This is a genomic window from Corynebacterium sp. P3-F1 (assembly GCF_030503635.1).
Taxonomy (GTDB): Bacteria; Actinomycetota; Actinomycetes; order Mycobacteriales; family Mycobacteriaceae; genus Corynebacterium.
The window spans coordinates 2,056,625-2,114,295 of record NZ_CP129965.1 but is presented as its reverse complement, the minus strand read 5'-3'; the positions used below and the strand labels follow the sequence as shown (position 1 = coordinate 2,114,295).

Genomic DNA, 57,671 nt, shown 5'->3' with positions numbered 1-57,671 from the left:
CGCCTTCTGACGATGATGTAGAGGATGGCCAAGTCCAGGATAAAGCCCAATAAATCCAGGGGTTTCATACGCCCGTTGACAAGCTGGAAATCAACCTATTCACCGCCTCGGGGTTGTCCACGTTGGTGTTGTGTGCAGCCTCCGGCACCCACGCCAGCGACAGGCCGTCGGTTTCGGCCCAGCGACGGCTGAAGCGCTTCGCTCCCCTGGTGGTGTCGCACTCGCCGACGATGAGCAGCGTTGGGCTGGTAATTCTGTAGGGCAAGTCGAGGGCGACTGCTTCCAAGATCGCGGCGAAAGTGCGTTTGGCTAGATTGAAGTTCTTATTGCGGGAGTATTCTTGCAACATCTCACGGGTGACTACCTGGCCGTCAGGTGTTTACGAGGTTCCTTCCGGCGCATTCTCGAGGACGCCCTTGATGGAACGCAGGCGTAGGAGCGGACCAGTTCGAGGCAGCTCGAAGAGTGCAACCGCAAGCCAAAAATCCCGTCTGTTTGCCGCCGAGCTATCGTTGAGGAAGCCGCTATTCAACGAAGGGCTCAGCTGCATGAGCCTCTGGTCAACAATGCCGTCGAAGAACTGGCCGATCAGGATTGGCGAATCGACGCTCTCAGCGTCAAGGATCGCGGCGAGTTTCGCAGCGACCCGGAGCACGCTCACTGCCTCTAGTTCGTAGGGGCGCGAGTCGTTGTGCGCAAGAGCATCCCTGGCGATCAAATTGCATAGGCCTGCGAGGTGGTACTCCAGTTGAGTCGTGAAGAGAAAGCAGGCGGCAAATATGGCGTGCAGGAACACCAACCACGGCTTATCCTCGCCTGCCTCGCGGGAAACCCAGTAATGTGCGACCCGTGCAGAGATGTCGATACACGTCGTTCATCCATGCAACTTCAGGCCGTGCGCCCTGCGGGCGGTTGGTCGATTTCACCGACAGGTCACGTCAGCCAGCGACACTCTCCGAAGTCTCACAAAAATCTGAGAATTCAGGAGGAACTCTGTACCCGACCGCCTCTCCGGGACCCCGGTAAACCGCCACTAAGGGGTCGGAGGCAGAGTCCGGAAGAAGCTTCATGTCTACCAGAATATTCTTTACGCTATCGGCAGGCATCCTGAATCGGGTCAGGTAATTCTTAGCGCCATCCTCCCAACCCAGGATGTTCCCAATCTCTTCTCTGGTAATGTAGCCACCACGTTTGGCGGCCTCCATGATTACCTCTTGTTGAACTGTTCTACCCCGTTCTGCAAGAAGGTTAAGAAGACTCGAGTATGCCTCATAGGTCCATTCATCCGATTCGGAAACCGCATCTCGCGCGATTGACGAATACATGTCCGCAGATTCTTGAGGCGCCGCTAACCGCAGAAAATGTTCTAGGTCAATAACGATCATTGGGCCTCCGGTGGTATCAATTGACTCCTTCTGAATTCTGGGATCAATCCGGCGAACGGCCTCGTCATCCTGCTTCTGTTCCCACAAATCTTTCTTCTTTTCCTGCGTTACAAAGAAGAATCCTTTAGAGAATCCATTCTCCACGCAGTGATTGAGCATTTCCTGCCACATGTAATAATCGCCAGCAGACTTTTCTACTGTTGCTTTACCTACATCGGTTAATCCCGGCCCAACAGGCTCATCTTTGTTTATGCGCTGGTCGTATTCCACCGTCCACGCGTCCCTCGTCGACGGTGCCGGCTCCGACATGAAATGATCAGTTTGGAAAGTTTCGCCAAGCTCGTCTAAGAGGTCATGATTTCTCGCGCCTGACCGTATTGCTCCGACGTCTATCGGCGCACCCAGGAGCTGCCGCACTCGGCCGTCGACATCGTTAAACCAATCCAGAAAAGCCCCAAACTTTTCCGCAACCTCATCCAAGATTTGCGCCACGTCCTCTTCACTACCGCCAATTGCACCGGGCAAAGGCCGAATGAACCCGATCTCCTCTTCCAACTTGGACCTCGCCGAGCTGATCAACCCCTCAATCTTGTTCGTACTCGGGCGGGGAATCGCATTCAGCAAACTCGTTCTAAAAGCTTGCGACTTTAGTTCAACCTGTGTCTGAAAAGGTAGGTATACACGTTCACTCAGGTCGCCAATGAGCTCCATTACGCTCTTCCTGGGTGCAGAGTGCAATCTCCACAGGTCGCGAATCACGTTTGTGTCGAAATAGACAGGAAGCCCCTCCTGGAATTTCGATTTCAGCTCTTCGTCCGTGATCACATTGAACTCTGGCCTTATGTCACTGAAAGACACCGCATATCTCCTCACAAATCCCTTCGAACCTCTTTAACGAAGATTTATATTGAGCTTAAGCCATGCATTCATCTCCAGCTACGCTAATACTTGTCCCAGTTGCCGTCCGGCCCCACGGGGTCGTCCCGGCATCTCATCCAATCCTTCCGATCCATCGGCCGGGAAACCCCCTCCCCTTACGAAGCTCCGAACGGCAATCAGTGTCTGAAAATTGCCCGGAGGCCGCACTGGCAGGTTTCCAGCAACATGGGTCCGGCTCAAGGAAGTAGCTCCTGCCAGTAATATTCCAGTGTTCTGGCCGGGGCTAATGAGATTCAATCAAAATGGCCCGGGCAATGTGTTTAGACCTCGTGTTTAGTAACGGTGTGGTGGGTATTGAAGCGTCCTGGGTTCCGTTCCGCTTACTAAACGCCCAGCGACTGAACGTCTGATTGTTGATAGTAGGCGTACTCCATCTCCTGTGGAGTGATATATCCGAGGGATTCGTGGAGCCTCTGGTTGTTCCACCAGTACACCCAACGAAGGGTCGCGATCTCGACCTCCCCAACTGACGTCCACGGCCGGTGGGGATAAATCAACTCCGTTTTGTAGAGGCCGTTGACCGTTTCAGCCAACGCGTTGTCGTAGGAGTCACCGACAGTGCCAACGGACGGATCGATCCCAGCGTGAGCGAGTGCCTCACCGTAGCGGATCGACACATACTGCGAGCCACGATCACTGTGGTGGACAAGCCCTTCTAAACGAAGATCACCAGCGTGATACAACGCGTGCTTAAAGACCTCCAGCGGCAGTTCATCGGTACGCATGCTCGCTCGAGTGGCGACACCGACAATCTTTCGGGAGTACGCATCAGTGATTAACGCGGTGTAAGCAAAACCAGACAGGGTGCGCACATAGGTGATGTCAGCGACCCACAACCGGTTCGGAGCCGAGGCCGTGAAATCACGGTTGACCAGATCAGGACGACAATCCGGCACGTTAGCCCGAAGTGTCGTAATCGGTGTGCGGCCCCGCCTGCGGCCTTGTATGCCGGCTTGTTTCATCAACCGCGCGGTCTGATCACGGCCGATATCCCAGCCAGCGCGCTGCATAGCCTTCCACATCTTGCGTATCCCGTAGACGCTGAAGTTGTCCTCATAGACCCTCACCAATTCAGGAATAAGCAGCGCATCTGACAAACTCCTCGCCGACGGCGCTCGTGTTTTCGCTGCTCGGTAGCCGCGAGAGGTGATGAACCCACATTCTGTCTCTTTCAATGTGCGACAGATAGCCTCGACCCCGAAGCGATCGCGATACGCATCGATGTATTCGATCATCTTCTGGTGGGACGGTCGAGTTCCGCCGCGAAAAAAGCCGACGCGGTTTTCCAGATCTCATTCGCCCTGCGTAGCTCCTTAATCTCTTTCCGCAACCGCTTCAGTTCGTCAGCCGTTGACTCGCCGGCGCCAATCTCAACATCGGACGAGACCATATTCGGCTTCAACCAATCGTTGAGCGTGTGCGCTGGAATGCCGAGCTTTTCACCGATCTCTACGGCTGCACCCCATTTCGAACACCCTTCGAGCTCAACGAGGTCCTCAGCCAAACGCACTGCCTTGGCCTTGAACTCGTCACTGTATTTCCTTGGCATGATTCCAATCCTTCTCTAGAAATGATCGGAACTAAACCCAGGACACTTCAGGTGGGGGGTGTGGTCTTGACGGTTACTAAATTAACATATAGGATGCTAAACATGAATTCAGTTTCTGAGTCTTCCGATCTGACCGGGCGTGCCCGTCTCCGTGATGCGGCGATCGAGTTGTTCGCGGAACGGGGGTTCGACAAGACGAGCGTGAAGGCAATCGCGGAGGCTGCCGGGGTCAGTCCTGGACTGGTGATCCATCACTACGGGTCGAAGGACGAGTTGAAGCGCGTCTGCGATGAGCATGTGATCGCCAAACTGCTCGATGAGCGATTCGCCTCAGCGGAGACTCCCTCCCCGAACCTGGTGCAAGCGCTTCTGGCCGAAGCCTCGAGCGCGGGCCCGATGTTCAACTACCTCGCCCGCCTGCTGATCGAACCGGGTAAGGCCGGTGACGAACTGCTCGCCCGGCTGGTGGCGAGCACCCGGCAGAACTTGGCCGAGGGGCGCGAGTCTGGTTCGATCAGGCCTGCATCTGATCCCGAGGCGACCGCGATGCTGGTCACCGTGTTCGGGGTCGCGCAGTTCTTGGTGCGTGATCGCTTCGCGCAGGTCTTGGGGGCTGACCCGTTCTCGGCTGAGGGGGCGGCACGGCTCACGCTCCCGACTCTCGAAATTTTCACCGAGGGCCTCTATGCCGATACGGGGCTGCTTGAAGCGGCTCGAAGCGCCCTCGCAGGGCAGAGCGACGCCGAGTCGAACGACGGAAGGGATGGCGCATGACCGCCGTCATTGAGACACGCGAGTTGCAGAAGAAGTACGGCAAGCACCTCGCCGTCGATGGGATCGGCCTGCGCGTCGAACGGGGTTCGGTGTTCGGGTTGATCGGTCCGAACGGTGCGGGCAAGACGACGGTGTTGCGGATGCTGGTGGACATCATCCGCCCGACCGCTGGGGAGTTGAGCGTGCTCGGTTCCGTGCCGCGCCGTTCCGGTACGGCGCTGCGTCGTCGTATCGGCTACCTGCCGGGCGAGCTGAAGCTGTCCGAGCGCATCCGTGGCGGCACGCTCTTGCATCACCTGGCTCAGATCAGCGGTCCGGTCGAGCCGGGCACGATCGAGGGCCTGGCAGAGCGTCTGGGTCTTGACCTGAACCGTCCTGTGAGGGCGTTGTCGAAAGGGAACCGGCAGAAGCTGGGCCTGATCCAAGCGTTCATGCATCGGCCGGAGTTGATAATTCTCGATGAGCCGACCAGCGGCCTCGATCCGTTGGTGCAGCGCGAGTTCCTGGCGATGGTGCGCGAGGCACGCGAAGCCGGGCAGTCGGTTCTACTCAGTTCGCACATCCTGACCGAGATACAGCACTCCGCAGATGATGTGGCGGTTCTCGCCGGCGGCAGGATCGTCGCCCAGGGCGACGTGTCCTCGCTGAGACTCTCCCGCGTCGCCCGGCTGAGCGCCGTGCTCGCAGACACCACCGCCGACGCGGCACGGGCGGCGCTCGCCACGTTGCCGATACTGGATGACCTCGACGCGGAAGCGACCGCCTCGGGCGATCTCGTGAGGCTCAAGGCCACCATCCGAGGCGAGGCCGACACGGTCGTGAAAGCCCTCGCGCAGTTCACCGTGCGCGACCTGACCATCGAAGAACCCGACCTCGAAGAGTCGATCCTCGACCTCTACGCGCGAACGAACGGCACCAGATGACCACGGCAGCACTGGCCCCGGTTTCCCGACCCACCGCCCCGATCTTCTCCCGGCACCTGCTCGACGGCTGGCGCGGGCAACTCGGCTGGTCGCTCGGCATCGCGGCCGTGATCGGGATGTACCTGCCGTTGTTCCCCTCGCTGCAATCCCCGGAACTCGCGCAGTTGATCGACAGCCTGCCCGCTGAACTGGTGAGCACGCTCGGGTTCAACCAGATCGCCAGCGGAGCAGGTTACGCGCAAGCGACGTTCTTCGGCCTGCTCGGCTTCGTGCTCGCCGCAATAGCCAGCGTCTCCTGGGGCGCGGCGTTCATCGCAGGCACGGAGGAAACCGGGCGACTCGAACTCACCCTCGCGCACGCGGTCGGACGCGCCCAGTACGCGCTCGAAAGTGCAGCGGCACTCATCGTCAAGATGCTCGCCCTCGGCGCGGTGGCATTCCTGCTGATCCTCGCAATCAACACCCCCGCAGAACTCGACCTCTCCGCCACCAACCTCCTCGCCGTAACGATCGCCTGGACAAGTCTCGGCCTCCTCTCCGGTGTCGCCGCTCTCGCGTTCGGCGCCCTCACCGGGCGGCGATCCTGGGCGATCGGAGCCGGAGCCGGGATCGCCGTCCTCGGCTACGGACTCGATGCCGTCGGAGGCACCAGCGAAGACTTCGCCTGGCTATCGAACCTCTCGCCCTACCACTGGGCATTCGACAACACCCCGCTCGCGGACGGCTTCGACTGGGCCGGGCTTGCGCTCCTCTGGGGTCTCTCCGCAGTCCTCATAGGCATCACCGCCTGGGCGCTGTCGCGCCGCGACATCCTCGGGTAACCCATATCCGTCGCCTGAGCAACTTTCCCCTCGCCCGCCCTGACCCCTAGCAACGTGGTGCATCTGCTGACGGGCGGCGGGTACAGCGGCGTCCTGGCGCGCGTCCTGGCGTGGGTGCTGGTGGCGCACCTCCCTTCTGGGAGGCGTCACCGTGGACGAGCACATCACCCCTGCCAGCGACGATACGGCGGGACCGGCTGGCCCGGCCAGCCACGGATTCGAGAGCCCCGAGGGACTACGTGCCCTGTTGATCCGCTTGCATGAAGCCGGGCCTGGGGCCTGGCGGGGTGATCGTGAGGCGGCGGAACTGATGCGATACACGGCAGTGAGGTATCGGCGGCTGGCTCGCAGATACAGGATGGATGCCTGGGAGGTCGCTTCGATGGCGTTCGAGGTCATGCTCGCCCCCTCGACGCGGAACGCGGGGAATCCGTGGGCTGTTGTCACTCGCGCCGTGCAGATCACGTGTATCGCGGAGGCTCGTGCTTCCTGTGTTTTGTCAAGTTGGTGTAGGCCATTTCAGCGCGGATTTTTGGGCCAGTTCGGCGTGGTTTTGGGCCGTGTGAGCGTTGCTGGGGTTTTGGGTTATTTCATGAGGGCGTTTGCCATGCGGTAGGACTGTCCGGTGAAGGTGATCATGCGGCCGTGGTGGACGATGCGGTCGATTGCGGCGGCTGCCATGTCGTCGTTGCCGAAGACTTGGCCCCATTGGGAAAACGCCAGGTTTGTGGTGATGATGAGGCTGCGTTGTTCGTAGGCGTCGGCGATGGCTTGGAACAACAGTTCTGAATCTCGTATTGCAGCAACTTCTCGGCGTGGACGGCTCGGATCAACCCGGCGACGTCCTGGAAAGGATCGCCCATCTCGGCCGCTGTTCTTTTAGCCTGTGCTCGCAGTTCATCGAGAGGGACGCTTTGGGCTGCGAGCAATTCCAATTCGGTCGGCTCGGATGGGTCGAACATGTGCGTCATTGTAGAGGGGAGAGCTCGTTCCTTCTAAGCTCAAGACATGTCCACTACCCAGGTATGCAGCACTGCGGGCTGCACGAACCCTGCGATGTTCAGAACTAGGACGAAGCCGACGTGGTGTGCGAGGCACGTCGCGGAGTTCTACGAGCAGGCTCATGCCGAGATGCTGGAACCGTTTACGCGCCCAACGGATTACGTACTGACAAGGTGCAAAGATTGCGGGTTCGAGGGCCACAACCGATTTGAGAACGTTCAACACGCTGCGAGGTCGCAGATGCCCTGCTGTCACGCTTGCCTACTGCGCCTGGAGGCTGAGAATAAGCGAAAGTACTACGGGCAGATCGAATGCGACGTTGACAAGGCTCGCACGGTCGCAGAGAACGCGGGGTACGAATACCTCGGGCCTCTAACCAGCCCAAGCCTGTATGGCGACCCCCATGCGGTTAAGTGCGTCCGCTGCGAGAACATCACAGCGCAACAGCTTGACGGCGACAATCAGTGGCTCCCATGCCTGTGCAGGAAGTCTGGAAAAACTGCGACGGTGGGCACGAAGAAGGCAACAGGTGAAAACCTTCTCAAGAAATCTGACCTTGACGTTAAGGATTGGTTCGACCGAGAAAAGAATGGCGAGGAGCTCTGGAACACCGCCAAGAAAGGCTCCCGCAAGGTCGTGTGGTGGGTGTGTCCCGAGGGACACTCATTCGAGGAACGAATTGACCACGTCGTCAAGAACTACTCGCGGTGCCCGCAGTGCTACATTTTCGCCGAACAGGAACGCGCTCGACGCGAAGCGGCGTTCGAGGCGAAGTACAGTTCGTTAACCATCGCTGAGGTCCCGGAGTTGGCCGAAGCGTGGGACGAACCGGAACTCGACCCGTGGACAGTTCCGGTGCTAGGAGACCGAAGGCGTTACCACTTCCGCTGTCCAGAAGGGCACAAACGGCACGACTGGCCAGAGATGTTCCTCAAACGGCAGTGCCCAGCGTGCAGGAGTAACGAGACCCGGAAAAAGAACCTGGCGAAAGCCAAGGCTGACCCGTTCTCAACCCGTTTGAAGCCTGAAATCGCTTCACAGTGGCACCCGACGAAGAACGTTGGTTTGAGCTTGGCGACCATCTCACCGAACTCGAAGCGGGAAGTGTGGTGGCTCGATCCGGTGTGCAAGCACGAGTTCAAAGACATTGTGCGCGACCGCGACAAATACGACCGTTACCGGTGCCCGGAATGCGACACCATTCTCGACTCGCTGGCCTACCACTATCCGGAGATTGCGGAGGAATGGTCGGACAAGAACCGTTTGAGCCCGTGGCAGATACGCCCCACCACCGCGCTTCTACCTGAAACTCCGTGGTGGGAGTGTCCTAACGACCCCGCGCATAGCTGGATGGCAATGCCGTCCTCCCGTGTCAACGGGTCAACGTGCCCGCAATGCCAGACAGTAGGAAAGTCTGCGGTCGAACAACGCTATGCGCAGGCAGCGAAGTCCTTATGGGGTAACGCCGCGTCAGGAACCCGGATTAAGTCCAACGCCTTCGTCCGTCGGGCGTCGTGGAGCGTTGACGTGCTTGTGGACTTACCGGACGGCCGGACACTCGGTATCGAGTACGACGGGTCGTACTGGCACAAGGACAAAACTGAACTGGACACGGTGAAGTCGCACGACTTGTTGCGCCACGGTCTCGTGCTGTGCCGGATTAGGGAGCACCCGCTGCCGAGTCTGGGCATTGATGACCCGAACTACGTTGAGCTCGTGGCGTATGCCGGTTCGAACGACCCTCAAGCGGAGTTGGAGGGCTTGAAGCAGCGGTTGGAGGCCACCTCCTAAGCGAAGTAGCCGACGGTCCCCGAGCCGGGTAGCGATGCGGAACACAATCCGATAAGCGTTTACGCATAACACCCCCGTATTCGGGTAATACCCACCCCCGAATTAGGGTGACCATCTGTGCAATCATGCACACATTTCATTCTTCCGGTCGTCGTCATGGCCACACTCCGCGTCGACGCATCGAATCGGACCGGCTTGCGCTCACCGAGGGGGTCACTTTTTCGACTGTGAAAACGTTCTAGCCATGCAGAACGAACTCGATTTTCCCCAGCTCACCCGCCGGCTCTCACGGGTAGTCGTAGCCGCCCTTGGATTTGAGCCCTCGCCGCGACGGTGCCTTTTGGTACGGCCACATGGGCGCGTGGACAGCAGCTTCGACGGCGGCAATCGTGTCGGCAGACGGCCACACGTCGCCGGTGATCCACCGGGACAAAACCGACGGGTGCAGCCCGCATCTGCGGGCAAAGTCTGTGCGATTTTTCGCCCAGCCATTTTCGACGTACTCCGCGACGGTCTTTTCCAAGTTCTCCCGCAGCGACCAAGCCTTCCGGTAGACCTCCGGGAGCTCGGCCACGTCAACGTCGGGCCACGCCGGGTAGGCGTGTCGAGGCGGGGCGAGGCGAGGCATGACCTTCACGCTACTGGGTGGTTAGTGCTCCCCCAAGGTCCGGCACGCGTCGGGGGTACCGGATCGGTTCCCGCATCGAACACCGCTGCGTCCAGCGCCTCACCGAACGAGGGCGGTGCGCGATGACCCTCACCGACAAACAGCGGGAAGAAACACTGCGCCGGATCAACAACTACGTCCCTCGCGGCACAGACCGCGGAACGTGGAACAACATTTCTGACTTCGTTCGCGCCACGGCCATCGCAGCGACCGTCGATTCGGAGACCGGGTCGGAAGTGTTCGTCTCCAACAACACGTCGAGCCTTGACGTTCGAGGGGTGCTTCGTGTGCTCACGCGAGCTTCTGCTCACGCGTTTTCGTCCGGCCGCGAGCTCACGGTCGGCAAAGTCCTCGGCAGGGAAAACGTCGAGGCCGTGGTGGCGAGCCGACAGGCTGGAAAATCGCGGTATACCGAGGCGTATTTGCTCCGCCTCGTCCGCGAGGCGATAGACGGGCAGGAATTGTCCATCTACCACCGTCGGGACACCGACCAGGTGCCCGATGCGCCCTACGCGCCCCGAGACTGGGAGCACATTCGCCGCTGGGTGATGTCCCAATCCACTCAGCTCCGCTTCGAGCGTGCGGCCGTGATTGTGGGGCTGGGGCTTGGCGCGGGTATTGGTGCAGAGATTGGCCACATTCAGGCGAAAAGCATTCGGAAAGACTCTCACGGCGTGGTGTGGGTTGATGTATCTCATCGAGCTCCCGAAGGTGTCGCGCCAGAGGTTCCTGTCGCTTCCGTATTCGGCGACATCGTGTTCGCTATCTCCCAGCGCCGCGACCCTGACGAGATGCTCCTGGGAGGGGCAGCAACTGATCTGCGCGAGGTTATGAAGCGGCTCAGCATAAGCCAGCCTTTCCGGGTGGAGCTCAACCGTCTGCGAGCAACGTGGGTGCGTGAAGTGGTCCGCCACCTTCCGCGCGAGACCGCGGCCGCCGCTGCCGGGTCCGCTTTTGGCGACATGCGCCGCTACGAGAAGAGGGCTCGGTTGACCCTTTCCCGCCCCGATACCCTTGCCGAGCGGCTTGACGTGCTGGCGAACCCGCTTTCCCGGTGGGCCGGCCTCGACAAGCCGGAGGACTTCGCTGCGGGAGCGTTCGGAGCCACTGCAAGACCGGCGACGCCGGGAACTGCTGCTGATGTGGTCGAGATGCTGCCTCGTGATCGTACTGGTGGACCGGCTGCTGCGGGGTTGGACTCTCGCGAAGAAGCGAGCGATCCGGACGCGGGAACCGCAACGGTGACCCACGTCGACTTCACCGCTCACAGCACGCGGACCCCGAACTGGTCCGACTTGCCTGCCCCCGAACAGGGTCGTCTCTTGGACTTCGTGCGGAACCTCGACAAGGGCAACGAGTGAGGAGGTGAAACAACCTATGAACAGCACATTTAAGCACACTGGCCAGGCACTTTTCGCCCCCATTGTGGCAGTATCTGTGCAATGATGCACAGGGTGGACCTTGACGACCTGTGCAAGTTTGCACACACTGGAGGTATCTCTAACCACCACAGAAACAGCTCATGCCACCACCACCTTGGGCGTGGGCGGAAAAGGACAATTCACCATGTCCACCACACGCAGGCGCGTGACCGCTGACGAGGTCATCGCGTCCTACACACCGACCGTCGTCAGCCCCGACGAGTGGGCGCTTCTCGCCCCCTTCGTCAAAGAGCACGTCGCTGCTGTCGCTGACGAGACCTGGACACCAGACACCACCCGCGGAGCTTTGCGACTCGTGACCCGATTGGCAGCACACGTTGTCAGCCACGGCCGTTCTTTGACTGTGGGGGCAGTCTTCACCGACAGCGCGATCAACTCCTTTTGCCACCACCACTTGAACGCCGGAGCGAACCACGTCCAGGGCTCCTCCCGCGCAACGCTTCGCCGAATCGCCAAGGCCGTGAACCCGAACTTCGACGGGCCGCGTGAGCGCCCTGAGTACGGCAGCGACTCCAAGCACCCTCCGTATACCGAGGAGGACATCACGGGGCTTCGCATCTGGGCAAGCGCCGAGCGCAACGAGTCCCGACGCAAGCAGGCCCACCTTCTTCTCGCTCTGACGCTGGGTGCCGGCTTGCGCTCAAAGGAGATTGCCAACGTGACTGCCGGCGACGTCGAGACCGACCGGATCGGAACGGTCATCTTCCCCTGGGGCTACCGGGGCGCCGAGAAGCGCTTCGTGCCCGTCGAGGAGGAGTGGGCACCGACTCTCCGGGCGGCCGTTGTCGAGGCTGAAAGCGACAACGCCTGGTTATTCCGCCCGCTTCGCTCAACCGCGGATTCCGGAACGGTGGCCACGTTCACAAAGCGGTCTCCGCACAAGGGCACTGTTATCGACGTCAACCGTGCCCGCACGACGTGGATCGTCAACCAGTGCAAGAAGGGCGTGCCGGAGTCCGCGGTGTGCGAGGCCGCGGGGCTGACCGACTTGCAGCACTACCGTCGGTTCCTTCTCGATCCGGAGAACGTTTCGGCGAGGCAGGCTCGCGCGATGCTTGCGGGCGCTCTTAGAGAGAAGCCGGGTGAGCGGAAACTGACCGTCATCAACGGCTCCGGTTAAGCACCGAAGCCTTCACTCAACTCCATAAAAACCCTGTTCACGACACAGGGTGAGTCTTCTATTGCCAAAAACTCCATACGAAACCCACGAAAGGAGGTGTCAACAATGACCACGACCACGGACACACGCAAAGCCGCTAGTAAGAAAATCACGCAGCGCAAGAACGAGCTGATACGCCGGCAGAATCGCAAGGCCGAGAACATTCGTTTGATCGAAGAGGCTCCCGTTGTGTTCTCTCACATGCAGCGGGCACAGCGCATTGTTGATGCCTCCGGCGTGGTTCCTCTCATCGAGCAGTGGCGTATCGACGACGGGCTTCGCGTCGGCCAGGGCGGCCGGCCTGCCGAGGTCTCGACACGTACTGCTTTGACCTTGTGGGTCTACCAAGCGCTCATTCAAGGCCCGTCTCTCAAGTCGCACATGGCTCGCACTGTGGCTTTCCGCATTAACGGCAAGCTCTGGGGTCTCCTCGGACTGAAAGAGGAGCCTTTCGACATCACGAGCGCCGCAGCACACCTCCACGTCTATAAGACCTGGTACAACCGAATCTCCAAGGCAATCGACCGCGCACTCGCGACGTGCGAACCCTTCCCCACGGTACGAAAGAAGAAGCGCTACACCTTCGAGGAGTGGCGAACTATCTCCGCGCTCTTCAACCCTGAGACCGCCAGCAAAGACGTGCTTGAAAAGATCGAGCTCAAGAAGAAGCGCGGCCTAGAGGTGTCTAACCGTCTTATTTGGGCCACCGTCGAGTTGATGGACAAAAAGCACCTCGACCAGTGGCAAGGCGACATTGTTGTTGACGGCACCCCGATCAAAGTAACCAATGAGGGCAACCCTTCTATCAAGGCCATGAAAGACGGCAGCGTGAAGCCGGATAGGAAGATGGCCTCCACTCCCACACTCGGTTGGCACAGTAAAGAGACGCCAGACCACAACGGCGAGGGTAAAAGAGACAGCGTCTGGGGTCTCGAAGCGACCCTCGTTGCGATGGTTGGAGACGGTTTCGCGCAAAAGGGCGGCCACCCGGGGCTCATTCTCGGCATGTCCGCCGGCGTTCCCGGTGTCGACCCGAGTGCTCGCGTGTTCGAGTCGTTGAAAAACCTCACCTACCGCCCGGAGCTCCCGCGTCGCAACTTCATCGCAGACCGTCTGTATTCGCCTGGTCAGAACCCCGAGAAGTTCCAGATTCCGATGCGCAAGCTCGGCTACGGTTTTGTTGCTGACCTCCGCCGTGACACCCGTGGTTTGCAGACCGTGACGGCCTCCGGTGCGCCGATCATCGACGGCAAGGCGTACTGTCCTGCGATCCTGAACATGCACGCCCTTATCGACCCCTACAAGATGTGGGAGGACGGTGACCTCAGCGACCAGGCGTTCATCAACCTGTTGCAGGCTCGCTCGAAGTACCAGCTGTCCGCCTACGGCAAGCCGAATGCCAAGGGTGACATGCGTATGGGCTGTCCTGCTCGCGCCGAGGGTGCCGAGATTACCTGCCCGCTTGTTCCGCGTTCGGAGGAGGGCAAGAAGGCAAAGGGCTTCCAGAAGGAAGCCCTGTCCGAGGACGAGGTTCCAAGCCCCGGTTCCTGCCCGAAGGTCTGCCGCCAGCGAACCGTGACGATCAAGAACTCCGTCGAGGACGGAGCGAAGTTCTTGCAGCACGGGCCTGCGTTCATGTCGGCAGACTGGCGCAAGGAGTACGGCCGCCGCAACACCATCGAGTCCCGTAACTCTCTGCTCAAGAACGGCAACTACCAGGGTGCCGGTGACCCGACAACGCGGCTTATGCGCGGTTGGGCGGCACAAGTCTTTGCCATCGCGATGGCGTGTGTCGGCGTGAACATCAAGATGCTCGACACGTTCTCGTGGCAGAAGGACAAGAAGACGTCGCAGAAGCCGACCCCTCCGCCACCGACGGACAAGCTCACCCACGACGACCTAGAGCAGTGGAGGGTTGACGAGAACGCTCCACCCCAGGCGGCATAGCCCCACAGGCCACCGGCACACGCCGAGTGGCCTGCAAGTCGTGGGGGAGACACGCAAAAAAGCTCCAAAAACCGGCCCGAAGCCTAAATTTCGGGCCGGTTTTTGTGTTCCGAGGCTAGTTTTCTTCGTAATCAGGCCTCGCGGCCGCTAATCTCGACTTTCAACGGAGGTTTTGCGAAATGAATCGCAAGCAAAAGCGAAACTCCCGATGACAAAAGTGTCCCCGACAGGATTCGAACCTGCGACCTTCGGTACCGGAAACCGATGCTCTAATCCACTGAGCTACGGAGACATCGCTGTAACAGCGCCCCTTAATCTAGCACTCGAAAAACCGGAGCCGGTAATTGGCTCGGCAGAGCTGTTGGCCGTCGCCGCTGGCGGGTGGTGGCGAGTTCGCAGAATGCGTCGTAGGGTGGAGCACGACATGTTGTAGACGTGTCACCAACAATCGAAGCGCAACCGTTCATAGCGAAATTAAGGAGAAATACAATGACGTCCACAACGAACTTCAGCGGCATTTACGATCTGGACACCGCCCACTCCTCCGTCGGGTTCACCGTCCGCCACGCGATGGTGACCAAGGTACGCGGAGAGTTCACCGACTTCACCGCCACGCTTACCGCAAATCAGGAGAACCCTGGCGAGAGCAACGTGGAGGCAACGGTGGTGACGGGGTCCGTCGATACGCGTAATGACGACCGTGACGCCCACATCAAGGGCGAGGACTTCTTCGACGTTGAGAAGTACCCGCAGATGACGTTCGCTTCCACGGCTTTCGACGTCGACGCTTCCGGCAACGGGACCGTCACCGGCGACCTGACCATCAAGGGCACAACCAAGCCGGTCACCCTTGACGTGGAGACCTTCGGCGTTGAGGAAGACCCGTTCGGAAACACGCGCCTGGGCTTCGAAGCGAAGACGAGCATCAACCGGAAGGACTTCGGCATCGACTTCGAGGCACCGCTGAACTCCGGCGGCGCACTCGTCGGCGAGCAGATCAACATCGAGATTGAGGGCTCCGCCATCAAGCGCGCTTAACCGCTAGCAGGGTGGCAGACATTTCCGCTGCCCCTCCCCTACAAAAACACGGCCGTGCAGATATCGAACGCTGCGCGGCCGTGTTTATGTTTCTCCTAGTACCGCGGGTCCGGAATGACGATCCAGCAGATGATGTACAGGAGAATGCCGGAGAACCCGAGAAGCGTCAGTGCGACGAAGATGACACGCACCAGAGTCGGGTCAAGGTTGTAAGTCTCGGCGATACCGCCGCAAACACCGCCGATCATGCGATTGCCCGCCGAACGGTGCAGCTTGCGCGACCCAAGAGGAAGCTGGCCCTGCTGGTACGCGCCGGGGTTCATGGCACCTTGGTTCGGCGCATAGTTCATGTCGCCCTGATTCGGTGCGGCGCCATTGCCGTTATTGTTATTCGGGTTAATCGGTGTGGACATACTGAATCCTTTCTCGTCGCCGATGTCGTGGCTTTTGGAGATTCGTTCCTACGGCTCCCATTCAACTCCGATCTCCGATTGGCGACAACGGCCGCCACGGTAAGAAACGGGCGGACGCCCTCACATTGGGCCCGCGCCTAATCGGTGACAGCGGGGCCTGCGACTGCGCCGTCTTCATCGCCAGTCTCAGTGGCCACGACGCCCTCGAGGAAGCGCCGGATGGCAGGAATATCAGCCGGGTCGAGATGGTCGAAAACAAGGTGGCGCACCGTTTCCACATGGTCAGGCACGGCGCGTTCTAGGCGCTCGAACCCAGCGTCGGTGAGGCGGACAATCACACCGCGCCCGTCACCCGGACTCTTCTCCTTGACCACGAGTCCGCGCCGCTCCATACGGGTGATCTGGTGAGAGATGCGGGAGCGGTCCCACCCGAGCTGGGAGCGCAGTTCGCGCAGCCGTATGCAGTAATCATCCGCCTCGGACAACACGACCAACACAGCATATTCAGGACTGGACAACCCGGAGCTGGCGAGCAGTGAATCCTCAACCGTGCGCATGAGCGTCGTGCGCGCGGCGAGGAGAAGCCGCCAGAATGCCTGCTCGTCGTCGCTGAGCCAGCGGGGATCTTCCGTCATGAAGCTGAGGTTACTCAACGCAGGTGGAGCCAGCGAAACAGTCGCCGACAATCATGTGTCGCGCGGGCACGTTCAGCGGCGGGTCTTGAGCTCCTGGATGGACGCGCTCCTCGCGGCGGCGACGCGGTCGAAGCGTTGGGGGAAGCACGTGAGCACGAATACCTGAGAGTTCTCACCCACCTGGGAGAACAGCGCATTCATAAGAGCCAAACGCTGCGGATCGGTGGCCCCGAGAGCATCGTCGACAACGACGGGGACACCAGTATCGGGGGATTGCCCGGACTGTCCGCCGGCGACCATGTCGGCGATGGCGAATCGAGTCAACAGGGCCATCTGCTCTTTGGCGCCGCCCGACAGCTGAGGCAGGTCGACGGTCGTACCGCCGACGGTGCGGGCTTGGACACGCAAAGCATCATCAAGAGTGAACTCGGTCCCCGGCCCGAAGATCTGGCTGGCGTAGCGCTGCAGGGATTGCGCGAACGGAGCGGCGTACTTCGCCCGGGCCGCATCCCGGTGCGCGACGAGCGTCGAGTGAAGCAGCTTCGCAGCATCCGCTTTCCTACGCAGTCTGTCCCGCCCCACGCGGGCCACCTCGAGAGCGGAGCGGGCGGCATCGAGCTTTTCGCCTTCCCCTTCCGCGCTGCGAACGCGGGACTCGAGCTGGAGGCGACGGTCGCGCGCGGTGTTGTAGCGCTTTGCCAGGTTGTCCACTCGGTTTCGTGCACCGTCCCGGAGATTTTCAGCCTGCTTCGGGTCCGCCTGCTCAACCTCCGCAGCGATAGCGGAGGCCTCGGCTGCAGCCCTGTCACTGGCGGCTACGGCAGCATCGCGGGCGGCGGACATTGCGTCGTCGCTGCTCTTCTCGCGGGCGGCGGCGAGGTCGGCGCGGGCACCTTGTGCTGTGGATGTCAGGCCAGCGACACGGGCCTCGAGCGCCACGAGCTTCGCGTGCTCGGGCTTGGTGCGCAGCTGCACCAGCTCAAGGGCCAGGTCGTGGACAGCCTGAGCGGCCTCCTCCGCTTCCGCGCGAGCGGTATTGACGGCAGTCTCGGCGGAGTCGAGGGGCGCTTCGGCGGAGTCGGTGGAATCGGTAGAGCCGGCATGCTGCTCGGCGAGCTCGGCCAGCCGGGCGTGCTCGTGGCGCACCTCGTCGGCATCGCGTCCGCGGAGCACTTCACGGCGCCGGTCGCGGGCGGCAGTCAAGGACGCAGCGACATCACGGTGGGCATCGCGCATTGCGCGGGCATCCGCGACATCGCCGCACCCGATCGACTCGGTCAGGCGGGCAAGCTCTGCTTCGGCCTCACGCACGGCGTCCGAGGCCGTGTCGGTGTCAGCGGCGGCGCGATAGGTCAAGGTGACCTCGCCAATGGTCAGCTCGGTGCCGTGGTGCAGCGCGATGGACTCCCCTTCCTCATCAATCTCGTGGTCGGTACCGTCGACGCCGATGATCGTGCCGTTCGGAGCCGCGGCGTCCACACGCGCGGCGGTGGCATCGCGGAGCCGGCGCTGAAGGGCCACTTCGTTCGCGGCGGACTCCAAGGCCCGGACATCGTCGTCGGTAACGGGGCGCTCCGGGACAGTGTCGCGCAGACGGGCGATGTCGGCGTCGGCCTCGTCGAGGCGTGAAACGGTGTCGGCCAAGTCGTTGAGGCGCAATGCGGCTTGGGCAGCGGCGAGCGTCTTCTCCGCGGCGGCGAGATTCTCGCGGGCGGCGGTCTCCTTGTCGCGGGCCTGCTCGTGGGCCTTCTCCTTCACGGCGAGTGCCTCGGCTTCCACGCGGGTGCGTTCTCTGGCGGGTTCGAGCTCCTCGGCGACGGCGGCGAGTTCGGCGTCGACCTCCTCCACGCGAGCGATCAGGGCAGTGCGGCGTTCCAGGTCCTCAGCGGCACGCTCGACATCGATAGCGGCGCGGGTTGCCCGCTCTTGGGCGGCGGCGAGTTTGCCGGCCAGCTCGGCGGCAGCGGCCACTTCTTCCTCCCGTTCCGCCAACTCCTCCTCGGCGGACGGCAGCTCCGCCTCAATGTCCGTCATCGCGGTTTCACACTGCGCGAATTCATCCACGTCGCGCTCGTAAGACTCGAGGTTCGCCTCCGCCTCGCCCATAGCCTCTTCGGCTACGGACACTGCCTTGTCCGCGTTGGTGAGGATCTGCTTGTCGTTGCCTTTCGCAGTGAAGTACCTGCTGTATTCAGCTTCCACCCGCTGCATCAGGGCGGAGTCCTCGTGCACGCTCTCGGACGAGGTGCTTGCGCCGCTGCTGGCACCTCCGCCCTCACCGGATGCCTCTAGAGCCCGGGTGAACGACGGGATGCCGGCGGCTTCAATGGTCTCGGTGAAGGCACCTTGGCGGAGAAAAAGTGCGTCAAAAAGCTCCTGGTCGACGTGCTCGGCGAGGATCTCATTCAGCCGGTTGTGGGCCTGCTCCCCTGTCAGCGCCTCGCGGCGAGGTGCTGTGATGGACAGTTCAGCTTTGCCTTTCGCGCCTTTGCCGAAGCGCTTGTGCATGGTGAACGTGTAGGGGCCGATGGTGGCGCCGAGCGTGACCTCCGGCTGCTCGTCTCGGCCGATGGGGTACAACGCGCGGATCTTGGCGGCGGAGGAGTCGTGCTTGACGGTCAACACGGCATCGAGTGCGTCGAGGATCGTGGATTTGCCTGCCTCGTTGTCGCCGTGAATGAGGATGACGCCGGTGTCCGGAAGGTCGGTGAGCTCGAGGTGCTCCACCGCGCGGACATTGTCGATGATCAGGGAGTGGATGCGCATTATTTCGGCTCCTTGCTCAGGCGGAACAGCAGGTTGACGGCATCGCGGGCGGTCGCAGCTCCGGATCCGGACCCGGCAGCGGACCCAGCGGACCCGACAGGGGTGGCTGCCATATCCAGCAGAGCCGCCATCGCATCGCGCGCGTAGCCGGTCAGGGGGAGGTTAGCCAGCTCCTCGTCGCTGGGTTCGAGATGGAGGTCCATGAGCCGCTCCCGTTCGTACAAGGCACCAAAAGAGTTCTCCTTCGCCGCGATCCCCTCTTCGAGCGCGCGCGACGCCTCGAGGCCGAGCGTGCCGGAAATGGAGTATTTCACCACGGTGCGGGTCTTTTCCGGGTACGCGTCGAGCTCAGCCAACAGATCCTCCACATCGGCGGCGTCGGCGACCTCGAAGTGCAGGGCATCGAAGGTCCACTCGCCTACGGTGCGCTCATCCACGTCCACATCCGACTCACGGGCAGAGCGCTTATCCACGTTCACGACAAGAGCCTTGCCCGAGTTGACCTCGCCGCCTTCCACGCCCTCGCGCCGGTCGTGGAAGTCGGTGACCTCGGGCGCGCCGGAGAACCACACGCGGCCGGTGGTACCGATCGGTCCCGCGGAGTGGGTGTCACCCATCGCCACGTAGTCGATCACGCCGGCGGCCAGCGCCGTTTCTAGGCCGGACAGGTCGATCACGTCGGGCTTTTCCCCTCCGCTCCGGTCCTCGCACTGGCCGTGAGCGACGAGAATGCGGATCGCATCGGTCGGCTCCAATCCGTCCAGTGCTTTCGCGGCGAGATCCTCGGTGGCGTAGCGGGCCAACAGCGGTGCGCCAACTAACTCCACCCCGGGACGGACCTCGACGGGGGCGAAATCCCCGAGCACCGAGATATTCGAGCGCTGCCCGGCGCGCTCCAGGGCAGCGCCCGGCAACAGCGCATCGTGGTTGCCCGGCAAGAGGTAGACCGGCACCGGCAGAGCGTCCAGGGCATCCAACGCGCGGTCCATGGTCTGGGCCTTCAGGGCATTCGCGTCAAAGACATCGCCGGCGACGACGATGAACTCGGCGCCGGTCTCCTTAGCCACATCGCCGAGACGGGAAATGGCGCGGAGCCGTGAATCGTCGAAACGCGATTGCGCGTCATCGTCCAAGAACCAGCGCGTCATGCCCAGCTGGAAATCGGAGCTGTGGATGAACGTCACGTGGCGCGGATCGGGTTGTCCGGGATGCGGGCTCAAGGTCATGGCTTCAGTAGTACCAGCCAGTGTGAACCACGGCGTTGAGGTGGGGGAACACGGGCAAACGTGTGTTCGCTCACCTGCGGGTCAGCTCGTCGTACAGGTCTTCCAGATCGGAGACGGCACGCAGCTGATCGATGTTGGTGAATGAGATGGTCTGCATCGCCTTGTGCAGCAGGTCCAGGTCGGAGTCCTCGATCATCGGGGCGATCTTCGGCTCCGGCAGGTTCGGGAGTACATGGCCCTCCCAGAAGAACTCGGAGCCTTCCCGGGCCGATTCCTTCGCTCTCTCGCCGGCGGACTCGCGGAGCTGCCTCTCCAGGGTATTCAGGTCGAGGTTGCGGAGGCGGAAAAGGAGGGTCGGGTCGGCGTCGATAAGCTCGGCTGCTTTGATGGCTGCGGCGACACCGTGCTTGCACACACGGGAGTCGTCCGGGCAGTCGCAGCGGAAGCGGATCTTCTCGTCTTCGGCGGCGAAGAGGCAGTCGAGCAGTTCGCGGCTGAAGATACCGTTGCGGACCTCGGCGAGGGCGTTGGCATTGTGCGCCATAATGCCCAGCGCTTCGCGGATGGTCGCGGAGTCCCGATACGGAAGGATGACCAGGGTGGTGAAAGGCTCGTTCTGGGAACCAGCGATCGTCGCGGTGAAGCGGCCGTTCTCGGGGCGCACCTCCAGCACATTGTCTTGGTCGGCGTAATTGCGGCCGCGGGAGAAACGCCCCTGGTCTGTGCCCTGAACCGCCGCACGGTAAATCGTTCGCGCCGCCTCGTTGTAGCGCAGAATCTGCGAGCGGGCGGTCTCGGAGGCGTCGTTCGGCGTCGTTGTCTCCGCGGCACTTCCCACCTTCTGGCGGGCGGCGAAATTGACCCAGGTGACGTTGTCCAGCTTCGGGCGCGGCATGCTCTATCCCTCCCCTACTCGCTTGTCCGGTAGCTCATGAGTGTTGCCAGGTCCTCTGTGTCCAGCTCGGTGATCCAGCCTTCGCCCTCCCCCACGACGGCGCCGGCGAGCTGCAGTTTGCCGTCAAGAATGTCCTGGATGGATTCCTCCATCGTGCCTCGAGTGATCATCTTGTGCACCTGCACGTTCTTGTCCTGGCCGATGCGGAACGCGCGGTCCGTGGCCTGATTCTCTACCGCAGGGTTCCACCAGCGATCCATGTGGATCACCATGGACGCGGCGGTGAGGTTCAGGCCGGTGCCGCCTGCGCGCAGAGAGAGAATCATCGCGCGGGGGCCGTTCGCGTCCTGGAAATCATCCACCATGGCGTCGCGGGCAGTCTTGGACACCCCGCCGTGCAGGAACGGAATAGTCTGGCCCAGCCGGTCGCTCAGGTACGGCTGGAGAATGTCGCCGAAAGCCTTGTACTGGGTGAAGACCAGGACGCGCTGGTCGGTCTCCACGGCTTCGTCGATTAGCTGCACAAGTTTCTCCACCTTGCCCGAGCGGTGCTTTCCTTTGATGGCCACGGGCGAACCGTCGCCGAGGAAGTGCGCGGGGTGGTTGCAGATCTGCTTGATACGCGTGATGGTCGACAGCACGAGACCTTTTCGCGCCATTCCGGTGCGCTGTTCGAGTTCCTTCTGCATCGATTCGACGAGAGCGGTGTAGAGCGCGGCTTGTTCGTCGGTCATGTCGACGGTGACCACTTGTTCGCTCTTCTCCGGCAGGTCGGAGATGATTGCCGGGTCCGTCTTCAGCCTGCGCAGCACGAACGGCGCGGTGAGGCGTTGAAGGTGCTCCTGCATCTCATCGGCAAGCTTTTCGTCCCAGCGCGTCTCAATCACTTTGGCGAAGTGGTTGCGGAAGAAGCTCTGCGAACCCAGCATGCCGGGGTTGACGAAGTCGAGGAGGCTGCGCAATTCTGCCAAGCGGTTTTCCACAGGGGTGCCCGTCAGCGCGATGCGGTGGCGCGCACCGATCGCACGCACGCTTTGCGATGCCCTCGTGGACGCGTTCTTGATCGCCTGCGCCTCATCGAGCACCACGTGGTCCCATTCGACAAGCCCCAATTGCTTGTAGTCGCGGGTGACCACACCGTAGGAGGTGATCAACACATCCAGCTGACCGATCTCCTCGATGAGCGCGTCGCCTTTGAGACGGCCTTGGCCGTGATGCACCCCGACGCGTAAGCCGGGAACGAAGCGCGCTGCCTCGCGGGCCCAGTTACCCACCACCGACGTAGGTGCCACGACGAGAGTGGGTCCAGTCTTCAGCCCTGTCTCCTCCTCGACGGCGAGCAGGGCGAGCAGTTGAAGTGTCTTACCCAGTCCCATATCGTCGGCGAGCACCGCGCCGAGCTGGTTACGGGACATGAAGTACAGCCAGTCCACGCCACGGCGCTGATAATCGCGCAGTTCCGCCGCCACTGTGTCCGGGATGGGCTGGCGCTCCGGCGCAGGACGGTCCGTCCCGCCGATGAGCGCGTCCATCCACGCCGGCGAATCCACGTCGCCGGCGATTTCTAGTGCTCCACCTTCCGATTCCGCAGCCGCCTCAAGCGCCAACTGGCGCAGCTCCTCGGCGGTGATGACGCCTTCGTCCACTTCCTTTTCGGACAGGGACTCAATATATTTGCGGGATTTGGCCAACGAGCGCGCGTCCGCCATCACCCATTGCCCGCGCAGCTGGATCAACCCTGACTTGGAATCGACCAGCTGCCGCATCTCCTCCTGGGTCAACTCGGTGTCGCCGACGGAGATCGACCAGTCGTAGGAGATCAACTGCTCGAACCCGAACCGTCGGCTCGTGGCGCCGTCCGCGCCGTCATCTTGCGAGCCGACGGTGAGCTTGGCCGTGGTCTCCATCCGCTGCCAGGACCGCGGCAGCATGACGGTGATGCCCTTCATCTGCAGCCGAGTGGCATCGCGGGCCACCAGCTGCATCAGCTCGTCTGTGCTCAGATAGGCGTCCCAGTCACCGTCGCGGGTGGTCAGCGGTGTCTGCGGCAGACGTGGGTGGGATTCCGGGTCCACCAAATCGGTCACCTCGACTGCGCGGCGGAGCTGGTCGCGCAGACTGGACAGCGTGGCCACATCGACCTCGTCCAGGTGGATTGGGCGGGGCGCGTCCGTCCCGGCGCGGACCTGGGCGCGCACCGGCCACTGCACCTTCGCGGGGTCCGCGGGCGCGCCGGTGCCGGAACCGGTGGTATCCGCCAGCTCGCTGAGCATGGCCCCGGCCGGATCGGCGTCCTCGGCCATCTGCACCGGGTCCGCCGGCTCTTCCACGATGAAGACCAGCTGCACATTCACCGCCGTAATAGAGCCGTTCCAGTGCGCGATCTGTTTGGACACGCTTGACCCGCCGCGTCGTAACGGCTGCGAATTCAGCAGAGCATCGGCGAAATCGTGCCACGGGTACGCACGTGTCTGGTCCTTCAGGTGCGACAGGTGCGCGCTGGCGATCCAGTGGACGAGCGTGGTGGCCACGTCCTCAGCCACGTTCAGGTTATTCGCGGTGATCACGCCGGGCGCCGCCGCCACCATGGATGCCAACCAGCCGCGCTCTTCCAGACCGGTGCCCAGCTGCCACTCGGGGAACCACATGCCGTCCGCCGGGCGGACCCGGATGCTCACCCGTCCCGCGCGGACGAATCGGGTCAGCCCCGTGTACAAGCGGATAATCCAGTACAGGTCCGGTGCGATCGACTCGCGCTGGGCGGAGGTGGCGGCGGGGGATGCGTCGTCAAGAAGCGCGATATTGCTCAAAAACGCGACCGTCTCCTCGGGTGAGAATGCCGCGGTGGGTGCCCGCAACTGCACCTGCTTTCCCCGCGGGGTCTGCAACGTGATGCTGTCGCGGCGCCGGAACTGAGAGTCCCGCAGCAAATTCTCCACCACCGGCGGGAATGTTCCTGCCGGCACCTGCGACGGCATGAGGATCTTGTGCCCCTCCACACGCTCAACCCACAGGTTGAGCCCCGTGGCGGGAAGCCACAGGCCGTGCACAAGGAATTCAGGCATAACCTCTTTTGTACCACCGGTGGGCTACACCACCACCCAAGCGAAAAGTGCACTTGCGCACCCTGTGCTTTCCGTACGTTATTCTTAACCGTTGCTTCTGACAACCACGAGCCTTCACAGCTACGGGCCGTAAGAACTGCAAAGGAGATGCAATGTCCGAGAGCACCTGGATGATCCTTGCGGTGGTCATCTACTTCGGATTGATGGTTGCCATCGGGTACTACGGATGGCGCAAGACCACCCACTACGGCGACTACGTCATCGGTGGACGCGACTTGCCCCCGTTCGTCGCCGGAATTTCCGCCGGCGCTTCCGACATGTCCGGCTGGCTGCTAATGGGCCTGCCCGGCGCACTGTTCGTCTCGGGAATGAGCGAGATGTGGATCGTCATCGGCCTCTTCCTCGGCGCCTGGGCTAACTGGCAGTGGGTGGCACCGCGCATGCGGGCCTACTCCGAGGTGGCCAATAACTCGATCACGCTGCCGAGCTTCTTCGAGAACCGCACCCACGACCAGACGCGAGCGCTGCGCATCATCGCCGCCGCGATCATCATCTTCTTCTTCACCTTCTACGTTTCCTCCGGCATGGTCGCCGGCGGACGCTACTTCGAGTCGACCTTCCGCGGCGACTACGTGTGGGGCATGCTGATCGTCGGTGTCATTACCGTTTTGTACACCTTCATCGGCGGTTTCTTCGCGGTGTCCTACACCGGCGTCGCGCAGGGCATACTCATGTTCGCGGCTCTGCTCATCGTGCCCGTCATGGCGCTGTTCGCCATCGACAACCCCGGTGACATTTTCGCCTACCCGCTGGATAACCCGTACGGCCCCCACCCGGACGGTAACCCGACTTTCTTCAACTTCTTCGCAGGGGTCTCCGCCGCCACCATCATCGGCAATCTGGCGTGGGGCTTCGGCTACATGGGCCAGCCGCACATTGTCACCCGCTTCATGGCACTGCGCAGCCCCTCCGAGGCACGCTCCGGACGCAACGCGGGCATGATTTGGGTGGGCATCTGCTACATCGGCGCGGTGTTCACCGCGATCATCGGTGCGAGCTTCTTCGGCCAGACCGAGCACTACGTCACCGACCGCGAAGGCTTTGAAACGATCTTCCTGGACATGACCTATGTCCTGTTCCACCCGCTGTTCGCCGGGCTGGTCCTCACCGCTGTGCTGGCAGCCATCATGTCCACGATGTCCTCCCAGCTGTTGGTCACCTCCTCCGCGCTGATCGAGGACCTCTTCCGCGGCCTGACTAAGAAGGAGCTGTCCGGCCGCACGCTGCTCGTGGCATCCCGCGCGATGGTCGTCCTTGTCGCGGTCGTGGCCATCCTGATGGCGCTCAACCCGTCCGACACCATTCTCGGACTGGTGGGCTTCGCTTGGGCAGGCTTCGGTTCTGCCTTCGGCCCGGTCGTCGTCGCCTCCCTGTTCTGGCGCCGTCTCACCGCGCCGGGCGCAATGGCAGGAATGGTCGTCGGTGCGCTCACGGTGCTCATCTGGGGGTACGTCCCCGCAACCTCCGAGCTCATCTACGAGATGGTGCCGGGCGTCATCTTCGCCACGATCGCCATGGTCGCCGTGTCTTTGGCCACCAAGCCGAACCCGAAGTCCGAGGCCGAGTTCGACCGCGCCAACCAGGTCTTCGACTACGCCATGGCCCACCCGCAGGAGAGCTTCGACAACGCGCTGGAAAGCACCGGGCGTTAACATTCTCCCACGCCCAGGGGATGCACGGCTTACACGCCGCTTGCATCCCCTTTTTCTCGCGCCCGAAAAGGAACCTCGGCCCGCCTGGCCCAGTCCAATAAGGCATGACACATTTCCGCGCGTATCTTTGCGCACTCGTTCTCGCCACAATCGCGGTCGTTCCGTTCCCCACGCCGCGATCGCTTATCGACGTCCCCGTCAACCCCCACCCCCGCCGCACCGTCTTGGGCTATGAACGCAGCTTCTTCGGCGACGGATGGGGCACGCAGCGCAGCGGGTGCACGACCCGTGAAGCGGTCATGGCCAGCGCGTGGGAGGTGGAATCCTGCGTCGTGCCGTACCGCCAGTGGGATATGGCCAGCACGGAACCGTTCACCGACCCGTACACGGGCGAGCTGCTCGACCCGGCGGACGTGGAAATCGACCACATCATTCCGCTTCGCGCCGCCTGGGATGCCGGCGCCCATGCGTGGTCGGAGGACAAGCGCCTCGCCTTCGCCAACGACCCGCTCAACCTTGTTGTCACCTCCCGCACGGCGAATCAGGCCAAGTCCGATTCCCTGCCCAGCGAATGGCTCCCACCCGACACGAAAGTGCGGTGCAGCTATTCCCGCCGGATCGCCGCCATCGCAAGGGCGTACGACCTTGCGCTGCCGAAACCCGATGTGCGCACGATGCGCCGCCAGTGCTCCGGTATGCGGGGCTTGATCGGTCCTTTAATTTCAGCTGGGACAATCCCGCTGCATTCCGTAGAGTGAGGTGCCATGACAACATTTATGCTTTTCCTGCACGTTGCCGCCGCTGTTTTGTTGATCGGCCCGGTCACCGTGGCCGTCTCCGCGTTCCCCAAGGCCGCCCAACAAGCGCACTCCGGTTCGGAGGAGGCTGTCGGCCGCGCATCCTTCCTGCACCGCACATCGACCACCTACGGCATGATCTCCCTGCTGGTGCCGCTGCTCGGCGGCGCCCTGCTCGCTTTCGACTGGGAGGCCCACAAATCCAACTACTGGATGCACACCGCGATTGTCCTCAGTGTCCTCGCCTGGGGGTTCCTGTTCGCCATGGTCATCCCGCAGCAGCGCAAGATGATGGGCAGCCTCGGCGCTCTGTCCCCGGCTGAGGCAGACCCGCGCGACGTCGCCACCAGCTTCGATTCCGCACGCGTCAAGGCCGCTGCTGGCGGCGGCATCTTCTCGCTGCTGTGGTTCCTGGTCCTGATCCTCATGTTCCTGCCTACCCCGGCATAGCCCCACAGCACTACAGCCTCACAGGCCACGGCTTAGTCGAATGCCAGCACCTTCTGGCATACATGCGAACAACGAAGCGCCCCTTCTCCCACTATCTACATGGTGCGGGAGAAGGGGCGCTTTATGTATTCGTTTGCGGTGGGGCGAGGCGAAGCTGGGCCTTAGTCGCGCCAGCCGCGGTCACGGCCGCCACGGCCACCGCGGTCATCACGGTCGCGGCCACCACGACCACGTCCGCCGCCGCGGCCGCCGCGGAAGCCGCGGTCGCGGTCGTCGTCACGCCTGCGGTAGCCCCCACGTCCGCCGTTGCCGCCGCGGTCGCGCGGCGGCGCTCCATGGTCGCGCTGAATGTTGATCAGCTGGCCGGAGATGCGGGTGTCGGACAGGCGGTCCAGCACCGACGGGTCGAGGTTCTTCGGCAGCTCCACGAGCGTGAAGTCGCCGCCGATAGTGATGCGTCCGAAGTCGCGGTTGGTCAAGCCGCCCTCGTTGGCCAGCGCACCGACGATGGCGCCCGGCCGGACGTGCTGGCGCTTGCCCACGTCGAGGCGGTAGGTGTCAAAGTTCGGGTCGTCGTTGTGGAAGCGCCCGCGTCCGCCACGGTCATCGCGGTCGCGGCGGTCGCGTCCCCGGCCACCGCGGTCACGGCGGTCATCGCGATCCCACTTCTCGCGGTCGCGGCGGTCGCGCTTGTCCTTCGGCGGCTCCTTCATCAAGAACTCGTCGCCGGAGGTCTGCGCGGCAAGAGCTGCGGCGATGTCCTCCATCGGCACATCGTGGTCGGCGGAGTAGCTGCGCACAAGCCCGCGGAAGAGATCCATCTGGTCATTCTCGAGCGACTCGGTGATGGAGTCAGAGAACTTCTCCATGCGGGAGACATTGACCTCGTCCACGGTGGGCAGGTCCATCTCCTCGATCTTCGCGCCAGTCACCTTCTCGATGGAACGGAGCATGCGGCGCTCGCGCGGGGTGACAAACAGGATCGCCTCACCGGAGCGTCCCGCGCGGCCGGTGCGGCCGATGCGGTGGACGTAGCTTTCCGTGTCATTCGGAATGTCGTAGTTGAGCACGTGGGAGATCCGCTCCACGTCCAGACCGCGTGCGGCGACGTCAGTGGCGACGAGGATGTCCAAGCGGCCGTCGCGAAGCTGGTCGACCGTGCGCTCGCGCTGCTGCTGGGCGATGTCGCCGTTGATCGCGGCGGCGGAAAAGCCGCGCGCGCGGAGTTTCTCGGCGACCTCTTCTGTCTCGTGCTTGGTGCGCACGAAGACGATCATGCCGTCGAACTCGGTGACCTCGAGGATGCGCGTGATCGCGTCGAGCTTGTTGCGGTGCGCGGTGAACAGGTAGCGCTGCGTGATATTCGTGTTGGTGCGCGTTTCCGCCTTGACGGTGACCTCAGCGGGGTCGTTGAGGTACTGCTTGGAAATCCGGCGGATGCCGTTCGGCATCGTCGCAGAGAACAGCGCCACCTGCTTGTCGTCCGGGGTGTCCTCGAGGATGCGCTCGACATCCTCCTGGAAGCCCATGTTGAGCATCTCATCTGCCTCGTCGAGCACGAGGAAACGCAGGTTGGAGATGTCCAGCGAGCCCTTCTCCAGGTGGTCGATGACGCGGCCCGGGGTGCCCACGATGATCTGCGCGCCGCGGCGCAGACCGGACAGCTGGATGCCGTACGCCTGGCCACCGTAGATCGGCAGCACGGAGATGCCACCCAAGTGGTCCGCGAAGGACTGGAAGGAGTCGGAGACCTGCAGCGCCAGCTCACGCGTCGGCGCGAGCACCAGCGCCTGCGGGTGGCGGGCCTTCTTGTCGATGCGCGCGAGGATCGGCAGCGCAAACGCCGCCGTCTTGCCGGTACCCGTCTGCGCGAGACCGACCACGTCGCGGCCTTCCATCAGCAGCGGGATCGTTTGCGCCTGGATCGGCGACGGCTCCTCGAAGCCCACCTTCCGGATCGCGCCCAGTACATCGTCGGGGAGGTTCAGCGCGTCGAAGCCGTTGCTTATCGACGTCGCATCAGCCCCCTCATCGCCCTTTTCCTCAGCAGAATTCTGGTTCAGTTCTTCTTCCGCGGCATCATCCGCGGTCCCATTCTCGTTCATGTGCCCATTCTCTTCTGCAGTGCCTTCAGCCTCTGAAACGTTCTCCGTTTCTTGCTGCTCCTGCGCCTCGGGGCCGGACTGCACCTGATCCGTCACAGAATCGGTCGCGTTTTCCGTCTCAGCCGGGGTGTTCGCCTGCTGCTCTTCAGCGGCGTTCTCATCAATACTCATCACCGCCAAAGCCTACGTCAGAGCGGGCACTATAGCCATTTGCACAACTCGGTGGTGACGGCTCCCACAAGCAGCAATGACCGTGGTGGCGGGTACGGAGTGAGTACGACGCGTCCCCCGCTACCCGCGCTATCCGCGGCGCTGCTTGCCCCTGTGGTTGCCCACCACGGCCATCAGCAGACCGATGATGATCATGAACAGTGCGCCCATGACAGCGAAGACCGACCCCAGGATCCCGCCCACACCGCGGCCCACCGCGTCGGTGGCGGACTTGGTGATGATCATGACATCGTCAGTGCAGTCCACCGCATACCCGCCAGCCTCAATGGCGCTGAAACTGCCGATGGACGTCCACGTCCCGTTCTCCATCTCCAGGTTCAACGTGACGCCCTTGGTCTGCTGCGGAAGAACCTCCCCGCCCGGCGACCTGACCTCGCAGGACATCGTCTCCGGCGTATTCTCCGCTTTGAAGATCCTGTAGTCCGTGTCTTCCTCGAGCTCCACGACACCTTTGCCGCCCTCAATGGTGACCTTCGGCGCCTCAATTGCCGCCTTCAGCCCGGATCCGCCGACCAATCCCAAAATGATCGCCCCGACCAGCGCCACCGCGCCGAGCACAGCGAGGATCACTCCCGCCTTCTTCATCCCGCACCTTCCTCCAGCACGTCCACGCATCTGGCCTTTGCGCCATGCAGTGGACGAGGTGCCCGGCGCAGCTGTTTGGAACAGACTAACCTCATCCTCCGCTGCCAGCAGCGCAAACACCGCTGCGCGCAGACCGCCCTCCCCCACCACACCGACCCCCTAGACTGTGTGTCTATGCGTCTTTCCCGCCCCACCCTCGCCGTCACTGCCCTGGCCACCGCCACCCTCGCACTCACCGGGTGCTCCTCCAACGAGGACGGCGCCAGAGGCCCCGTCCTGTCCACCGTGGAAACATCCTCCGCCGAAACAAGCACGGCAACCACGTCCGCGAAACCAACCACCAGCACAAAGAAGTCGACGGAGAAGACAGAGAAGAAGGAAGACGACGCAGAGGCCACCAAGACCAAGGACGACAAGAAGGAAAACGCCAAGCCGAAAGAAGACCGCACGAACGTCTCCGCCGGCACCGTGTGCGGCCAAGTGACATCCATGGGCGACGGCAAACCACTGTCCGTCGTGGCCATGACCGACGGCATCGACTGCGACGAGGCCATGGAAGTCTTCTTCGACTACATGTCCGATTCCCCGTCCGGCATGCCCCCGCAAGGCTCCGGCGCATTCTGGAACGCCCCCAACGGTTGGCTGTGCGGCGCAAACAACTTCCTCTTCCCCGGGGATGAAGCCCAGAAGTTCAACAAGCACCCCTCCTGCGGCCCCAGCGACAACGATGAAATCGTCGTTGCCGTGGACCCTGAGCGCGTCAGTGAGCTGCCGGTCTAAAGAACAAGCAGGAAGACAACGGCGCGAATCCAGTTTTATCCCGCTAATCTCAATTTCATGACAAAGCTCATCGACGTCACCGGTGCCGTCATGATCCGCGACGGCGCGGTCTTCGCCGCGCAGCGCGGCCCCGGCAAAGCTCTCGCCGGTAAATGGGAGTTCCCCGGCGGCAAGATCGAACCGGGCGAGACACCAGAGCAGTCCCTCGCACGCGAGCTCAAAGAAGAGCTTCTTGTGGACGCCACTGTTGGCGAGCACATCACGACGACCGAGTACGAATACGACTTCGGCACAGTCCGCTTATCGACGTTCCACTGCACCCTCTCCCCCGATGCGCACCCCACTCTCACCGAGCACGCTGATTCCCGCTGGGTGCCTTTGACCGATGTGAAGAACCTCGACTGGGCGCCGGCTGACGTTCCAGCTGTCAACATCATTGCTGAGTAAACGCCATGAGCACATCACATTCACTCAGCAGCCTCCAGGCGGATACGTTTTTCGGATACATCGACCGCGAAACGCTGTCTGAGCGAATCCAAAACCCATCACTCATCGCAAATGCCGATGACAACACGATGATGGCGGCTCTACGTGCTGAGCTTAAGACCGCAGCCTCATTCACCATTTCCGTTGCATTTGTCACCAACAGTGGAATCGGTGCGCTCAAGGAAACTCTCATTGGGTTTAAAGGCCGAGGCATGATCATCACCTCGGATTACCAAGACTTCAATTCCCCGGACGCGCTCCGTGAACTCCTGCAACTCCGTAATGTCGAAATTCGTATCATGAGCGGGCACTCACACCACGCCAAGGGTTACGTTTTCGATCACGACGATCACGTAACGGCGCTCGTCGGTAGCTCAAACCTGACGCGTGATGCCCTGATCGATAATTCAGAGTGGAATTTGAAATTCTCTACTCACCACGATGGCGATATTGCGGACCAGCTGAACACCGCGCTGAAGCGTCACGTCGAGACGTCAGAGCCACTCACTGAAGAATGGATCCAGGCTTACTCGAAGCGTCGCAAGCCTCCAGTTTTTCGGTCGTCCACATCCGCAGCCATACCTGGTGATGCGGCAGCGCACACGAGAATTCTGCCTAACAAGATGCAGACAAAGGCACTCGATCGACTGCGTGCGTTGATTGAGTCCGGTCAGAATCGTGCACTCATCATTTCTGCCACTGGAACGGGCAAAACCATTCTCGCGGCTCTTGCAGCCCGAGAATTTGATCCGGAAAGGGTCCTATTCATCGCGCATACTGCGCAAATCCTCCGCAAAGCTGCATCGGAGTTCCAGAAAGTCTTCCAAACAACTTCTGATGACACCGGCTTCTTCATCGGTCAGCAGCGTGAATTGGACAAACGCTTCACCTTCGCGACAGTCCAATCCCTTTCGCGGATGGACAATCTAGCCGATATATCTCCGAAACAATTCGACTACATCATCATTGACGAGGTCCACCGCTCGGGCGCCGAGTCCTACCGCCGCATCATCGACCACTTCCGGCCTGAGTTCTTGTTAGGACTGACTGCCACCCCAGAACGCACCGATGGATTCAACGTCTATGAGCTGTTCAACCACAACGTTCCATTTGAAATCAGGTTGGGCGATGCTCTGGAATCCCGGATGCTCGTCCCCTTCGACTACTACGGAGTCTCCGACTATGAGTCGATGAGCGGCTACACGATTTCAGATGATTCGACGGTCGACGAGAAAGTGGCCCGCGAACGCGTCGAACATTTGGTGCGCGTCCTCGAAGACTACTGCTTCCCCAGCGGGACCAAAGGGCTCATTTTCTGTAGTTCAAACAAGGAAGCAACGCGGCTCGCTGAGGAGCTGAACCGGTACTCGCTGTACGGTAAGCCGCTTCGCGTCGTCGCTCTCAGTGGCGCGGACAGCATCCAAAGGCGCGAAGAAATCGTCGATAAGCTGCAAGCCGGCGACATCGACTTCATCATCACCGTCGACATCTTCAATGAGGGAATCGACATCCCCGACGTCAACGTGATCATGATGCTTCGCAGCACTCAATCCTCGATCATTTTCACCCAGCAGCTCGGTCGCGGACTACGGAAAGCTAAGACGAAGGAAACCCTGCGGGTCATCGACGTCATCGGTAACTACGCGAACAATTACCTAATCCCTATTGCCTTGACCGGTGACCGTTCAGACGACCCAGACACTGCCCGAGAAACAATACGCCGCTCTCGCACCCACCCTGTTGCAGGTTCATCGACGATCAGTTTCGACGAAGTCACTACCGAGCGAATTCTCGAATCCCTGAAACGGGCAAACCTCATTGACAAGCGCAAATGCAAGGAGGCGATTCTCAACCTCGAATATCGCCTCGGCCAACTCCCTCGGTTGATCGATTTCGAAACCCACGAATCCATCAACCCCTATCTCATGGCCAGTAAGTACAAGAATTACTGGTCGCTTCTTCACTCTCTGAAGTTCGTCGATGCAGCCCCATCAGACAAGGAACGCGGCTTCCTCAACATGCTGTCCGCGATCTTGCTCAGCGGCAAACGCCCGCAAGAGCTTCTACTGCTCAAACAGCTTTGTGAAAAGGGTTCGATCCCGATACACGAATTCGCAGAGTTCCTCGATTCCTGCGGCCTCCAGCACGATGATGCCTGCTTGAACTCCATCGAGCGTGTTCTGAACCTCCAATGGTTCACCGAAGCACAACGACTAGCCTTCGGTGACATCCCGCTCGCCGTACGTGAAGGAAACTTATTCAAGCTGAGCGACGACTTCCGAATGCTCTATGGCTCATACGCAGCCTCTCAGAGTTTCTCTCCCGTGAGTTTCCGCGACCACGTAGATGATGTCATCGAGACCGGTCTGCTGTTGAACCGTAAGAACTTCAATGGCAGCGACCAACTCATCCAGGGCAAGCGATACTCACGGCGCGACGTCTGTCGGCTACTCAATTGGGCCGACAACCGGGAATCTACCGTCTATGGATACAAGACCGATCTTGCGACGATGACGTGCCCAATCTTCGTGACCTATCACAAGGATGCCGATATCGCGGAAAGCATCCGTTACGAGGACACCCTCGTTGATCGCTCCACCCTGCACTGGTTCACGAGAAACAGGCGCACCCTGGAGAGCCCCGAGTTGAAGCCCATCCTCAATGGCAATGCTGATCTCCATCTCTTTGCTAAACGCGAAGACGCTGAGGGAACCGAGTTCTACTACCTCGGCCAAGCAGACTCCACGAACCCGGTGCAAACCACGATGCCGGGAAAGAACAACAAACCAGTCGATGTGGTCACTACAGACCTCAAGCTGAAAGTCCCGCTTCCACCTGAGCTCTTTGAAGCCCTTACTGCGAAGACGACCGTTGCTGCACCGCGCGCTTAGGTGAGTGAGAACCCTTTTCCGTTCTATCTAGGGTCGCTTTCACAACCGACACCATCAGAATTCCCATCCAATTTGCCTCTGCCGGAGGTGTAGCCAGGCTCGCCCGCGTAGATCGGCCGTCCGATACTATTCCAGACGTCCTTACAATTCGCGTAGGAAGTTTGCTGCTGCGGTGCCGGTGCGACGAGCCCCTGCGGTTGAGTATTCGGCTCCGCGGGCGGAACGCCCTCTTGCACTGCACCCGATCGTGCTCGTTCTGCCTCAGCTTGCGCACTCAGACGTTGCTCCTCAGCTCGACGAGCTTCTTCTTCCTGTCGAGCCTTCGCTTCTGCAGAGCGTCGCGCATCCTCGGACCGTTTAGCCTCCTCCGACCTCTTGGCTTCTTCTGACTTTTTCGGATCTTCAGCCACGCTTGTCGTTTGGCTAGGCGTTGTGGCCATTGAAGATGTCGTTTCATGGGACGCAGGCGAGGTAGACGTCTCAGCATTCGATTCGGAGCCCGATTCAGCCGGCGGGGCAAGTATTCCGCCCAGTAGGAAAAGAATGAAGCTTGTCATCCCAACCAGCGGCCATCGACGGTTGATTTTCTTTGGAGGTTCAACTTCGCCCATTCCATCGAGAATGACTTGGTCCTGCGGGCCCAGATATCTAGTCAATTCCTCGTTACGGCGAACACTAGTCTCATACGTATCGCGGCGTTCATGATCCCGTTTCTCGCAAAAGAACCACCATGCAGACGGGATGAGTATTGCTATTGAAGCCAAAGTTCCTGAAAGTCGGTTTTCAGTCTCACCACCAACAACGCTGCCGAGAAGCGCGATCGCACCGAAAACTATCCCCACCCATGCGAGGATTTTCGGCCAGTTTCTGTCTCTTTCCGTTCTGTGTTCAGTAGATTGCGTCGTCGTCATAATGAATGCCTTCCAAACATTGTTTTGTGAAGCAGCTTATTGGGCGACTCCTCTGAAGGTGCGAAATACGTTTCTAAGCCTTAGGTTTATGTCTGAATTTTTGCGAACGTTTTTCGGAGGAACGATGTCGACTATCAAGACACTCAGCTTGTTCAACAACAAAGGCGGTGTCGGTAAAACGACCCTTTCGACGAACGTGGCTTACAACATTGCGATGAAGGGTAAGCGGGTTCTCTACGTCGACTGCGATCCTCAATGCAATGCCACCCAACTCATGCTCACCGAGCAGCAGACCCACGAGATCTACGATGGCAACCCCGACCCGAAAATTGCTCGACGAGAGTCGCTGTTGAAAACCGTCTACGGTGTTTTCATCCCCCTGCGGGAAGGTGAGCCAGAAATTGAAACTGACATTCCAGTTCACCGCTCCGAACGATTCAAGGTCGATGTCATGGCCGGCCACCCGCAGCTCTCACAGATCGAAGACGTAATGTCCGCCGCCTGGCAAACGGCTCTCGGAAAAGAGACGGCAGCCTTCCGCAGGGTTCACTGGGCCGGACAGCTCGTCACCGCAATGGAGGATGAAGACCGGTACGACTACGTCTTCTTCGACGTCGGTCCGAGTCTCGGCCCCTTCAACCGAACCGTGCTTCTCGGGTGCGACGCTTTTGTCACCCCTACTGCCACCGACCTCTTCAGCTACCACGCGTTCGGCAACCTAGCCCGATGGTTCGATGAATGGGTCGCGGAGTACTCAGAGATGTCGGAAGCGAATATCGCTACCTGGAAGTCGTTCTCCGCGAGCTTTGAGAAGAAGTCCCGAAACCTACGGCTCGGCGGCCAGAATGACCACAACCTGAAGTACCTGGGTTACACGACGCTCGAATACGTCAAGAAGAAATCCAACGGTAAAGAGCAGCTTGTCGGAGCTTTCGAACGCTTCCGTGACAAGTTCGCCGACGAAGCCCGACTCATCGGCAGCACACTGGGCCAGAGCGAAAAAGACTACCTACTCGGCCACGTTCCTCACATGCATTCCATGCCGGCGACTGCACAGGACGTTCATGCACCGATCGCTGAGCTTGTCTATGGGGACGGCATCAAAGGTACTCAGGGCAACCAGCGCGACGGATACGCCGAAAAAATCAAACTGATTTCGGACACCGTTTACGACCGACTGAACTCGAACTAGTCCTCCGCACGCAGGTGACGGAGTTTCTCCAGGGCGGCGTCGCCGGAGGCGATGCGGGAGAGGATGTGGCAGGCGTCGTCGAAAAGCTGCCAGGCGTGGGTGATGGTTCCGTCGGGGATGTCGGTGATCACGTGGGCGTTGGGGGTGCGGTCCCAGAAGTGGGAGGCGTCGATAAGCGATGTGCCGCGTGTGAGGTCGCTGTCGGCCTCGATGTCGATGGTGGCGAGCTGCGGCGCGGTGTCGATTGCGCTGGTGGCGGTGAGCACGGTGAATAGGTCGTGGATCTGCGCCTGGTAGCCCTGGCCCATGTCCTCGTGGAACTCGAAGTAGAAACGGGTGATGGGGGCGAGGTGCTCCGCGATGGGGGCGGAGCCGAGGGCGTCTGTGATGCGGTGAAGGCGCTCGGGCGTGAGGAGCATTTTCTCCGTTACGTTGAGGGGGCACACGGTGATCGGCGTGGGCGCGTCGGCTAAGACTTCTTTGGCGGCGTGGGGGTCCACCCAGAAATTCCACTCGGCGGTGGGCGTGGTGTTGCCTGGGTAATGGAACGCGCCGCCCATGACCGTGATGTGGCGCAGCTTCGCGTAATGCTCTGGGTGGAGGCGGCGGAACGCGGCGAGGTTGGTCATGGGGCCGGTGACGATGAGGTGGAGGTCCTCGGTGCCGCGGTCGATCGCGTCGATCCACAGGCGGTCCCAGTCGTGCTCCACGTGGCGCTCCGGGGCGTGCGCGTAGCCCAGGCCGGTGTCACCGTGAGTCTCCGGAGTGGTGGTCAGTTCCCAGCCGAGGGGCTCCGGGATTCCGGCGGCGAGCGGGATGATGGGCAGGCCACACAGCGTGAGAATCCACGCGGCGTTGCGCGCGCACTGGTCCGCCTCGACGTTTCCGCTGGTGGTGGTCACGCATTCCAGCTCGTGCGTGCCGGCGTGCGCGGCGGCCGCGAGGTAGATCAGCGCGTACGTGTCGTCCACGCCCGGGTCGCAGTCGAGGATGATGCGCATTAGTTCTCCTTCGCGGGGTCGGCGGTTCTCGGCGTGTGAGGCTCGCTTGCTGCGGTGTTCGAGGTTGTGGCTCCGGCCGGTTGCGCCGCGCTCTTCGGGTGGGTCTCCTGCCCCATCACCGCCCAGACCGCGAATGCACCTGCAGCAACGGCGCCGCACACCCCGAAAGCGACAGGGAAGCCGTGGGACTGCGCAAGCGCGCCGATGATAATGGGACCGAGCACCTGTCCGGCATCGCCGCACATCTGGAACACGGACAACGTCTTCCCGCCCGAACGGTCGTTGCCGATGATGTCCGCGAGCGTCGCCTGCTGGCTGGGCACGAGCATGCCGCCGCCCACACCCGCGAGCGCGGACAGGGCGATCAGCGGCCAGAAGCTAGTGGCAAACCCCAGCGTCGCTGTCGCCACGACGGTGGTTGCAAGACCCGTCAGAATCATCGGCTTGCGGCCGATCTCATCCGCGAGGCGGCCGGAGAATTGCAGCGTGACTGCGTTGCCCGCCGCGAACGCTGCCAACGCGAAGCCGGACATCGCCGCGCCGTGCGTGAACACCGAGGCCGCGAACAGCGGGAGGATGGCCACGCGCACGCCCATATTCACCCAGCCATTCGCGAACATCGACACGAGCAAACTCCGGTAGCTGGGGTGGCCAAGCGCCTCCCCCAACCGCATTGGCGGGCGCGCGGCACGGTCGACATCGCGGTCCGATTTAGGTAGCTTCGCCCAAACCACGAACGCCGCCAGCCCCACGCCCATGCCGTAAATCACGAACGGCCAGCGCATCCCCAAAAACGACAGTCCCGCGCCGGCAACGGGCCCGATGATGTTGCCCAGCAGGAAAGCTGTGGCGTAGGTCGAGCTCGCCCGCCCGCGGATCTGCGGCGGCGCCACCTTCACAATCAGCGCCTGCGCCGAGATCGTGAACATCGTCGACCCCAGACCCGCGATGAATCGCAGCACCAGCATGTGCCAATACACCTGCGCGAGAGCCACCAAACCAGTGGTCACCGCGACAATCACCAGGCCCGACAAGTAGATCTTCCGCGAGCCGAGCTTATCCACGAGCCACCCCGCACCCGGCGCCCCCACCAACCGTGCCGCCGAGAACACCGACACCACCGCGGCCGCCGCAGCCATCGGCACACCGAAACTGACCGCGAACTGCGGAATGATCGGCGCGATGAGACCGTAACCCAGCGCGATGAGGAATGCCGCCGCGACAAGCACCCAAATTTCCTGCGGGATTGGCGGAACCGGGCCGCGCTCGGCTGCGCGGGAGTGCCTGCGCTCTGCTCGACGGGCAGACCAGCGGCTGGCTCTGGATGAGGTTGTCATAGCGCCCCATACGGTACCCGTTCTCACCGGTATGGCCAGTATCCGTTTCGTTCCCTGCCAAGTATTCGAACGCTTGTGCGATCCAGGCCTGGTGGTGTCACACCCGTTTCGTAGGTTGTGGGCCATGACGAACACACAAGAACTCGCTAACCAGATCCGCGCCAACCACACCGAAGCCCTCGACCGATTCGAGGCTGTGATCCACCACCCGCGTTCACTCGCCCGGCCCACACCCGCCTGGCGCCCACCGACACGCGAACTACCCCGCACCGGCCATGGGCCGCAACTCAAAGCTGCTGTAACCCGCAGGCGCGTCGGTCCGCGCGCGCAGGCCCGCGTCAAAGGCTACGGCGAAAGCCACATCCCCGCCTACCTCATCGAGATCCGCTTCACCGACGTCTCCGGCATGACCGTCGACCGCGACCTCGCCGAAGCCTGGGTGCGCGCTCTCGTCCCCGCATCACTCGCCGGCGCCGTCCACGAGGTCCACTCCCCCACCGGCACGACCTTTGTATGGCTTGTCGACGGCACCTTCACCCCCGTCTACTCGCCCGCCTCGATGTTCGAGGGGCTCGCGGCCGCTTAGAGCGCGTTTTGCCTAGACTTCGTCCTCGAAGTCGACATCTTCAGTGACGGTGTCGTCATCGTCCTCGTCGTCGAGGTCGTCATCGAAGTCTTCGTCTTCTTCGTCTTCCCCATCTGGGTCGTCGTCGAAGTCTTCGTCATCATCTTCGGTGTCGTCGTCCTCATCTGGGTCGTCGGCACCGAAAATGTCGTAGACGTCGGGCTCGTCGAAGTCATCGTCGTCGAACGGAAGAAGCTGGGCCTCCCAGTCCTCGGCGTGGTCGGCTGCGAGCGACAGGACATCGAAGAGCCGGTCGAAGTCGAAGAAAGTGCCCAGGTCGAGGGTCTCCACCTCGTTGATCGCTTCCGCCTGGAGGGTGGCAAAGAGCTTCTCGCGGTCCTCGTCAGTCAGCTCGGCGTCACCGTCGGACTCCCACAGCTCACCGATCGCGTCATCCAGCAGGTCGTCGTAGGACTCCGGCAGAGCGACGAATGTGACAGCGGCGCACGGGGTTCCATCCTTCAGCTCCACCTGAACGTGCAATTCGGCGTTGTCGCCGACCTCGGCGCGCACCAGGTTCGGGTCGACTGGGTCCTGGAAGAAATCGAGGTCCCCGATCCGCTCGTCCGTCCCCTCAAGCAGGTCGCTGAGCACCGTGATCACCTGATCGGTGGCCATGTGCTTGACCGCTGTCTGGACAGCGTCCTCGACGGAGAACACAACGGACACCAGGACGGTCTCAAACTCGTCGTCGTCCTCGTCCACATCTGCCGCGGCGATGTACACGTTGGCTGCTGGCAGGTGCGGGTCGATCTCGACGAAGTGAATCTCCACATCGGACGTGATCGGCACGAACATCGTCTCGTCGTGCACGCGCGACTCGATGCCTTCGCGGTCGAGGCCTGCGGCGATGTCCTCAAAAAAGCTCATGACGGCAGTTCCCTCCTGCTGGATGTTCAGGTCCGTTCGGCCTGGCCGCACCTAGCCTAGCCACGTTCCTGCCCCAACGCACCGGTTCAACCGCTTTTCACACCGGCTTGTGCGCGACAGGCCATTATCGCGCCGTGCAGGGGCAACACCGTGGCAATGATGACCGTGGGCCAAGCCTTTAGGGCTCCTCGTCGGGTTCGAGCCCGAGGAAGTCGGTCACACTCTCCAGTACCTCCGGGCGGCCGGTACCCCAGCTGGTGAACTTGAAGCCTTCCCAGGCACGGCGCTTCTCCACCTTCGGGTCGCGCACCACCTGGGGGTTCGCGCTAATGACGGCGGTTGCGCGGCCCGGCGCGTCCTCGGAGCGGAATCCGTAGACGGGCCACTCGTCGCCGACTCGCCCAGTGTGGAAGAACGCCCCCCAGTTCCTCTGCATGAGATCGCTCACGGTCTGGAATTCCTTCTTGGGCCCGAAACGCTGCAAAATTCCCGCGGGAGTGGAGTACTGCGCTCCGAACACTGCTTCCAGATCCGCAGTGTGGACGGCACCAATGCCGAGCTTTTTCACCGCTGGGGCTGCGTAGTCGAAGTGGTACATCCACACATCGGCGGCGCGGCGGTGCTCGGTGGCGAGACGGACCGACGGCGCCCAAAAAACGGCATCGGCCACCAGCTCCGCGAAATCGGACCGCGTCTGCGCCCCGTTGTAGGCATCGAGGATCGCATCGGCGTGGCCGGGGTCGAACACCTCGAGGATGCGCCGGGCAGCCCGCTCGCGCGAACGGCTGAATACATACATCGCCTTGGTGAAGCTGGCCTCGCCGGAATTGGAGCCGATGATCAGCGGGACCGGCGCTTCCTCATTGTCGGTGAACACGTCGATCGGGTGGCGCGGCATCACCTCACCGTCGACGGTGGGCATGAACGCCAGGTTGAGGTAGGGCAGCTCGCCGCTGCGGATGAGCAATGAATTGCCCACGCGCACGAGCTCTTCGCCCTCCACCTGCCGCAGGTCGTCGAGGGTGGAGAGTCGGGAGAGGCCCATGCCGTCGAGAAGCTTGCGCACCCACATTGCCGCCTGAATGCGGGAGTGGACTGCGGCGGCGGGGGTGGATTGGGCGACGGCGCCGTGGAAGAGACCGCGGGCAGCCGGCGAGCACATCAGGGTCGTCACCGCGGCGGCCCCGGCGGACTCGCCCATGATGGTCACGCGATCCGGGTCGCCACCGAAAGCGGAAATGTTGTCGCGCACCCACTCAAGCGCGAGGATCTGGTCCAATGTGCCCGGGTTTGCCTCACAATCCGGGCCGAGCGAACGCAAGTCCAAATACCCGAGCACCCCGAGCCGGAAATTCAGCGACACGTAGACAATGTCTGTGGCGCGTGCGAACCGGTGCCCCTGCAACACCTTCTCGTGCGAGGAGCCCGTCAGAAACGTCCCGCCGTGCATGTACACCACCACCGGCAGCTCCTCGTCGGTGTCTGGCCGCACGATGTCGAGCGTCAGGCAATCCTCGGTGCCTTTGACTTTGTCATTCCAGCCGTACGTGCCCTGCATGGCCGGCTCAGCGAAATGGGTCGCGTCGAATTCGCCGGTCCACGGCTCCCGCGGGCGCGGTGCGCGGAAACGGTGCCGGCCACCTGTCGGCGCACCGTACGGGATCCCCCGCCACGTGCGCATGCCAGTGGTGGGGTCCACGACACCGCGGACTTGGCCAGCGCTGGTCTGTACGACGGGTTCATCCGACATGCCTCGCCACTCTAGACACCCGTCCGTAAAAGCAGCTGTGACGTGGTGTCGAACCGGGAGCTGTCCGGTGGCAGTAGTTGATAAGTGGCTAACTGCGGGTTTCTTGGCTTCTTTGGACGGACGGTGACCGGGTGTGGGCCAATGCGGCCGGTCCGGCTACGACGGCCCATCTACTCCTCCGATAGATTGGTGTGCATTGGCTCTTTCACGGCCGACGATGCTTCACCGCATCCCGCACCAACCTCACACCGCGCAGTCGCTGCACCGCACCACCGCACCGGGGCGGAACAGCGATGCGCCCACAAGGAGAATCCGCACGATGGCCCTCTTCCGTAAACGCAAGGACCGCAACAACAAGGCCGCCGCAGCGACCGGCCAGATGGACGCCGCGACGGTCGAGAAGAACGCGAACCTCATGGGCCGGTCCTTCATCCGGGGGCTCGATCGGGCTGTGCGCCTGCAGTCCGGCGTGATCCGCGCGTACGTCGACCACCTGCGCCGCTCCAACCCGGACGCGTCACCCGCGGAGATCCAGGCGATCATGGACAAGCACTTCCTCTACGCCGCCTCCGGCACCGGTGCCGGCGCAGGTGGCGCCGCCGCTGTTCCGGGCATCGGTTTCTTCACCGGTGCCGCCGCGATCGCCGGTGAGTCGCTCGTGTTCGTGGACCTCGCAGCCATCTACACCGTCGGTTCCGCTTACCTGCGCGGGGTGGACATTTCCGACCCGGAGCGCCGCCGCGCCATCGTCCTCATGGTCCTGTCCGGCTCCCAGGGCGCCGCAATCGTGGACACCCTCGTCGGTCCCGATGCCCAGAAGGTCCCGTCCGCCGCGATGCTGTCCAAGTTCTCCGGCCCCACCTTGAACCAGGCCAATAGCTTGCTCACCCGGCAGCTGGTGAAGTCCATGAAGCGCCGGCTGCGCCGCATGTGGATCGGCAAACTGATGCCGCTGGGCATCGGCGCCGTGGCCGGCACCATGGCCAACCGGGCGCTGGCCAAGAAGGTCATCGAGGGTGTCGGGCCCAACTTAGGCCAGCCGCCGGCAAGCTTCCAGAACGAGCTGCCCGCCAAGTCAGAGGTGGAGGACGAATTCGACGAGGCGGAGAAGGCCACCAAGACACGCGTCAAGGCCATCCTGGACATCTTCGGCCGCAACCGCGACGGCGAGGACGACGCCGAGGACGACACCGAAGACGCACACAGCACGCCCGAAGGCGATGACGCACGCGCGTCGAAGGAGTAGCGGATCAACACATTTGCACGTGCCGCCGACCTGGTGCGCGGCCACCTGATCACCCGGTCGCTTAAGGCCAACCCGGGGTTCGCGGCGCTAACGCTTATCACCGCGGTGATCGCGGCGGTGCTGCAGACATCCCTGCCGGGGTTGACGGGCGCGGCCATCGACGTGGCCACCGGCGCCCGCGAGGGATCTGTCGCCCGGATTGCGTGGGCGATGGCTGGCATCGCCGTCGCTCAATTCGCGTTCCAGGTGCTGCGGCGCTGGGCCGCGGGCAACATGGCCACACGCTCCCAGCATTATGTGCGCGTGGAGCTGCTTGAAACGCTCCACCGCCTCGACGGCCCGGGGCAGGACGACATTGTCACCGGGCAAATCGTTTCCCGGTCCATCACCGACCTCGGCCAGTTGTTCTCCGTCTTGGCGATGAGCCCCATGGCACTGTCCCGCCTCGTCCAGCTGGTGCTTACCGTCGGAGTCATGGCGTGGGTGGACCTGCCGCTGACGGTGATGGCGCTGGCCTTCCTGCCGGTGATCGTGTGGGTGGCTAACCGCTCACGCACGTCGCTCTACGCCGCGACGTGGGCGAACCAGCAGTCCGCGGCGGACCTGACCAGCCACGTCGAGCAGACAGTCTCCGGAGTGCGCGTGGTCAAAGCTTTCGGCCGCGAGGAGCACGAGGTCGACGTCCTCGACGGCCTGGCGCGGCATCTGTACGCCGTGAAGATGCGCGCCGCCAAGCTCACCGCGCACTTCCAGCCGGCACTGAGCCAACTCCCCAACTTGGCGCTCGTGGTCACCATCGTCGCGGGCGGCCTCATCGCCCTGGGCGGTGGGATGACGGTCGGCGGCTTCGTCGCATTCACCGCGTACCTGAGCTCGCTGACGTCGCTGATGTCCATGCTTGCCAACACGTACGTCACCCTCCAGATGGGAATGAGCGGCGTGGACCGGCTCGACGATGTCCTCCAGCTCGCGCCCGAGCGCCCAGACCCGGCCGATCCCCGCGACGTACCAGAGGGCCCGATCGGGATCGCGTTCAACGACGTCACGTTCATCACCGGTGGCCGCACGGTTCTGGACCACGTCGACTTCACGGTGGCGCCCGGCGAGCAAGTCGCCGTCGTCGGACCCGCAGGCAGCGGAAAGTCCATGGCCGTGCAGCTCGCCGGGGCGTTCTACACCCCTGACAGCGGGCACGTCGCTCTGGTCGCGCCCGACGGGGAGCTCCCGTACAACGAACTCACCCACGACAGCATCCGCAGCAAAGTCACGTGCGTTTTCGATGAGGCCTTCCTTTTCTCGCTGTCCATCCGCGACAACATCGCCATGGGCACCGAGGCCACCGACGCCGAGATCGAGCACGCCGCGCGCATGGCGTGCGCCCACGACTTCATCGCCGCGCTTCCCGAGGGCTACAGCACCGTTGTCGGCGAGCGCGGTCTCACGCTGTCCGGCGGCCAGCGCCAACGCATCGCGCTCGCACGCGCCCTCCTCTCGCGCCCCCGCGTGCTCATTCTCGACGACGCAACGTCCGCCATCGACGCCGCCACCGAAGCCGACATTCTGGCCAACCTGCGCGACAACCTCCCGGGCGTGACCATCATCGCTGTCGCCCACCGCCAGTCCACGGTCGAGCACACGCAGCGCGTAATCTTCATGGACACCGGCACCTTGCTTATCGACGCCCCCTTGGCCCCCGCCCTCTCCCACCCCTCCTACATTGCTCTCATGGCACCCGCCGACGAGTCGATCGCGGGCGCTTCTGCCGTCCCAGCCGGCACCGGTGCCCCAGCTCCCCCGGGTGCTCGCGAGCCCTCCCACGACGAACTGTGGCCGGACCTCGGTGACAATGCACCCCGCGAGCACGTGCTCGCGCCCTCCGCCAGCAGCGGTCTCGGGGGTGGTGTCGGCGGAGGACCCCGCGGCGGCGGGGGCGGCGGAGGCGGCGCACGTGTAGTCACCGCGACTCCCGAGCTGATGGAGCGCCTCGAGCACCTCCCTCCCGCCGATGAGGAGCCGAAGGGGACAATCCCGGCGAGTCTGCGCGAGATGTTCGCGTCGGTGAAGTGGCTCGTCGCCGCGGTCACGGGCCTGCTGGTGGTGGGTGTGCTCGCGGACCTGAGCTTCCCCACGCTGGTGCGCGCGGCCGTCGATAAGGGCATTCAAGCTGGCAGTCCCCACACGTTGTGGGTGGTTGCCGCGGCTGCGCTCGTTGTTGTGCTCGTCGCGTGGGGTGCCAATGCCGCGATGACCGTTCTCTCCGCCCGCTCCGGTGAGCGCCTCCTCTACGGCCTGCGCGTGCGCAGCTACGCCCACCTGCAGAGCCTGGGCATGAGCTACTTCGAATCCCACCTGTCAGGCCGGATCATGACCCGAATGACCACGGACATCGACACCCTGTCCAGCTTCCTGCAAACGGGCCTCGCCCAAGCCATCGTCTCCGTGGGCACCCTCATCGGGGTCGCCGCGATGCTCGTGGCCACCGACGGCTCGCTCGCCCTCATCGCGCTCTACGCCGTGCCCGTCATCGCAGTGATCACCGTGGTGTTCCGCCACTATTCCAAGCGCTTCCACGCCGCCGCCCGCGCGCAGATCTCCGCCGTCAACGGAGAATTCGCAGAACTCATCGGCGGCATCCGGATCAGCCAAATGCACCGCATGGAGCCGTCCGCCGAGGCCCACTTCGCATCCGAGAGCGAGGCTTATCGACGCCTCCGCATGCGCTCCCAGCTCCTCGTCGCCACCTACTTCAACGGCATGCAGCTGATCTCCCAACTCATGACGGCCATCATCGTGGGCATCGGCGCGGGACGCATCGCCGACGGCACCCTATCCGTCGGTGTTCTCGTGGCCTTCACCATGTACTTGAGCCAGCTCTACGGCCCCATCCAACAGCTCGGCCAAATCTTCGACTCCTGGCAGCAGGCCACCGTCAGCTTCGACCGCATCCGGGAGCTCATGGACGAGCGCACCACCGTGCCCGACACCGGCACCTCCCCGGGCGCGGCCGACGCCGCCCGCGGCGCACTCGCCCTCAACGACGTCACCTTCTCTTACGGCGCCCGCCCCGACGCCGCAACCGACGCTTCCACTGCCGCTGAACCGGACACCACCACGAGCGCCGATGTAACCGATTCCACCGATGAAGCCGAACCGCCCAGCGCGGACAGCCCGAGCAACTCTTCGCCCGTCGCGCTATCGGGTGTCACCGCCTCCTTCCAGCCCGGCGAAACCGTCGCGCTGGTGGGGGCGACGGGGGCGGGCAAGTCGACCGTCATCAAGCTGCTCGCCCGTTTCTACGATCCTGTGGCGGGCGCTGTGACCGCGAGCGGCACGAACATCCGCGACTTCCCCCTCGCCGACTGGCGGCGCGCGCTCGCACAGGTACCTCAAGAGTCCTATCTATTCCCCGGCACCGTCGCGCAGAACATCGCCTACGGCGCACCCGACGCGACGGAACGTGAGATCGAGGACGCCGTGCGGCGGATCGGTGCGCTCGACATCATCGCCGCCATCCCCGGCGGCTTCAACCACCGCGTCGGCGAACGCGGCCGCGGCCTAAGCTCCGGTCAACGCCAAATCATCGCGCTCGCCCGCGCCGAAATGCTCCAGCCCGATGTCGTGCTTCTCGACGAAGCCACCGCCACCCTCGACCCCGCCACCGAACGCGCCGTCCTCGACGCCTCCGCCCACACCACCTCCGGACGCACCTCCATCATCGTCGCCCACCGGCTCGCCACCGCCGCGCAGGCCGACCGAATACTCGTGATTGACCAAGGACGTATCATTGAGAACGGTCCCCACGCCGACCTGCTCCAGCAGGGCGGAAAATATACAGTATTGTGGGCTGTTAGCCATTGATGAAAATCAAGCAAAAACACACGTAGAACTTAGGAAATGAGGCGAGTACCTGCCGTGAGCAGCGAGAGCACATTCGGCCAAAACGACTGGCTGGTTGATGAGATGTTCCAGCAGTACAAGAACGATCCGGACTCCGTCGGCGACGAGTGGCGCGAGTTGTTCGACAAAAAGGGCGACGCCGGCGCTACCCAGGCCACCCCGCTCGTCTCCCCCGCCGCCAAGAAGGCAGCGGTCCAGGACTCCCAGCCGCACAAGGCACGGACCGAAACCAAGGTCGCCGAGACTACCGGTGCCCCGAGCCAGGACGGCCGCGAAACCCGCGTCGACACCGCAGTCAACGAGGTGCCCAAACCGTCCCAGAAGCCGGCCAACAAGAAGAAGACCAAGCACTCCCCGATGGACCGCCTGAAGCCGCTCCCGGAAGCTGGCGAGACTCAGCTCAAGGGCACCTTCAAGGCCATCGCGAAGAACATGGACGAGTCCCTGACCGTCCCAACGGCCACCACCGTGCGCGACATGCCGGTCAAGCTCATGTTCGAAAACCGTGCGCAGATCAACGACCACCTCAAGCGCACCCGCGGCGGCAAGATCTCGTTCACCCACATCATCGGCTGGGCGATCGTGAAGTCCGCCCTGCTCCACCCGGGTATGAACGTCAACTACACCGTCAAGGACGGCAAGCCGTTCGTGGTCACGCCCGAGCACATCAACCTGGGCTTGGCCATCGACCTCCCTCAAAAGGACGGCAGCCGCGCCCTAGTCGTCGCCGCCATCAAGGAGTGCGAGACCCTCACCTTCGACCAGTTCGTCAAGGCCTACGAGGACATCGTCGACCGCGCCCGCAAGAACAAGCTCAAGCTCGAAGACTTCCAGGGCGTCACTATTCAGCTGACCAACCCGGGCGGCATTGGCACCCGCCACTCCATCCCGCGCCTGACCAAGGGCCAGGGCACCATCGTCGGTGTCGGCGCGATGGACTACCCGGCCGAATTCGCTGGTGCGTCCGAGGACCGTCTCGCCGAACTCGGCGTGGGCAAGCTGACCACCCTGACCTCCACTTACGACCACCGCGTCATCCAGGGTGCAGAGTCCGGCGAATTCCTCCGCGACATCTCGCAGCTGCTTAACGACGACAAGTTCTGGGACGAGATCTTCGATGCCATGCAGATCCCGTACGCCCCGATGCGCTGGGCCCAGGACATTCCTAACGGCGGTGTGGACAAGAACACCCGCGTGATGAACCTCATCGAGGCATACCGCTCCCGCGGCCACCTCATGGCCGACACGAACCCGCTGCACTGGCACCAGCCCGGCCTGCCCAAGCCGGACTCCCGCGACCTGCTGCTGGAAACCCACGGCCTGACCTTGTGGGACCTCGACCGCACCTTCAACGTCGGCGGTTTCGGCGGCAAGGAGACCATGACGCTGCGCGAGGTGCTCACCCGCCTCCGCGCCGCCTACACCCTCCACGTCGGTGCCGAATACACCCACGTCCTGGACCGCGACGAGCGCGAATGGCTGCGCGACCGCATCGAGGTGGGCATGCCCAAGCCGACCAACGCCGAGCAGAAGTACATCTTGCAGAAACTCAACGCCGCAGAGGCCTTCGAGAACTTCCTGCAGACCAAGTACCTCGGCCAGAAGCGCTTCTCCCTCGAGGGCGCCGAGACCTTGATCCCGCTCATGGACGCCGTCATCGACACCGCTGCCGGCCAGGGCCTCGACGAAGTGGTCATCGGTATGCCGCACCGTGGACGTTTGAACGTCCTGTTCAACATCGTCGGCAAGCCCGTCAAGACCATCTTCGGCGAGTTCGAAGGCAACCTGCAGCCCGCCCAGCAGGGCGGCTCCGGCGACGTCAAGTACCACCTCGGCTTCGAAGGCGAGCACATCCAGATGTTCGGCGACGGCGACATCAAGGTCACTCTCGCCGCCAACCCGTCCCACCTGGAAGCCGTCGATCCCGTCATGGTCGGCATCGCCCGCGCGAAGCAAGACATCATCAACCACGGCAAGAACGTCGAGGACCACTCCGTCGTGCCGATGATGCTCCACGGCGACGCCTCCTTCACCGGCCTCGGCGTCGTTCAGGAAACCCTGAACATGTCCAAGCTCAAGGGCTACGACGTCGGCGGCACCGTCCACATCGTGGTGAACAACCAAATCGGCTTCACCACCACCCCGGACCAGGGCCGCTCCTCCTACTACGCCACCGACCTGGCCAAGGGCTTCGACTGCCCCGTCTTCCACGTCAACGGCGACGACCCCGAAGCGGCAGCATGGGTCGGCCAGCTGGCCACTGAATACCGCCGCGAATTCGGCAAAGACGTCTTCATCGACCTGCTGTGCTACCGCCTCCGCGGCCACAACGAGGCCGACGACCCGTCCGTGACCCAGCCGCTCATGTACGACCGCATCGAATCCCACCCGTCGGTGCGTACCCGCTACACCAAGGACCTCATCGGCCGCGGCGACATCACCGAGGACGAAGCCGAGATCGCTAAGCAGGACTTCCACGACCAGCTGGACTCCGTGTTCAACGACGTCAAGGAAGACGGCGGTTCCCCCGCCGAGCAGCACGGCATCACCGAGTCCCAGTCGCTCACCCGCGGCCTGGACACGTCTATCGACGAAGCGATGTTCAAGCAGCTCGCCAACGCCTACGCCGACCTGCCCGGCGACTTCACCGCCAACAAGCGCCTGAAGTCCGTGATCAAATCCCGCGGCGGCTCCTTCGACAACGGCAACATCGACTGGGCATGGGGCGAACTGCTCGCCTTCGGCTCCCTCGCAGCAGAAGGCAAACTCGTCCGCCTCGCCGGCGAGGACTCCAAGCGCGGCACCTTCACCCAACGCCACGGTGTCCTGTTCGACCCGAACACCGGTGAGCAGTACAACCCGCTCGACGCTCACGCCATCGAGCAAGGCAACGGCGGCCGATTCCGCATCTACAACTCCGCCCTCACGGAGTTCGGCGGCCTCGGCTTCGAATACGGCTACACCGTGGGTAACCCGGACGCACTCGTCGCATGGGAAGCACAGTTCGGCGACTTCGCCAACGGCGCCCAGACCATCATCGACGAGTACATCTCCTCCGGCGAAACCAAGTGGGGCCAGCTGTCCAGCCTGATCATGCTGCTCCCGCACGGCTACGAAGGCCAGGGTCCGGACCACTCGTCGGCACGCATCGAGCGCTTCCTGCAGCTCGTCGCCGAAGGCTCCATGACCGTCGCACAGCCGTCGACGCCGGCAAACCACTTCCACCTGCTGCGTCGACAAGCTCTCGGCGACATGCGCCGCCCGCTCGTCGTCTTCACCCCGAAGTCGATGCTGCGCAACAAGGCTGCCGTCTCCCAGCCCGCCGACTTCATCGAGTCCAAGTCCTTCCGCTCCGTCATCGACGACCCCAACATCGTCGACGCAAAGAACAAGGTCATCGGCGACGCCGACAAGGTGACCACCATCATCCTCTGCTCCGGCAAGATCTACTACGAGCTGGAAAAGCGCCGCCAGAAGGACGAGCGCGAAGACGTGGCCATCATCCGCATCGAGATGCTCCACCCGATCCCGTTCAACCGCCTCAACAAGGCCTTCGCCAACTACCCCAACGCCAAGGAAGTCCGCTTCGTCCAGGACGAGCCCGCAAACCAGGGCCCGTGGCCGTTCTACAACGAGCACCTGGCCAACCTCGTGGACGACCTCCCGCCGATGCGCCGCGTCTCCCGCCGCGCAATGACCACCACGGCAACCGGCGTGGCCAAGATCCACCAGCAAGAAGAGAAGGCGCTTATCGACGAAGCCTTCGCCTAACCCCCTCCCCCCACCACCTCACCGCGCCTTTCTGCGGTGAGGTGGTGTCTTCTTGACAGGGGGTGCCCGCGACGTCGCTCCCGCCATCTTTTCTTCCCGCCCGGTGGAACCGCGTTTTTGTCCACGCCGTTCTGCGGTTTCGTGGTGCCTTCGTCGTTGTTCGGTGGAACCTCTCTGTTTGTGCTTGTCAAGGGGTGGTTTCTTCTTCGGCTTGCATGACGCTTACCACAGTAAGCTGACGTGTCAACGCAGTTGTCCACAGGTGTCAGGGTGGTGTCCTTTCCTGGTTGGCGGGTTCGTTTTAGCGTGTGGGGCGTGACCACGTTTGACGCTTTTTTGAATTCTCTTGGTAGCCCGTTGGACATCCTGGTTGGTTTCGACCGTCAGGCAGCTCGTGCTGCCGGCGTCAAACCTGCAACCATCAACGACTGGGACACACTCCACCGGGTCTATTTCGGCCCGACCCGGTTCACCCGGAAGCAAGCCCAGGCGGTGCGTGCTGCCCGTGAGACGGACAAGTCGTTGGATCAGTTGGTACTGATCGAAAACCAACTCAAAGCTGTGTCAGACCCGTCCGAGAAGTGGCGGCTACGCCGTGCGCTGTTGTCGGTGCGGGGCAACTACGACACACTCAAGCGCCGGGCCAAAGACATCATCCCTGATCCCGATCTGGACAAGCCAGCACCGGAGTCCACGGTCCGGTTCAGCAAAACAAGAAAAGGCACACGGTCGTTTACCGCCACCGGTCACGAGCGCGATATCGCCGCTTTGGAATACGCCCTGCGCCAGGGTCTTGATCCGCGGCGTCCTGCGGGCCCGCAAATGTATGAAGCACTCACCGGCATCCTGAAAGGCGACGGTGGTGTCGCCGATGCTGTTCCCCGCCCGCTGGTGGTTGTCCCGTTGGACGAGCACACGAAGATTCTTGCCGGGCAGGGTGATGAGACCGTTGTGGGGTTGTCGGATGGGACCACGATGACCGGTGCGGAATATTTGGCCCGGTTCTGCGGGGAGGATCTTGAGGTGGCGTTGTTCCACCCGCAGGCAGGACCGGTGAACTTGTACACCGGTCACAGGTTCGCGAACCAGAAGCAGCGGGATTTAGCCCGGGCGACGTTGACGACCTGCCCGGTGCCGGAGTGCCGGCACGCGGCGGATAACTGCGAGGTCCACCACGTCACACCGTGGGCACGGGGCGGACCGACGAACATGGACAACCTGTCCATCTTGTGCAGGTATCACAACCGCACCAACGACGACGACCCCGCACATCAACACCGGGGCAGGATACAGATCCGGGGCGGCACACCCGTATGGGTCTCACCGAGGGGGACACCGGTGGCGAACACCACCCACCAATACGGAGCGATGCACCTACTGTTCGGAAAACAACAGGAATAACCAGCGGAAGGCAGCACTGACACGCTGACAGGGGGAAGACTCAGCGGGAGGCAGACACCGACACCAACGACCCCACCCCCACACACAACAAACGGGGACGGGGCCAAAACCCACGCCAAAAACCGGAAAGCAAGTCAGGTCAATGAGCCCGGTCAGCGAGGGACCGGTGCCAAGAGCGGGTGCTGGGGGCGGGGGGCAGCAACAACCACAGACGCACCGCACGGCCGGGGGCGAAACACACCCCGCGGCCGCATCGGCATGCACGGAAACGACAGCTCAGGCTACGCGTCTCACGAAGCAGTGTGAGGTGCTGCCTACGCTTCGCGCGCCTGACCCTCGTCAACGATTCGCTGCAACTCGGAGCCCATGCCGGTCTTCTCCTGCATCCACTCATTGACGGCAGCACCGGGGTCGCCGTCTTCCTGAGTCTTCTCGACGAGCTCCTCCAAATCATTAGTCGCCAGGGCGCGGGTGGCTTTGCTCATGGCGTTGCGGACGCCACGGTCGAAAAGCCCCTCTCGAAAGACAGGAATGATGTTCTGGGGCAGATCAGCGTGTTCGGCGTGGGAGCAACCTTGGGCGGGGGAAGGGTCGATCGTCGTGAAGCTGCCCGGCAATGTGCCTACCGCCGCATCGTAGGTAGCGAGCGCGAGGTCCACGTTGTTCGAATCCGCCTCGTCGGCCTCTTTCTTCTTCGCCTCGAGCGTCTCCGTCTCCCCGGGGTTCGCCGCGACAACCAACGAACCCACGCACATCACCGCGAAATTCGCTTCGCGGGTTTGGAGGACATCCAGCTTCTCACCGTCATCAGCAAATTGCTTGCCGACGATCCCCACTTCCCTACCCGCCAACTCCACCACCTGGCGGTAGATCTCGGCAAGCACCATCTGCTCCGGATCCGACGGGTCCACGGCGATCTTCACCGGCTCCTCAGCTGGTGCACACGCTGTGAGACCGCCGAGCGCTGCCGTTGCGACAACGAACCCGGCCACTGCGCGTTTTGCGTGGGGGATGCGCATTAGTCCTGGGTGCCGTCACGCGGGACGTCGAGCTGGTTATTCCGCAGGGTCGGCTCCTGCGTCCGCTGCTCCGGATGCGGCTGTCGCTGTACCGGCTGTACCGGCTGTGCCTGCTGCGGTTCCTGCTGCTGTGTCGGCTGAGGCTGCTCCGGATGCGGCTGCGGCTGCGGCTTCTGCTGACCCCGCTGTCTCGTCTGGTTCTGGGACGGGCGCGGGCCCATCTGGGCGATCAGGTCGCGGGCTTGAGGGGCGTTCGCGGGCTCGCAAAGAATGTCGTAGCGGCCGGCAACAATGGTGGTGGCGGACGAGAAGTCGCGGCGTCCCTGGGTAAATGCGTAGCCAATAGCCGCGGAGACGAGACCGAAGATGAGGCCGATGACCAGAGCGGACAGCAGGGCCGGCCAGACATCCGGGGTGAACAGGGCGAATAGCAAGCCGACGAAAAGACCGAACCACAGTCCGGACAGGGCGCCGCCGGCGAGAACGCGGCCCCACGTGAGGCGGCCAGTCACACGCTCAACCTGCACGAGATCAACACCAACGATGGTGATGTTCTCCACCGGGAACTGGTGGTCGGACAACCCATCGACGGCAGCTTGGGCGTCGGCGTAGTTCTGGAAGCTTCCAACGGGCCAGCCGGAGGGCCGCTGAAGGCCTGCGTCGTTGCGACGTTGTGCGGGGGCACTGGAAGGTGCAGGGTTAGGCTGGCTCATGTGTGCTCTTCCTTCTATTCGCTTTCGGTTGCTTACACGAGTGTAGTGCGGTCTTCTACCGCAAGAGCGCAAGCCATATACTTTACGGACGATGACTGACACAACCCCGATTTCAGAAGCAGCTGTCCGTAACGCGCTCTCGCGTGTAGACGACCCGGAGATCGGCAAACCGATCACCGATTTGGACATGGTTGAATCCGTGCGTATCGACGGCCGCGACGTCGCCGTCGGCATCTACCTCACCATTGCCGGATGCCCGATGCGCGACACCATCGAAGGAAACGTCCGCGCCGTCCTCGAGGAGCTCGACGGAGTGGGCGAAGTCAGCGTGACCATGCACACGATGAGCGACGAGCAGCGCCGCAGCCTCGCCCAGCGCCTCAGAGGCGACAAGTCCGAACCGGTGATCCCGTTCTCCCAGCCCGGGTCGACGACTCGGGTGTATGCGGTGGCGTCGGGTAAAGGCGGCGTGGGCAAGTCGTCTATGACCGTGAATTTGGCTACGGCGCTCGCGGCGCAGGGACTCACCGTCGGAATTCTCGATGCCGATATTTACGGCCACTCCATCCCGGGCCTGATGGGCTCTGCGGACCAGGGGCCGACGGTTGTGGACGAGATGCTCATGCCCCCAATCGCCCACGGCGTCCGCCACATTTCCATCGGCCAGTTCGTCGAGGGCAACGCGCCTGTGGTGTGGCGCGGACCAATGCTTACCCGCGCGATCCAGCAATTTCTTGCCGATGTCTACTGGTCCGAACTTGACGTCCTCTTCATGGATCTTCCGCCCGGGACCGGCGACGTCGCCATCACCGTCGCGCAACTGGTCCCGGATGCGGAGCTGCTCATCGTGACCACCCCGCAGGCCGCCGCCGCTGAAGTCGCTGAGCGCGCAGGCTCCATCTCGCAGCAGACTGGGCAACGTGTCGCCGGTGTGATCGAGAACATGTCCGCCATGGTGATGTCCGACGGATCAACCATGGACATCTTCGGCACCGGCGGCGGCGAGCTGGTCGCCGAGCGCCTCACCGCGATAACCGGTTCCGAGGTCCCCCTCCTCGGCTCCGTCCCCCTCGACCCCCAACTGCGCGTCCAAGGCGACGCAGGCACCCCCATTGCTCTGCAAGCCCCCGACTCGCCGTCCGGGAAGGCAATCGCAGACATTGCAGGGAAACTTAAGATCCGCCGGGATTCACTCGCCGGCAAGAGCCTGAACCTCGGTGTGACACGGAACTAAACTCCGCGCCTGCGCACCTCGCCCGCCCCGCTGGAAGGACGAAGCTGGCCGGCCGGAAGGACTAAGTCACGTCAGCCCACGAGAAGCCGCCTCCGCTGGACTGGGCAGATGGGTTGAACTCAGAAGGCGGCGGATTGATGCCCGGCTGACGTCGCCGACGCCGGGGCGGACGAGGCACTGCCGCTTCACTCGAGCCATTGACTCCGACAGTCCCCGTGTGCTCGGCCTTCGATGAGCCACCGGCGGTCGACGAGTGGTCAGGTGCCCCGGCATTGCTATGCGACGTAGGTGATGATGGCTGCGACGACGCTACGGACTGCTGTGTCTGCGACGGCACCGTAGTGCTGCCACCGGTTGATGCCCCATCTTTGCCCTCGGCTGACGTCCGATCACTGCCCGCGGCTGCTGCGGCGGCAGCAGCAGCAGCATCACTGCCGGTTACAGGATCTTCATTCATCATGCGGCGGGGGTCGAACTGGTCGAGGTAATCGCCGTCTTCGTCGAAAAGCGCTTTGGCGATGGCGCGCTTCGGACCCATCGCCGCGTACTCCGTGACGGTGCTTATCGGCTTCCGGAACTCTTCGAACTCCTCACCGTAGAGTTCTTCCTTCGCATCGTTAATCGCGCGCCGCGCCGCAAATAACGCGGCTCGTACGTCCATGATGACTCCGGGCAAGCGCTCGGGACCGATAATGATAAGTCCCGCAAGTATGACGACAAAGATTTCGCCCCAGCCGATTGAGTCAAACACGACTTCACTTTAGCCGGTCACGCAAGTGGCTCCAGGCTATGGGCCATTTCCGGCCAGAATTAGGGGTGCCGGCTGATGTGGTCCCCCGGATCTCGCTGGAATCGTGCGCATCCTGGGTGTCTTGGGTGTTCTGAGCGTCGCGGGATGGGCGCGTGTCGCGGGAAGCGTCATCAAGGTGCGCCAGCCTCTCGACGAGCGACCGCGGCGCGCGCAGACATCCGTCGGTGTTGTGTTCCCGGACTGCTTCAGCGGCTGCTTGCTGCTGCGCTACTTCGCGGCGACAGTCGGGGCACTGCGCGAGGTGTTGGTGGGCGCGGTGGAGGGCGGTGGGGGACAGTTCGTCGTCGATAAGCGCGGCGACCGCTTCGTAGTTGAGGTGGTCGATGGAATCGAACGTGGGCACGGCTGTCACCTCGCGCGGATGAGCTCGCGCGCGGCTTCGCTGGAGATAGCTTGGGCTTCGAGCGACGCGCGGAGCTGGCTGCGGCCGCGGTGAATGCGCGAGCGGACGGTGCCCATTTTGACGCCGAGCGTTTTGGCGATTTCGTCGTAGCTCATCCCGACGACGTCGCAGAGCACGACGGAGACGCGGAACTCGGGACTCAGCTCGTCGAGCGCGGCTTGAAGCGCGGGGTCGAGGTTGGCGGCGGTGTAGACCTGCTCAGGGGTCGGCGCTGTCCCGGGCACGCGCTCGTAGTCCTCCGGCAGTGCCTCCATGCGGATCTTGCTGCGGTGGCGCACCATGTCGAGGAAGAGGTTCGTTGTGATGCGGTGCAGCCACCCCTCGAAGGTGCCGGGCTTGTACGTTTTCAGGTTGCGGAACACGCGCATGAACGTCTCTTGGGTGAGGTCCTCGGCATCCTGTTGATCGCCGGATAGGCGGAATGCGAGGCGGTAGACGCTGTCGGCGTGTTCTTCGACGAGTTCGCCCCAGCTGGGCATGGCGCCATGTCCGGCATCGAAAGCTGCGGTGCCCGTCACGTCCTGCATGTCCACTATTGTTGCGTACCGCGCTGGTTCCCGCACAGCCGGGGTGCATTTCGTAGGATATTCGTGTGAGCGATTCAGCATTTACCTCCCTCAACGAGTACATCACGGCCAAAGAGCAGGACACCACGCTTATCGACGCCCGCTCCGATGCCTCCGAATACTCCCTCCCCACCCCGAGCGTCGCGGTGGGCTCCCTGCTGGGCACCCTGGCCGCTGCCGGGAGCGCCGGGAGCAGTGCTGGCGTAGCGGGTACCGGCGCGACCTCTGCCGGTGTTACAGGCGCTGTCGCGATGACGCCTGCCGCCGGAGTTGTTGGATTGCACATTCTCGCCGGCCTGCCGGCGAAAGCCGCGCTCACCTGCATCGACCCGGAGGCGGACCACCAAGCACGCGCGAAGGCCGCGTTCCGCGATGCCGGGTTCAGCAGCTCGCGTGCGCGCTTCCTGCCGTCGCGTCCATTGGACGTGCTTGGCCGTTTGGCTGCGGGTG

At 62.7% G+C, this 57,671-nt stretch carries 46 protein-coding genes, 1 tRNA gene and 1 pseudogene (2 of these 48 running past the window's edge); 23 read left to right on the top strand and 25 right to left on the bottom strand.

Going from position 1 to position 57,671, the window contains the following annotated elements; all coding sequences use genetic code 11:
- Positions 1-53: the 3' portion of a hypothetical protein gene (locus tag QYQ98_RS10055; RefSeq protein WP_302006734.1), read on the top strand. It extends 598 nt beyond the left edge of the window; 53 of the gene's 651 nt are visible here — the last part of the coding sequence; its start codon lies beyond the left edge, outside the window; it ends in the stop codon at positions 51-53.
- Positions 54-64: 11 nt separating this feature from the next.
- Here the strand turns inward: QYQ98_RS10055 and QYQ98_RS10050 are convergent, their stop codons facing one another.
- The 4 genes from QYQ98_RS10050 to QYQ98_RS10035 all read right to left on the bottom strand — a co-directional run bounded on the left by QYQ98_RS10050 (position 65) and on the right by QYQ98_RS10035 (position 3,873).
- On the bottom strand, positions 65-349 hold the full coding sequence (locus tag QYQ98_RS10050; protein WP_302006732.1) for an alpha/beta fold hydrolase: 285 nt from the start codon (positions 347-349) through the stop codon (positions 65-67).
- A gap of 30 nt (positions 350-379) precedes the next feature.
- Positions 380-661 carry a hypothetical protein gene (locus QYQ98_RS10045; protein ID WP_302006731.1) on the bottom strand — a complete coding sequence of 94 codons (282 nt, stop codon included), beginning with the start codon at positions 659-661 and terminating at the stop codon, positions 380-382.
- A 277-nt stretch (positions 662-938) separates the two neighbouring features.
- On the bottom strand, positions 939-2,243 hold the full coding sequence (locus QYQ98_RS10040; RefSeq protein WP_302006730.1) for a PIN-like domain-containing protein: 1,305 nt from the start codon (positions 2,241-2,243) through the stop codon (positions 939-941).
- Positions 2,244-2,647: 404 nt separating this feature from the next.
- Positions 2,648-3,873, bottom strand: a protein-coding gene (locus QYQ98_RS10035) for an IS3 family transposase (RefSeq protein WP_302006729.1) whose coding sequence is annotated in 2 segments (ribosomal slippage) — positions 2,648-3,591 and positions 3,591-3,873 — 1,227 coding nt in all. Because the reading frame shifts where the segments join, the coding sequence is not laid out codon by codon here.
- A 102-nt stretch (positions 3,874-3,975) separates the two neighbouring features.
- Between QYQ98_RS10035 and QYQ98_RS10030 the strand changes: the two genes are divergently transcribed.
- Genes QYQ98_RS10030 through QYQ98_RS10020 form a run of 3 tightly spaced genes read left to right on the top strand, consistent with a single transcriptional unit; the run spans position 3,976 to position 6,391 of the window.
- Positions 3,976-4,647, top strand: a complete 672-nt coding sequence (locus tag QYQ98_RS10030; protein WP_302006728.1) for a TetR/AcrR family transcriptional regulator — start codon at positions 3,976-3,978, stop codon at positions 4,645-4,647.
- Positions 4,644-5,570, top strand: a complete 927-nt coding sequence (locus QYQ98_RS10025) for an ABC transporter ATP-binding protein (protein ID WP_253576280.1) — start codon at positions 4,644-4,646, stop codon at positions 5,568-5,570. Before QYQ98_RS10030 ends, QYQ98_RS10025 begins: the two co-directional genes overlap by 4 nt.
- The gene (locus tag QYQ98_RS10020; protein WP_259926378.1) at positions 5,567-6,391 is read left to right on the top strand and encodes an ABC transporter permease; all 825 of its coding nucleotides are present in this window, start codon (positions 5,567-5,569) and stop codon (positions 6,389-6,391) included. Before QYQ98_RS10025 ends, QYQ98_RS10020 begins: the two co-directional genes overlap by 4 nt.
- A 585-nt stretch (positions 6,392-6,976) precedes the next feature.
- Here the strand turns inward: QYQ98_RS10020 and QYQ98_RS10015 are convergent.
- Entirely contained in the window at positions 6,977-7,171 is a 195-nt protein-coding gene (locus tag QYQ98_RS10015; protein WP_367881631.1) for an ATP-binding protein, read from the bottom strand.
- A gap of 729 nt (positions 7,172-7,900) precedes the next feature.
- On the opposite strand from QYQ98_RS10015, the gene QYQ98_RS10010 reads away from it, so the two are divergent.
- Positions 7,901-9,184 carry a zinc-ribbon domain-containing protein gene (locus QYQ98_RS10010; protein ID WP_302006725.1) on the top strand — a complete coding sequence of 428 codons (1,284 nt, stop codon included), beginning with the start codon at positions 7,901-7,903 and terminating at the stop codon, positions 9,182-9,184.
- A gap of 286 nt (positions 9,185-9,470) precedes the next feature.
- Here the strand turns inward: QYQ98_RS10010 and QYQ98_RS10005 are convergent, their stop codons facing one another.
- A complete protein-coding gene (locus QYQ98_RS10005; RefSeq protein WP_302006724.1) occupies positions 9,471-9,812 on the bottom strand; it encodes a helix-turn-helix transcriptional regulator in 342 nt (113 codons plus the stop codon).
- A gap of 122 nt (positions 9,813-9,934) precedes the next feature.
- Here QYQ98_RS10005 and QYQ98_RS10000 point away from each other — a divergent pair, with 122 nt between their 5' ends.
- The 3 genes from QYQ98_RS10000 to QYQ98_RS09990 all read left to right on the top strand — a co-directional run bounded on the left by QYQ98_RS10000 (position 9,935) and on the right by QYQ98_RS09990 (position 14,399).
- Entirely contained in the window at positions 9,935-11,212 is a 1,278-nt protein-coding gene (locus tag QYQ98_RS10000) for a hypothetical protein (RefSeq protein ID WP_302006722.1), read from the top strand.
- Between the two features lie 205 nt (positions 11,213-11,417).
- The gene (locus QYQ98_RS09995) at positions 11,418-12,413 is read left to right on the top strand and encodes a site-specific integrase (RefSeq protein WP_302006721.1); all 996 of its coding nucleotides are present in this window, start codon (positions 11,418-11,420) and stop codon (positions 12,411-12,413) included.
- Between the two features lie 105 nt (positions 12,414-12,518).
- Positions 12,519-14,399 carry a hypothetical protein gene (locus QYQ98_RS09990; RefSeq protein WP_302006720.1) on the top strand — a complete coding sequence of 627 codons (1,881 nt, stop codon included), beginning with the start codon at positions 12,519-12,521 and terminating at the stop codon, positions 14,397-14,399.
- 218 nt (positions 14,400-14,617) lie between these two features.
- Here the strand turns inward: QYQ98_RS09990 and QYQ98_RS09985 are convergent.
- Positions 14,618-14,691: transfer RNA gene (locus QYQ98_RS09985), tRNA-Arg, on the bottom strand.
- A 197-nt stretch (positions 14,692-14,888) separates the two neighbouring features.
- Between QYQ98_RS09985 and QYQ98_RS09980 the strand changes: the two genes are divergently transcribed.
- Positions 14,889-15,437, top strand: coding sequence for a YceI family protein (locus QYQ98_RS09980; RefSeq protein WP_302006718.1), 549 nt, complete (start codon positions 14,889-14,891; stop codon positions 15,435-15,437).
- A 95-nt stretch (positions 15,438-15,532) separates the two neighbouring features.
- Here the strand turns inward: QYQ98_RS09980 and QYQ98_RS09975 are convergent, their stop codons facing one another.
- The 6 genes from QYQ98_RS09975 to QYQ98_RS09950 form a co-directional block, all read right to left on the bottom strand.
- Positions 15,533-15,850, bottom strand: a complete 318-nt coding sequence (locus QYQ98_RS09975; protein WP_367881630.1) for a PspC domain-containing protein — start codon at positions 15,848-15,850, stop codon at positions 15,533-15,535.
- Positions 15,851-15,987: 137 nt separating this feature from the next.
- A complete protein-coding gene (locus QYQ98_RS09970) occupies positions 15,988-16,485 on the bottom strand; it encodes a MarR family winged helix-turn-helix transcriptional regulator (RefSeq protein ID WP_302006717.1) in 498 nt (165 codons plus the stop codon).
- 72 nt (positions 16,486-16,557) lie between these two features.
- Complete coding sequence (locus QYQ98_RS09965; protein WP_302006716.1) at positions 16,558-19,251, bottom strand: AAA family ATPase; 2,694 nt, start codon at positions 19,249-19,251, stop codon at positions 16,558-16,560.
- Positions 19,251-20,477: a metallophosphoesterase gene (locus QYQ98_RS09960; protein WP_302006715.1), complete on the bottom strand. Its 1,227-nt coding sequence runs from the start codon at positions 20,475-20,477 to the stop codon at positions 19,251-19,253. Before QYQ98_RS09960 ends, QYQ98_RS09965 begins: the two co-directional genes overlap by 1 nt.
- Before the next feature lie 70 nt (positions 20,478-20,547).
- The gene (locus tag QYQ98_RS09955; RefSeq protein ID WP_302006714.1) at positions 20,548-21,372 is read right to left on the bottom strand and encodes a hypothetical protein; all 825 of its coding nucleotides are present in this window, start codon (positions 21,370-21,372) and stop codon (positions 20,548-20,550) included.
- A gap of 14 nt (positions 21,373-21,386) precedes the next feature.
- The gene (locus QYQ98_RS09950) at positions 21,387-24,437 is read right to left on the bottom strand and encodes a DEAD/DEAH box helicase (RefSeq protein ID WP_302006713.1); all 3,051 of its coding nucleotides are present in this window, start codon (positions 24,435-24,437) and stop codon (positions 21,387-21,389) included.
- 152 nt (positions 24,438-24,589) lie between these two features.
- Here QYQ98_RS09950 and putP point away from each other — a divergent pair, with 152 nt between their 5' ends.
- The 3 genes from putP to QYQ98_RS09935 all read left to right on the top strand — a co-directional run bounded on the left by putP (position 24,590) and on the right by QYQ98_RS09935 (position 27,396).
- A complete protein-coding gene (gene putP / locus QYQ98_RS09945; RefSeq protein WP_302006712.1) occupies positions 24,590-26,149 on the top strand; it encodes a sodium/proline symporter PutP in 1,560 nt (519 codons plus the stop codon).
- 104 nt (positions 26,150-26,253) lie between these two features.
- Positions 26,254-26,907 (top strand): HNH endonuclease family protein, encoded by a 654-nt coding sequence (locus tag QYQ98_RS09940; protein WP_302006711.1) that lies wholly within the window; start codon positions 26,254-26,256, stop codon positions 26,905-26,907.
- A gap of 6 nt (positions 26,908-26,913) precedes the next feature.
- Positions 26,914-27,396, top strand: coding sequence for a DUF2269 domain-containing protein (locus tag QYQ98_RS09935; protein ID WP_302006710.1), 483 nt, complete (start codon positions 26,914-26,916; stop codon positions 27,394-27,396).
- 161 nt (positions 27,397-27,557) lie between these two features.
- Here the strand turns inward: QYQ98_RS09935 and QYQ98_RS09930 are convergent, their stop codons facing one another.
- A complete protein-coding gene (locus QYQ98_RS09930) occupies positions 27,558-29,672 on the bottom strand; it encodes a DEAD/DEAH box helicase (protein WP_302006709.1) in 2,115 nt (704 codons plus the stop codon).
- A gap of 129 nt (positions 29,673-29,801) precedes the next feature.
- Positions 29,802-30,317, bottom strand: a complete 516-nt coding sequence (locus tag QYQ98_RS09925) for a hypothetical protein (protein ID WP_302006708.1) — start codon at positions 30,315-30,317, stop codon at positions 29,802-29,804.
- Between the two features lie 174 nt (positions 30,318-30,491).
- Here QYQ98_RS09925 and QYQ98_RS09920 point away from each other — a divergent pair, with 174 nt between their 5' ends.
- Genes QYQ98_RS09920 through QYQ98_RS09910 form a run of 3 tightly spaced genes read left to right on the top strand, consistent with a single transcriptional unit; the run spans position 30,492 to position 34,474 of the window.
- Entirely contained in the window at positions 30,492-31,097 is a 606-nt protein-coding gene (locus tag QYQ98_RS09920) for a hypothetical protein (protein WP_302006707.1), read from the top strand.
- 57 nt (positions 31,098-31,154) lie between these two features.
- Positions 31,155-31,544: a (deoxy)nucleoside triphosphate pyrophosphohydrolase gene (locus QYQ98_RS09915; protein WP_302006706.1), complete on the top strand. Its 390-nt coding sequence runs from the start codon at positions 31,155-31,157 to the stop codon at positions 31,542-31,544.
- A 5-nt stretch (positions 31,545-31,549) separates the two neighbouring features.
- Positions 31,550-34,474, top strand: a complete 2,925-nt coding sequence (locus QYQ98_RS09910) for a DEAD/DEAH box helicase (RefSeq protein ID WP_302006705.1) — start codon at positions 31,550-31,552, stop codon at positions 34,472-34,474.
- Between the two features lie 23 nt (positions 34,475-34,497).
- On the opposite strand, the gene QYQ98_RS09905 is transcribed toward QYQ98_RS09910, so the two are convergent.
- Positions 34,498-35,385, bottom strand: a complete 888-nt coding sequence (locus QYQ98_RS09905; RefSeq protein ID WP_302006704.1) for an excalibur calcium-binding domain-containing protein — start codon at positions 35,383-35,385, stop codon at positions 34,498-34,500.
- Between the two features lie 133 nt (positions 35,386-35,518).
- Between QYQ98_RS09905 and QYQ98_RS09900 the strand changes: the two genes are divergently transcribed.
- Complete coding sequence (locus tag QYQ98_RS09900) at positions 35,519-36,577, top strand: ParA family protein (RefSeq protein WP_367881644.1); 1,059 nt, start codon at positions 35,519-35,521, stop codon at positions 36,575-36,577.
- Here QYQ98_RS09900 and QYQ98_RS09895 read toward each other — a convergent pair.
- Together QYQ98_RS09895 and QYQ98_RS09890 are read right to left on the bottom strand one after the other, a co-directional pair.
- Complete coding sequence (locus tag QYQ98_RS09895) at positions 36,574-37,578, bottom strand: nucleoside hydrolase (protein ID WP_302006702.1); 1,005 nt, start codon at positions 37,576-37,578, stop codon at positions 36,574-36,576. The genes QYQ98_RS09900 and QYQ98_RS09895 overlap by 4 nt on opposite strands.
- Positions 37,578-38,915: an MFS transporter gene (locus QYQ98_RS09890; protein WP_302006701.1), complete on the bottom strand. Its 1,338-nt coding sequence runs from the start codon at positions 38,913-38,915 to the stop codon at positions 37,578-37,580. The genes QYQ98_RS09895 and QYQ98_RS09890 overlap by 1 nt, the downstream gene beginning before the upstream one ends.
- A 124-nt stretch (positions 38,916-39,039) precedes the next feature.
- On the opposite strand from QYQ98_RS09890, the gene QYQ98_RS09885 reads away from it, so the two are divergent.
- Complete coding sequence (locus tag QYQ98_RS09885) at positions 39,040-39,501, top strand: hypothetical protein (RefSeq protein WP_302006700.1); 462 nt, start codon at positions 39,040-39,042, stop codon at positions 39,499-39,501.
- A 12-nt stretch (positions 39,502-39,513) separates the two neighbouring features.
- On the opposite strand, the gene QYQ98_RS09880 is transcribed toward QYQ98_RS09885, so the two are convergent.
- Positions 39,514-40,410, bottom strand: a complete 897-nt coding sequence (locus QYQ98_RS09880; RefSeq protein WP_302006699.1) for a hypothetical protein — start codon at positions 40,408-40,410, stop codon at positions 39,514-39,516.
- 178 nt (positions 40,411-40,588) lie between these two features.
- Positions 40,589-42,160, bottom strand: a complete 1,572-nt coding sequence (locus tag QYQ98_RS09875) for a carboxylesterase/lipase family protein (protein ID WP_302006698.1) — start codon at positions 42,158-42,160, stop codon at positions 40,589-40,591.
- 196 nt (positions 42,161-42,356) lie between these two features.
- Between QYQ98_RS09875 and QYQ98_RS09870 the strand changes: the two genes are divergently transcribed.
- From QYQ98_RS09870 to QYQ98_RS09855, 4 genes are all read left to right on the top strand, one after another.
- Entirely contained in the window at positions 42,357-43,406 is a 1,050-nt protein-coding gene (locus tag QYQ98_RS09870) for a hypothetical protein (protein ID WP_302006697.1), read from the top strand.
- 33 nt (positions 43,407-43,439) lie between these two features.
- On the top strand, positions 43,440-47,264 hold the full coding sequence (locus tag QYQ98_RS09865) for an ABC transporter ATP-binding protein (protein WP_302006695.1): 3,825 nt from the start codon (positions 43,440-43,442) through the stop codon (positions 47,262-47,264).
- 54 nt (positions 47,265-47,318) lie between these two features.
- Positions 47,319-51,074, top strand: coding sequence for a multifunctional oxoglutarate decarboxylase/oxoglutarate dehydrogenase thiamine pyrophosphate-binding subunit/dihydrolipoyllysine-residue succinyltransferase subunit (locus QYQ98_RS09860; RefSeq protein WP_302006693.1), 3,756 nt, complete (start codon positions 47,319-47,321; stop codon positions 51,072-51,074).
- 315 nt (positions 51,075-51,389) lie between these two features.
- Complete coding sequence (locus QYQ98_RS09855; protein WP_302006692.1) at positions 51,390-52,475, top strand: HNH endonuclease signature motif containing protein; 1,086 nt, start codon at positions 51,390-51,392, stop codon at positions 52,473-52,475.
- Between the two features lie 314 nt (positions 52,476-52,789).
- Here the strand turns inward: QYQ98_RS09855 and QYQ98_RS09850 are convergent, their stop codons facing one another.
- Together QYQ98_RS09850 and QYQ98_RS09845 are read right to left on the bottom strand one after the other, a co-directional pair.
- A complete protein-coding gene (locus QYQ98_RS09850) occupies positions 52,790-53,494 on the bottom strand; it encodes a hypothetical protein (RefSeq protein WP_302006689.1) in 705 nt (234 codons plus the stop codon).
- A gap of 218 nt (positions 53,495-53,712) precedes the next feature.
- A pseudogene (locus QYQ98_RS09845) lies at positions 53,713-54,207 on the bottom strand (general stress protein); the annotation flags it as partial.
- Positions 54,208-54,298: 91 nt separating this feature from the next.
- On the opposite strand from QYQ98_RS09845, the gene QYQ98_RS09840 reads away from it, so the two are divergent.
- A complete protein-coding gene (locus tag QYQ98_RS09840) occupies positions 54,299-55,441 on the top strand; it encodes an Mrp/NBP35 family ATP-binding protein (protein WP_302006687.1) in 1,143 nt (380 codons plus the stop codon).
- 61 nt (positions 55,442-55,502) lie between these two features.
- On the opposite strand, the gene QYQ98_RS10105 is transcribed toward QYQ98_RS09840, so the two are convergent.
- The 3 genes from QYQ98_RS10105 to sigE are packed head-to-tail and all read right to left on the bottom strand — an operon-like array spanning position 55,503 to position 57,182.
- On the bottom strand, positions 55,503-56,192 hold the full coding sequence (locus QYQ98_RS10105; protein ID WP_367881629.1) for a Sec-independent protein translocase TatB: 690 nt from the start codon (positions 56,190-56,192) through the stop codon (positions 55,503-55,505).
- A gap of 4 nt (positions 56,193-56,196) precedes the next feature.
- A complete protein-coding gene (locus QYQ98_RS09830) occupies positions 56,197-56,595 on the bottom strand; it encodes a zf-HC2 domain-containing protein (RefSeq protein WP_302006686.1) in 399 nt (132 codons plus the stop codon).
- A 5-nt stretch (positions 56,596-56,600) separates the two neighbouring features.
- A complete protein-coding gene (gene sigE, locus QYQ98_RS09825; RefSeq protein WP_302006685.1) occupies positions 56,601-57,182 on the bottom strand; it encodes an RNA polymerase sigma factor SigE in 582 nt (193 codons plus the stop codon).
- Between the two features lie 65 nt (positions 57,183-57,247).
- On the opposite strand from sigE, the gene QYQ98_RS09820 reads away from it, so the two are divergent.
- Positions 57,248-57,671, top strand: partial view of an O-methyltransferase gene (locus QYQ98_RS09820; RefSeq protein WP_302006684.1) — the 5' portion only. The gene runs 260 nt beyond the window's last position; only the first 424 of its 684 coding nucleotides appear in the window; the start codon lies at positions 57,248-57,250; its stop codon lies beyond the right edge, outside the window.

Excerpts from the sequence above, each read along its gene's own strand:
- QYQ98_RS10050 (WP_302006732.1), bottom strand. The coding sequence starts at position 349 with ATGTTGCAAGAATACTCCCGCAATAAGAACTTCAATCTAGCCAAACGC.
- QYQ98_RS10030 (WP_302006728.1), top strand. The coding sequence starts at position 3,976 with ATGAATTCAGTTTCTGAGTCTTCCGATCTGACCGGGCGTGCCCGTCTC.
- QYQ98_RS10025 (WP_253576280.1), top strand. The coding sequence starts at position 4,644 with ATGACCGCCGTCATTGAGACACGCGAGTTGCAGAAGAAGTACGGCAAG.
- QYQ98_RS10020 (WP_259926378.1), top strand. The coding sequence starts at position 5,567 with ATGACCACGGCAGCACTGGCCCCGGTTTCCCGACCCACCGCCCCGATC.
- QYQ98_RS10005 (WP_302006724.1), bottom strand. The coding sequence starts at position 9,812 with ATGCCTCGCCTCGCCCCGCCTCGACACGCCTACCCGGCGTGGCCCGAC.
- QYQ98_RS10000 (WP_302006722.1), top strand. The coding sequence starts at position 9,935 with ATGACCCTCACCGACAAACAGCGGGAAGAAACACTGCGCCGGATCAAC.
- QYQ98_RS09995 (WP_302006721.1), top strand. The coding sequence starts at position 11,418 with ATGTCCACCACACGCAGGCGCGTGACCGCTGACGAGGTCATCGCGTCC.
- QYQ98_RS09990 (WP_302006720.1), top strand. The coding sequence starts at position 12,519 with ATGACCACGACCACGGACACACGCAAAGCCGCTAGTAAGAAAATCACG.
- QYQ98_RS09980 (WP_302006718.1), top strand. The coding sequence starts at position 14,889 with ATGACGTCCACAACGAACTTCAGCGGCATTTACGATCTGGACACCGCC.
- QYQ98_RS09975 (WP_367881630.1), bottom strand. The coding sequence starts at position 15,850 with ATGTCCACACCGATTAACCCGAATAACAATAACGGCAATGGCGCCGCA.
- QYQ98_RS09970 (WP_302006717.1), bottom strand. The coding sequence starts at position 16,485 with ATGACGGAAGATCCCCGCTGGCTCAGCGACGACGAGCAGGCATTCTGG.
- QYQ98_RS09965 (WP_302006716.1), bottom strand. The coding sequence starts at position 19,251 with ATGCGCATCCACTCCCTGATCATCGACAATGTCCGCGCGGTGGAGCAC.
- QYQ98_RS09960 (WP_302006715.1), bottom strand. The coding sequence starts at position 20,477 with ATGACCTTGAGCCCGCATCCCGGACAACCCGATCCGCGCCACGTGACG.
- QYQ98_RS09955 (WP_302006714.1), bottom strand. The coding sequence starts at position 21,372 with ATGCCGCGCCCGAAGCTGGACAACGTCACCTGGGTCAATTTCGCCGCC.
- QYQ98_RS09950 (WP_302006713.1), bottom strand. The coding sequence starts at position 24,437 with ATGCCTGAATTCCTTGTGCACGGCCTGTGGCTTCCCGCCACGGGGCTC.
- putP (WP_302006712.1), top strand. The coding sequence starts at position 24,590 with ATGTCCGAGAGCACCTGGATGATCCTTGCGGTGGTCATCTACTTCGGA.
- QYQ98_RS09940 (WP_302006711.1), top strand. The coding sequence starts at position 26,254 with ATGACACATTTCCGCGCGTATCTTTGCGCACTCGTTCTCGCCACAATC.
- QYQ98_RS09935 (WP_302006710.1), top strand. The coding sequence starts at position 26,914 with ATGACAACATTTATGCTTTTCCTGCACGTTGCCGCCGCTGTTTTGTTG.
- QYQ98_RS09930 (WP_302006709.1), bottom strand. The coding sequence starts at position 29,672 with ATGAGTATTGATGAGAACGCCGCTGAAGAGCAGCAGGCGAACACCCCG.
- QYQ98_RS09925 (WP_302006708.1), bottom strand. The coding sequence starts at position 30,317 with ATGAAGAAGGCGGGAGTGATCCTCGCTGTGCTCGGCGCGGTGGCGCTG.
- QYQ98_RS09920 (WP_302006707.1), top strand. The coding sequence starts at position 30,492 with ATGCGTCTTTCCCGCCCCACCCTCGCCGTCACTGCCCTGGCCACCGCC.
- QYQ98_RS09915 (WP_302006706.1), top strand. The coding sequence starts at position 31,155 with ATGACAAAGCTCATCGACGTCACCGGTGCCGTCATGATCCGCGACGGC.
- QYQ98_RS09910 (WP_302006705.1), top strand. The coding sequence starts at position 31,550 with ATGAGCACATCACATTCACTCAGCAGCCTCCAGGCGGATACGTTTTTC.
- QYQ98_RS09905 (WP_302006704.1), bottom strand. The coding sequence starts at position 35,385 with ATGACGACGACGCAATCTACTGAACACAGAACGGAAAGAGACAGAAAC.
- QYQ98_RS09895 (WP_302006702.1), bottom strand. The coding sequence starts at position 37,578 with ATGCGCATCATCCTCGACTGCGACCCGGGCGTGGACGACACGTACGCG.
- QYQ98_RS09890 (WP_302006701.1), bottom strand. The coding sequence starts at position 38,915 with ATGACAACCTCATCCAGAGCCAGCCGCTGGTCTGCCCGTCGAGCAGAG.
- QYQ98_RS09885 (WP_302006700.1), top strand. The coding sequence starts at position 39,040 with ATGACGAACACACAAGAACTCGCTAACCAGATCCGCGCCAACCACACC.
- QYQ98_RS09880 (WP_302006699.1), bottom strand. The coding sequence starts at position 40,410 with ATGAGCTTTTTTGAGGACATCGCCGCAGGCCTCGACCGCGAAGGCATC.
- QYQ98_RS09875 (WP_302006698.1), bottom strand. The coding sequence starts at position 42,160 with ATGTCGGATGAACCCGTCGTACAGACCAGCGCTGGCCAAGTCCGCGGT.
- QYQ98_RS09850 (WP_302006689.1), bottom strand. The coding sequence starts at position 53,494 with ATGCGCATCCCCCACGCAAAACGCGCAGTGGCCGGGTTCGTTGTCGCA.
- QYQ98_RS09840 (WP_302006687.1), top strand. The coding sequence starts at position 54,299 with ATGACTGACACAACCCCGATTTCAGAAGCAGCTGTCCGTAACGCGCTC.
- sigE (WP_302006685.1), bottom strand. The coding sequence starts at position 57,182 with ATGCAGGACGTGACGGGCACCGCAGCTTTCGATGCCGGACATGGCGCC.